Consider the following 56,291-nt stretch of genomic DNA (forward strand, 5'->3'; position numbering starts at 1 on the left):
TTGCCCTGGCCGTCGCACGGGGAGCGGCCGACGACTGTGAAACCGCGCCGTTTGTAGAAGGCGAGGGCGGCGGCGTTTTGCTCGTTGACGTCCACATCCGTCGCGCCGAGCGTCTCCACGGCGCACGTCAGCAGCGCGGAGCCGATGCCCTGGCCGAAGCAGGCCGGCGCGACGAAGAGCATCTCGATTTTCCCCGCAGCCACGCCGACAAATCCCAGCGCCGCGCCGGAAACGTCCCGCGCGCAACGTAGCGCCACCGCCGCGAGATAGGTGTCGCGCACGAGCGGCTTGAAGACGCGGATATCCGCTTCCGTAACGAAAGAATGCGTTGCGCGGACCGAGGCTTCCCAGAGCTCGGCGAGGGCCGGGTATTCGTCGGGCGTGGCGGCCGTGATGCGGGGAGGCATGGGGCTTTTTCGAGACTCAGGCCGACATGGCGATACGCGGCCGCAGCAAGGCGGCGACTTCCGCCAGCGGCAGGCCGACCACGTTGGTATAAGAGCCGTGGATTTCCGTGATGAACGCCGCGGCCTTGCCCTGGATGGCGTAGGCCCCGGCCTTGTCCATGGGTTCGCCCGTGGCCACGTAGGCGGCGATGGCGTCCTCGGAAAGGGGCGTCATGTGCACGTCCGTCGCAACGGTGAACACCTCGGGCTCGGCGGCGAGGCCGAAGAGCGCGCAGCCCGTCATGACCTGATGCACGCGGCCGGAAAGCAGCCCGAGCATCCTTTTCGCGTCCGCCGCGTCGCGCGGCTTGCCCAAAATCACGTCGCCCACGGCCACCACCGAGTCCGCGCCGAGCACCACGGCGTCGGGATGCGCCCGCGCCACGGCCGCCGCCTTGAGCCGGGCCATGCGCGCGGCATAGGCGGCGGGCAACTCGCCGAAATCGGGTTCCGGCTCCTCGGCCGGACTTGGCACGATGGTGAAGGGAATGCCGGCCAGCGTCAGCAGTGCCTTGCGGCGCGGCGAGGTCGAAGCCAGAATCAGATCCTTGTGCATAACTCTCGTATTTATCCGAAATAAAATGAATTACCATAATTCCCAGAGAGGAATTTCTTCCCGAAGACGCGTCGAAATGACGGGCGCGGCCGTTGCGACGCGCGCGGTGTGCGCCCCTTTCGGGGTGGTCCAGGAGGGGCCCCCGGCCTCTCCTGGCCGCCGGAGGCATTCTCCCCTCTCCCTCTTTCTCCCCTTCTCGCTCCCCCCTCCCGTTTACGCGGGTTTATTGCCGGGGAATTTCGGCGTTTCGGTATCCCAGTTCTGGGTGACGGGGCGGTTGCGCTTGTAGCGGAAATCGCACAGCGCATCGCCCTGGGCGAGGGTGTGCTGGCGCGAGAGCCCCGTGCCCTGGGCGCGGGAGGCCAGGAAGTCGTTGAGGCAGTAGTAGGGGGCGACGGCCATGGCCCCTTGGGCCTTGAAGAACTTGACCGCGCCGCATTCCGTGTAGTCGTAGCCGAGGTCGTAGGTCTTGCCGTCGCCGGGGAGAACCTTGCCGATCCAGTCGCCGGGGTATTTCTTCTTCTGGCTCTCGGTGGCCCAGTCCTGGAGCGACTGGAGGTAGGCCACGGAAAAGAGCGCCGCGCCCATGGCCTTGGCTTTTTGCGGCGGTACGGCGGCCCAGTCCGCGGCGTAGAGGTCGTAGAGCAGGCGGCCGGAGTCCTTGGCGGTCATGCCTTTCTCGCCCATCGCCTGGTAGAGGGCTGTGAGCCAGCCGGCCATGATGAGGAAGGGCTGGTTGCGGTTGGTCGCGCCGCCGATGTCGGGCATGCCGGGCAGCATGCGGTCATAGCGGCGCAGGGCGTCGTCGGCGATGGCCTGCGCCGTGGGTTCGGCAGTGCGGGCGGCGAGCCAGTGTTCGGCCCCGGCGCACACGCCTTTGAAGTCGGTGAGGAGCTTGTCGCGGTTGGCGACGTAAAAATTGACTGCCGGCGTTGCGGCAGGGGCCGCCGCGGCGGAGGGAGCCGGCGTGGCGGCTTTTTTCGCCAATGCGGGCCACGGCAGCATGCAGGCGCAGGCGCCCACCAGCCCGGCACGCAGGAAAAAGCGTCTGGTGATCCCCTGCCGCAGAAAAGAATGCTGCAAATATCTCACGTCATGCATCCGATGCACGGCAATCCCCTTTGAAAGTTCTGGAAAGGGGGCGCGGGGGAAAACTTCTTTCAAGAAGTTTTCCCCCGCATCTATTTTACGCTTTCGTTTTCACTTCCGCCAACAGCGCGGCGCGCAGGGTCTCGTCGAGGCCCGGGTGGGGGAAGACGAGCGCTTCGCAGCGCTCCCGCGTCCAGCCCCCGGACACGATGACCGTGGCCAGCGTGCCCATGGTTGACGCGCCGTGCCCCACGGCCGTGATGCCCGTCACCTTGCCCTCGCGCCAGACGACGCGGGCGAAACCGGCCGTGTCGCTGTGGGCCTGGGCGATGGGGTTGGCCACGAAGGCGGCCTCCGAAACCGCGTCGCCCGGGGCGGCGATGGCCCCCACGCGCATGATCTCCGGCACGCCGTAATAACAGCCCGGGATCGGCCCGGGCGCGTAAGGCCCCGTTTCCAGGCCCGCGGCGTGGCGCGCGGCGTAGACGCCCTGGCTCGAGGCGGCATGGGCGAGCAGCACCCGGCCGTTGCAGTCGCCCACGGCATAGATTCCCGGCGCGGTCCGCAAGGCGTCGTCCGTCTTGATCCAGGCCCGGTTGGGCGCGGGGTCGGCAAAGGTCGCGCCGAGTTCGGCCAGCCCCGGCACCATGGTCGCGGCGAAGCGGCCGATGGCGACAAGGGCTTTTTCGGCAACGAGCGTCTCGCCGCCGGCCAGCGTCATGCGGGCCATGCCGTCCTCGTCCGTGACCAGGCTTTCCACCTTGACGCCGGCCCGGGCGTCGATGCCTTTCCTGCGCATGACCTGGGCGACGACCTTGGCCACGTCCGGATCCTCGGCCGGGGCCAGGCGCGGCGCGGCGTCGACCAGCGTCACCTTGGTGCCCAGGCGGCGGTAGATTTCGGAGATTTCGAGGCCAATGGCCCCGGCCCCGACGATGAGGAGGCTTTTGGGGGCTTCGTTGAAATCGAGCACCGGCGCGACGCCGAGCACGGCCTTGCCGTCGGGCTTGACGCCCGGAAAGGCGGCCGCGCGCGAGCCCAGGGCCAGGATCAGCGCGTCGAAGGGGATGGCCTCGGTTGTGCCGCCGGCCGCCACATGGGCCACGCCGGGGGCGACGCCGGCGAGGTTGCCGGAAACGAGCCGGATGCCGGCCGTCTCCAGGCGCTTGGCCATGGCTGCGTGGGTCGCGGCCTGGAGTTTTCTCTTCTTCGCCTGCACGGCGGCGAGGTCCACCGTGACCGCGCCCGAGGCCAGCTTCTGCCTGGATTGGGCTTCCAGGGCCTCGATGGCGAGTGTCGCGGCGAGCAGGTGCTTGGTCGGGATGCAGCCCCAGTTGAGGCAGGTGCCGCCGAGCTTGCCGCGTTCGACGAGCGTGACGGCAAGGCCCGCCGCCGCGCCGGCCAGGGCCGCGTCGTAGCCGCCGGGGCCGGCCCCGACCACGACAAGGCGTTTGGCCGGACTAGAGGTCATCCGTAATCTCCATGGCGCGCGCGGCGCGGGTCTCGTCCAGCCGGCCCACGGGCAGGGTGGTCGGGCAGGCGCGCACGGCCTCGGGGTCGATTTCGGCCAGGGCCAGGATGTCCAGCAGGTCGGCCACGAAGGCGTCGAGGGTGTCCTTGCTCTCGGTCTCGGTGGGCTCGATCATGAGCGCCTCCTTGACGATGAGCGGGAAGTAGATGGTCGGCGCGTGGTAGCCGCGGTCGAGCAGGGCCTTGGCGATGTCCAGGGCGCGCACGTTTTTCGACGCCGCAAGCGCGGCCGCCGAGGCCACGAACTCGTGCATGCAGGTGCGGTCGTAGGGCACCTCGATGGCCGTGGCTATGCGCTTGCGCAGGTAGTTGGCGGCAAGCACCGCCGCTTCCGACACGCGCACGAGCCCCTCGCGTCCCAGGCGCAGGATGTAGGCGTAGGCGCGCAGCACGATGCCGAAGTTGCCGTAGAAGGGGGCCACGTAGCCGATGGACTTCGGGTGGTCGTAGCTCAGGGAATACCGGCCGGCGTCGTCCTTTTGCACACGGGAGACGGGCAGGTAGGGAATGAGCTTTTCCGAGACGCCCACGGGACCCGAACCAGGGCCGCCGCCGCCGTGTGGCGTGGCGAAGGTCTTGTGGAGATTTAAGTGCACCACGTCGAAGCCCGCGTCGCCCACGCGCAGCTTGCCGAGGATGGCGTTGAGGTTGGCGCCGTCGTAGTAGAGCAGCGCGTCCACCTTGCGGCAAAGGGACACGATCTCGGGCAGATGGCGCTCGAACAGGCCGAGCGTGTTGGGCACGGTCATCATGACGCCGGCGGTCTCGTCGTCGATGGCCGCGGCCAGGGCTTCGGGGTCGATGATGCCGTCCTTGGAGGCGATGGTCACCACGTCGAAGCCGGCGATGTGCGCCGAGGCCGGATTGGTGCCGTGGGCCGAATCCGGGCAGATGATCTTGGTCTTCCTGTTGCCCTTGTCGGCGTGGTAGGCGGCGATCATGAGCGCGCCGGTGAGTTCGCCGTGCGCCCCGGCCATGGGGTGCAGGGTGAAGGCGGCCATGCCCGTGATTTCGGCCAGCAGCCGCTCCATCTCGTACATGACCTCGAGCGCGCCGGCGGTCATGTCGCCGCCGCCGGGCAGCTGCGGAATCAGCGGATGCAGGCGCGCAAATCCCGGCAGGGCGGCCACTTCCTCGGTGAACTTGGGGTTGTACTTCATGGTGCACGACCCCAGGGGATAGAAATTGCCGTCCACGCCGTAGTTTTTCCGGGAAAGCTCCGTGAAGTGGCGCACCACGTCCAGTTCGCTCAAGGAAGGCAGGCCCGTGTTCCCCTCGCGCAGGAGGTTGGCCGGGTAGAAGTCCAGGGGATCGGTCTTGGGCTTTTCCGGCCAGACGCCTTCCCGGCCGGGCCGGGATTTGGAAAAGACGGTGCTCATAGGATTTTCCCCACCCGCCTGGCCAGGCGGTCGATGTCGTCGCGATGGTGTTTTTCCGTGCAGCAGATGAGCAGGGCGTTTTCCAGGCCCTTGTAGTAGCGGCCCAGCGGAAAGCCCGGGATGATGCCCTGGTCCATGAGGCTTCGCGCCACGAGCTTGGCGCTGACCGGAAAGACGGCCACGAACTCGTTGCCGAAGGGCTCGTCGCTTAAAAGCCGCACACCGGGGATGGCCGCGAGCTTCATGGCCGCGTAGTGGGCGTTTTCGATGGAGAGCGCGGCCTGGCGCTTGAGCCCCTCCTCGCCGGTGAGGCAGAGGTTGATAAGCGCGCGCAGGGCGCACAGCGCCTGGTTGGAGCAGATGTTGGAGGTGGCCTTCTCGCGGCGGATGTGCTGCTCGCGGGCTTGCAGGGTGAGCACGTAGCCGGTGCGGCCGGCGGCGTCCACGGTGCGGCCGGCGATGCGGCCGGGCATCTGGCGCACGAGGGCCTTCTTGCAGGTCATGATGCCGAGGTAGGGCCCGCCGAAGGACAGCGGCAGCCCGAGGCTCTGCCCCTCGGCCGTGACGATGTCCGCGCCCATGGCCCCGGGGGTCTTGAGCACGGCCTGGAGCACGGGATAGCCCGAGAGGATCGCTACCGCGCCCTTGGCGGCGGCGGCGGCGAAAAGCGCGGCGAAGTCCTCCACCGCACCGAAGAAATTGGGATTTTGCACCACCACCGCGGCGGTCTTGTCGTCGATGGCCGCGGCCAGGGCCGCCATGTCGTCGAGGCCCTGCCTGTGGGGCACGGTGACGAGCTCGAGGTGCAGGTTCTTCGTGTAGGTGGCCAGCACGATGCGGTAGATGGGGTTGACCGCCTCGCTGACCACGGCCTTTTTGCGCCGGGTGTGGCGCACGGCCATCATCAGGGCCTCATACAGCGCCGTGCCGCCGTCGTAGCCCCCGGCGTTGGAGCACTCCATGCCGAAAAGCCGACACATGGCCGTCTGGTACTCGAAGATGGCCTGCAACGTGCCCTGGGAGGCCTCGGGCTGGTAGGGCGTGTAGGCGGTGTAGAATTCGCCGCGCGAGAGCAGGAGGTCCGCAGCGGCCGGCACGTAGTGGTCGTAGAAGCCGCCGCCGAGGAAACTCGCCATGTCCGTGCGATTTTTGCCGGCCAGACGCTCCATCCGGGCGCGCACGGCCATTTCCGTTTCGCCGTGCGGCAGGTCGAAGCTCCTGGGGCGCAGGGCCGGGGGAATCTCGGCGAACAGCTCGGAGATGTCCCGAGCGCCGATGACGCCGAGCATTTCCCGGACTTCCTCGGGAGTATGGGGGATATACGGCATTGTGCGGCTCCGATTAATGTTCGGACTTGGCGATTTCCTCGTACTCCTCGGGGGAAAGCAGCCCGACGGGTTCGGCCGAGAGCTTGACGCGCAGCATCCAGCCCTCGCCGAAGGGGTCGCTGTTGACCTTTTCCGGAGCGGCCTCGAGCTCGTCGTTGACCTCGATGACCTCGCCGGAAACCGGGCAGTACAGTTCGCTGGCCGCCTTGACGGATTCCACCGAGCCCATCTCCTGGCCGGCCTCGAGCACGTCGCCCACCGCCGGCAGTTCGACGTAGGTGATGTCGCCGAGCTGTTCCTGGGCGAAATCGGTGATGCCGATCACGGCTATTTCATCCTCGACCCGTACCCACTCGTGGGTGTTGGTGTAGAGCAGGTCTTTTTGCATGGCACTTCTCCCTGGAATGCTGCTGCTGCTTCGTTTTTTGCCCTTGCCGGCGGCACGGGCAGGGGGCTGGCCTCAAATACCCCTTTGGCGGACACGGGGCAAGCCGGGAACGGCTTGTGCCCGGACACAAGACCGAACAATCGTCGGCGTCGTCACCTATTGCACGCACGCCTCGTTGATGGTAACACGCTTGGTGCTGTTCACACACCTTTTGGGTTCGTTTTCGGAGACTGGCTTGCCTGATCGTAGTCTTCATGCGCCTCTTCTGGCCCTCGGCGCGCCACCGCCCCAATGGCAGCGCGATCGGTTGCGCCTGGCGCTCGCCGGTCGCGAATTTATCCTGCGCCGTGACCAGGACATGGAGGCGCTGTGGGAATCCCTCGGCGCGGAGGGCTTCGGCGAGGACGAACGCATGCCGTACTGGGCCGAAGTCTGGCCGGCGAGCCTGCTGCTCGCCGCCTGGCTCTGGAAGCGGCGCGAGGAAGTCGCCGGGAAACGCTGCCTGGACATCGGCTGCGGCATGGGCCTTTCGGCCCTGGCCGGGGCGGCCTGGGGCGGGCGCGTCACGGCCGTGGACTACGAGGAGGCGGCCATCGCCCATGCGGCGCGAAACGCCCGGGAAAACGCCCTGCGCGTGGATCTGGCCGTCATGGACTGGCGGCGGCCGTGTTTCGCGCCGGGCCGTTTCGATCTGGCCTGGGGCAGTGATATTTTGTATGAAACCCGGTTCTACGACGCCCTCGTGCCGCTTTTCCGCCGGATGCTCGCTCCCGGCGGCAGGATCTGGCTATCCCAGCCCTGGCGGCAGGTGTCCGAGCCGGTCTGGGCGGCGCTTGCCGCCGACGGCTTCCGCGTGGCCAGGCTCCACGAGGAGTCCGTGGCCTTTTCCACATACCGCAGCACCGTCACCATCTACGAGATCGGCCTGACGTAAAGGAGGGCGCATGGGACAGACCATTCGCTTCGGCGTGTCGCTCAACTCCGAACTGCTCGAGAAGTTCGACGCCCTTTGCGACGAGAAAAGCTACCAGACCCGTTCCGAAGCCATCCGCGATCTCATCCGGGGCGTGCTCGTGCAAAAGGAATGGGAACAGTCCGACAAGGAAGTGGCGGGCGTGCTCACGCTTGTCTACGACCACCACACGTCCGACCTGGCCCAGCGGCTCATCGAGATCCAGCACGAGGACCACGAGGTGATCCTGTGCACCATGCATGTGCACATCGACCACCACAACTGCCTGGAGGCGCTGGCCCTCAAGGGGCCGGGCGAGTCCGTGCAAAAGCTATCCCAGCGCCTCATTTCCACCCGGGGCGTCAAATACGGCAAGCTCACCCTGGCCACCACCGGCCAGGAGATCGTCTAGAGGATAAAGCGGGAGGGGCGCCGCCCCTCCCGATCCCTTTTCCCTCGGGGAGCCCAGGCCCCTTGGCGCGGGCTTTTTATTCTTTACAGCGCGCCATGGCGAAACGTACTGACGTTTTCCCCGCTATCCTTTAACTATCGAGGGGGCCGGGGGCATGCTGCCCCCCGGCGGAGAGGTCCAGGAGAGGCGGCGCCTCTCCTGGACGCCGGAGGCGTATCGCATGCGAGACATCCAAAGCGGACCGCCGGACGTGGCCATTGCCGTGGACCGGGTGGGCATAAAAGATTTCCGGCTGCCTCTGGTGGTGCGCGACCGTGCCCGGGGCCGGCAACACACCGTGGCCGAGGTGGAGCTGTCCGTGGATTTGCCGGCGCGCTTCAAGGGCACGCACATGAGCCGGTTCGTGGAGGCGCTTTCTGGCTTTGCCGGCGAATTCGACCTCGTTTCCTTTCGCACGCTCCTGGCCGACGTGCGCGATCGCCTGGAGGCGGAAAACGCCCACATGACGCTGCGCTTCCCGTATTTCCTGGAGAAGGCCTCGCCCGCGTCCGGGGCCACGGCGCTGATGGACTATACCTGCCAGGTGTCCGGGGAGTTTTGCGGCGGCAAGTTCCGCCAGACCCTGACCGTGGCCGCGCCGGTCATGACCGTGTGCCCGTGTTCGCTGGCCATCTCCGAGCAGGGCGCGCACAGCCAGCGGGCCCTGGTCACCATCAGCTGCCGGCTGTCGCAATTCGTGTGGGTGGAAGAGCTTATCGACATCGCCGAGGCGTCGGGGTCCTCGCCGGTCTACGCCCTGCTCAAGCGCGAGGACGAAAAGTACGTCACCGAGCAGGCCTTCGCCGACCCGACCTTTGTCGAGGACGTGGCCCGGCGCGCGGCGAGCGCGCTTTCGGCCCACCCCAAGGTCGCCTGGTACCGCGTGGAAGTGGAGAGCTTCGAGTCCATCCACAACCACAGCGCGTTTGCCGGGATCGAGGGGGGCAGCGACAGGGACGGGCGTCCGTGAGCACGATATAGAAAGACTTTTTGAAACGGTCTTGCGCGTGGTTTCCCGCACCGACGGCAAGGCACGGTCGCGGGCGTTGTTTTTTCGGATATATTTCCACAAAATGCCGGGCATGCCCCCTTGTGTGCCGGTCGCCCCGCAGGTATGTTCGTATCCATGCCCTCGTCCGGAATGCTCGAGTGTACGTGCGAGCAGATCCTGCAGTTCGCCCCGGTGTCGGTCATGCTCATCGACGCGGAGGGGGTCATCACCTTCGTCAATGATTGGCACCTTGCGCATTTCGCCAAGGGCAAGTGGGATCGCGATCGTTTTATAGGGAAAAAGATTCAGGAGCTTCCCGGCATCGTTTCCGCCGGGGTCGGCGACGACATCCGCGCGATACTGGACGGCCGGACCATCCACCTGGAAGCCTTCTACACCGATGCCTGTAGCGGCGGCCAGTCGGCCTACCAGAACCTGCGCGGCACGCCCATCCGCAAGGACGGCAAGGTCGTCGGCGGCATCGTCATCCGCGAGGACGTGACCGAGCTCGTCATGTCCCAGCACCTGCTCTCGGAAAACCAGGCCATCTTCAAGACGCTGCTCGACGCCACGCACGATTCCATCATTCTTTCCGACCTCGACGGCTACATTCTCATCGCCAACGAGGAGGCCGCCAGGCGGCGCGGCAAGACTGTGGACGCGCTCATAGGCGCAAGCCTCTACCACTCCATGTCCTCCGAGTTGGCCGAAGCCCGGCGGGCACGGCTGCTCGAGGCGGCGCGCGGGAACCGGCTGCTCTCCTACGAGGAGCGCCAGGGCGAACAATGCTGCCAGGTGAGCCTTTGCCCCATCGCCGACGACCAGGGCCGGGTGATCCTCATGGCCAGCTACTCGCGCGACATCACGGCGCTCAAGGAGACCGAGAACCAGCTGCGCCGCGAAAAGGAACTGGCGTTTTCGGCAAGCCAGGCCAAGTCCCAGTTTCTCGGCAACATCACCCATGAACTGCGCACGCCCTTAAACGGCATCATCGGCGCCACCCAGCTTGCGCTCCAGGGGGACGGCCAGGACGATCAGCGGGAGCTGTGGAACATCGTCGAAGCGTCGGGCAAACGGCTGCTGGCCATCGTCAACAACGTGCTGGAGCTCGCCGACATCGACGCGGCGGCCATCGAGCCCATGTTGTCGGCCTTCGACGTGGACCATCTGGTCGCCTCCCTGGCCCGGGGGTATTCCGTGCGGGCCAAGGTCAAGGAGCTCGGCTTTTCCGTGCGCTTCGACCCGCACATCCCGCGCCAGCTCGTGGGTGACGCGTTCAGGCTGCGCCAGATCCTTTCAAACCTGCTGGACAACGCCCTCAAGTGCACGAAAAGCGGTTCCATCGAACTGCGCGTCAAACGGATCGCCACCAGCCGCCTGCCCGTCGCCCCCAATTATCGCACCCTGCTGTTCATGGTCCGCGACACCGGCATCGGCATCGCCAAGGAATGCCAGCACCGCATCTTCGAGGATTTCGAGCTGGCCGAGCACTACCTGACCAAGCGGGTCAGCGGCGCGGGCGTGGGGCTTGCCATCGCCCGGCACCTGACGGAAATGCTCGGCGGCAGGATCTGGGTGAAAAGCGCGCCGGGACGGGGCAGCACCTTCTACTGCGCCATTCCCTTCGCCCTGCCGGAATACGCCTGCCAGGGCCTGCCCGTGGTCTACCAGGGCGGGGAAGGCGGGGAGACGGCCTTCGACCCGGCCGACCATGCCGTGCTGCTGGTCGAGGACGAGCGCATCAACCGCCTGACCACCGGCCGCGCCCTGGAGCGGCTCGGCTACCACGTGCTGGAGGCGGCCAACGGCCAGGAGGCCCTGGCGCTTTTGTCCCGGGAAGCGGCCGACATCATCCTCATGGACATCCAGATGCCGGTCATGGACGGCATCGAATGCACCCGCCACATCCGCAACGGCGAGGTGCCGCGCATCGACAAGGCCGTTCCCATCGTGGCGTTGACCGCCTACGCCAGCGGCAAGGACCGCGATCGTTTCCTGCGCCTGGGCATGAACGACTACCTGGCCAAGCCCCACAGCATCGAGCAGCTCGGCGAAGTCCTGGAGGCCAACCTCAAGGCGGCCGGCACGGGCAGGGCGACGACGCGCGCCTGATGCGCGCGCGACGGTCGCCGCTGCCGCCGCATCGCCAAGGATAAGGCTTTGGGAACAATGCCGGTCACGTCTTCGCCGCCCTTGGGCGGAAGACGGCGCAGGGCCGGTCAGTCGCCGTTTCGCGGCGGCTGGTGCAGGAAAAAGGTTCCTTGCGAGCGCAGGATGTCCGCGTCGCAGGGCATGGCCGCTTCCTTGAGCTCCTCTTCCGAGCGCCCGAAGACGTAGCTCGTCAGCGTGTAGAGCAGCCGGCCCCGGGCCAGGAAGGTCTGGCGCACGAGCTGCAGCCGCACCACGCCCTTTTCGTCGGCCACGTTGCGCAGGTAGATGGCGTCGTAGGCCTGCCGGCCCTGGAGCAGCATCGGCCGGCAGCGGATGTTGTAGCCCTTGAGCGTGTTCGCCACGTAGTCCTTGACCAGCTCGACGTTGGCGAAATCCGAACTCGTGGGCAGGAAGTCCTCGGGCTTTTCGCTGACGCACACGTAAAATGCGCACTCCCCCTTGCGCGCCGTCACCGAAGTCAGGCACGCGGGCGTGGTCTCGGCCGTGACCTCCCAACCGCGCGGCGGCACGAAGCTGAACAGGTAGCGGGAATCGACGTAGCGTTGCAGAGGCTTTTCGTTGCAGCCGCCGGCCAGGGCCAGCGCCAGGGCCAGCAGGGGCGCAAGGAGCCTTGTCGGGCGCAGTCGCGCCGGGCGCGTGCGGCGCGGCGCGGCGTCCGGCAGGGCGCGGGCCCTGCCGTGTCGGTACGTGTCGGGCAACGAAAGCTCCTTGCGACAGGGGATACGCCCTGGCAGGCGCAAGCCCCAGGGGTGCCCCCAAAAATGTTCCTGCATCTCGCGGGCATGACCGTAGCACGGCGGCCCCGCCGCCTCAACCGGGCCGGGAGCGCGTGGAAAATCCCCCACGGCGCGGGCTACGGCCTTGCCCGGCGGCCCGTCCTGCATTATCCTCGAAGGTGTCCTGAAATGGTCTACCAAGGAGGGGGGGCCATGACCGACGCCATATCGAGCGCGCAGTCGGCGCTTGGCGCCCTGTCCACATCCATGGCCGCAACGGCCAACAACGTGGCCAACGCCGACACCGACGGCTACAAGTCCCAGGAAGCGCAGCTGACCACGGGGCCCGACGGCCAGGGCGTCCAGGTGGCTGGCATCCGCAGCGACGATTCCGCGGGCGGGCTCAACCCCGCCATGGTCAGCGGTTTCAACGCGGCCGGTGTGTACGAGCCCAGTGCGGGGCTGTCGGAAATGAGCAATGTGGACCTCGCGCGCCAGACCGTGAACATGGTCGAGGCTTCACGCGCCTTTGAAGCCAACGTCGCCGTCATCCGCACCGCCGACGACATGGCCGGCACCCTGCTCGACCTGCGCGTCTAGCGCCCTGCGCCGTCTTCTCGCGCGCATGCGCCTTTTTCCCTGCGGCCGCCCGTCGCCGTATCTTTTTGCGTGACAATTGCGTCAGGAAATTGACAACCCCCGTCACCGGCTATAGAGCTTGAAGGAAGCCGCCAGGAACGCGGCATTTTTCCGGAGGCCAGATGGAACTGATCGTTTCCGGCATGGTGGGGGAGAGCCCTTGTCTCGGCGAAGTCCTGCGCGTGCTGGCCAAGGTCGCGCCCACGGACAGCACGGTGCTCGTCACGGGCGAATCCGGCACGGGCAAGGAACTGCTCGTGCGCGCGCTGCACGCCAACAGCCGCCGGGCCGGCAAGCCCTTCGTGCCCGTCAACTGCGGGGCCATCCCCCGCGAGCTGCTCGAATCGGAACTGTTCGGCCACGAGAAGGGCGCGTTCACCTCGGCCGTGCGCACCCGCCAGGGGCGGTTCGAGCTGGCCGAGGGCGGCACCATCTTTCTCGACGAAATCGGCGAGATGGACCTGAGCCTGCAGGTCAAGATCCTGCGCGCGCTCCAGGAAAAGGAATTCGAGCGCGTCGGCGGCGACAAGACGCTCAAGGCCGATGTGCGCATAGTGGCCGCCACCAACCGCGACCTCGAGGAAGAGGTCCGGGCCGGCCGGTTTCGCGAAGACCTCTATTACCGCTTAAACGTCATTCCGCTGCACCTGCCCCCCCTGCGCGAGCGGGGCGAGGACATTCTCCTTTTGTCCGACCATTTCCTGCGCCGCTTCTGCCGTCAGAAAAACCGCGAAACCCTGCGTTTCGCCCCGGACGCCCAGGACCTGATCCTGCGCTATCCCTGGCCGGGCAACGTACGCGAGCTCGAAAACTTCATGGAGCGTCTCTCCATCCTGTGCGAGCACGACCAGATCCAACTTTCCGACCTGCCGCGCAAGATCCTGGACAACGCGGGCGTGGCCCCGCCGCCGTCGGTCGTCGCCGCGCCGGCGGGATTCCGCTGGCCGCGGCTGACCGACCTCGAGGAGAGGTCCATGGGGCTCAAGGAATTTTTGGACACGCTCGAGGAAAAGCTCCTGCTCGAAGCCCTGGAGCGGGCCTCGGGCGTCAAGAACCAGGCCGCGGAACTGCTCGGCATCAAGCGCACCACGCTCATCGAGAAGCTCAAGAAACGCAACCTGGCCGGCGAATGACCGCCGGAGGCTTCCTCCCCGCATGTTTTCGCCTGCCCCAGGCAAGTCGAGCATGTTCCTTGCATGAGGACGCGGCGTGAGCCACTCCCTGTCCGCCGGCTTCCGGCTTCTCCTCCTGACGGCCCTGGCCGTCCTGCTCCCGGCAGGCGGGGTCCTTGCCCTGACCCTGTCCACGGTCAGCCGGCCGGACACGGATTCGCTCCTGCTCCAGTTCGCCAAGCCCGGCATCTATCCCCTGGTCAGCCGCACCGGCCCGGCCGAGATCAGTCTGGCCTTTCCTCCGGGCACGCTGACCCCCGAAGACAAGCCCGAAGGCGTGGACTTCGGCGCTTCCCAGTTCATCGAGGGCGTGCGCCTTGCCGGCGACACCCTGGTCGTGCGTCTGAAAACCGACGCGTTCGGCTTCGTCGGCTGGCCGCAGGGCGAGCGGGAGCTCAAGGTGCAAGTCTACCGCGATCCCGCCGGGGCCAACTGGCGGCCGCCGGCCGACGCGCAAAACGCGCAGACCACCTATCCACCCCGGGACGAAACGCCGGCGCAACAGCCCGCCGCCGCCCTCAAGCTCCCTGTCACGCCGCCCAACAACAAGCCCGGCCCCCTGGAACTGCCACCGCTGCCGTCGTCGCTCGGCCAGGGCGGCGCCGCACCGGCCGCGCCTGCCGGGGCGGCGCCTGGCGCGCAAAAGGCCGGGGATGCCAAAGAACCGTTTTACGCCGTGCCCTATTCGTTGCGGGCCACGGCCATGCACGTTTCGCCCGAGAAATCCCCGACCCTGCGTCCCACCGGCATGGAGCCGCTGACCCCGCCGTCGGCGCGCGCGCCATCCGTGGGCGGCGACATGCCCGTCGTCGCCCAGGGCGGCAGCGGGGCAGGGGAGTACCGCGTCAAATTGCCGCCGATTCCGCCGGCCGTGGCCGCCGCCGGCGAGGCGCGCGGGGCCGTGACCCCGCCGCCTGCGGCTGCGCCTGCCGCCGCAGCGGCTCCTGCGGCCGGCGCGGACGCCAAGCCCGCGGCCGTGGCCGAGGCCCCGACGAAAAAGCCCGAGGACGCCATCCCGCCGCCCAAGGAAGAGGACCACGACGCCAACACCCTCGTCGCCGCCCAGGCCGAAAAGTTGGCCGGCAACTACGACGCGGCCATCACCATGATGTCGGACCTGAAAAAGAAGTCCGACCTGTCCAAGGACGTGCGCGAGGAGACGCTGCATTCCCTGGCCGCGACGCTGCTCGACAAGTATCGGGAAGAGCCGGCCGCGCATTACGACGAGATCCAGGGCGCGCTGCTCGAGGCGGTCAACGCCAACACCGATTCCTTCCGCGTGCCCGAGGCCATGCTGCACCTCGGCATGCTCAACTTGCGTGCCGGCAACATCCCCGAGGCCAAGGGCTATTTCAATGTGTTGCGCAAGAAATACCCTTCGGACGCCAACGTGCCGCTGATCAACTTTTACTGGGGCGAATACTATTTCGATCGCGGCGATTTCAAGAAGGCGGCCGAGGAGTACCAGACGCTCATCGAGAAGTTCCCCGAGAGCAAGTACGTGCGCGAAGGCGCGATGGGTCTGGCCAAGACCCTGGTCCGCCTGGGGCGTTACAAGGAAGCGGCCCAGATCGCCGACTACATCAACAAGCGCTGGCCGCGCTACTATGTGGAATTTCCGCAAATCCTGCGCATCGAGGGCGACATCGCCTTCAAGAACGGCGACATGAAAAAGGCCCGCGACGACTACATGCTCTTTTACAACATGACGCCCAAGGTCAAGGACGAGGACCTCGTCCTTTCGCGCCTGGGCGACATCTACGCCAAGCTCGGCAACCGGCCGGCGGCCGTGGATTTCTACAACATGGCCGTCAAGGACTACCCCGACGCCGAGGGCGGGCTGATTGCCAAGATGCGCCTGGCCGAGCAGGGCGTCCACGACCAGCCGACCATCTCCGAGATGTTCTCGCTGTTCGACAAGCCGGCCTACGGCAGCCCCGAGGACATCTACGAGGGCATCATCCGCGACCACCCCAACAGCCCCCTGGCTCCGCTGGCGCAGATCAAGCTGGCCATGTGGCTGCTCTACCGCCAGAACTATCCCGACAGCCTCAAGGCGGCGGCGCGCTACCTGGAGCGCTATCCCAAAAGCGAGCTCGCGCCCAAGGCCGAGGAAGTGGCGATCGCGGCCTTCGAGAAGATGGCCGGCGACCTCATCGCCCACAAGGACTACGCGCGGCTCGTGGCCGCCTACCGCGACAACCCGATCCTCGCCGCCAACAGGGGCATGCTTTCGGACCAGACCCGCCTGGGGCTGGCCCTGGCCTATCTGCGCACGGGCAAGACCCGCGACGCCCTGGCCGAGGCCCTGCCCTACATCGGCCCGCGCGAGAACGACAACGGCATGATGGCCCTGACCATGGCCATGGGCATCTACGAGGACGAGCGTTCCTGGCGCGACGTGGTGGAACTGGCGCGCAAGGTGCAATCCTGGAAGTTCGGCGCGACCCAGCGCCGCCGCCTGGAATACGTCGTGGCCCAGGCGCTCGAGAACCTCGGCGAATCGGACCGGGCCATGACCATCTGGCGCAAGCTCGCCGGGGACCAGGCCCTGGAGTCGGGCAAGCGCTGCTACGCCATGTACTTCATGGCCCGCGCGTCCATGGCGCAAAAGGACTTCGCCAAGGCCGAACTCTATGCCGGCGAGGCCGCCTTCATGTTCAAGGAGTCCGGGCAGGACCCGGACAAGCGCAAGGCCGCGCTCAACATCCTCGTCGAATCCACCCGGGCGCAGGGGCAGTTCCCCAAGGCCCTCAAATGGGCCCGGGAGTACGCGGACATGTGCAAGGAGGGCGACGACGACTGGGCGTCCAACCGCCTGCGCGAGGCCGCCATCCTGCGCGCCATGGGCGACATGGACGGCTGGCGCAAGACGCTGGTCGCCATGCGCGACGCCGCCCCCGATTCCCTCTACGGCCGCATGGCCGCCTCGGACCTGGCCACGAACGGCCTGGAAAGCCGCCTCAACGCCCTGACCCAGCCGCAGTAGCGCGCGTGGCGCGCCGTCTTGTCAACGCGCCCCGAAGCGGGCTACAGTCCGCATGCTGGCCCCTTGTCCTTCCCCGGGCCGGCAAGGAGACGCTGCCGTGACGCGCGATGCCCGTTCCCCCGATCCCGCCCTCGTCCGCGCCCCGGTCGTGGCCGGCCGGTTCTATCCCGGCTCGGCCAAGGCCCTGGCGCGCGACGTCGCGGGCTACCTCGCCGGGGCCGACCCCGAACTGGCCGGCCCGGCGCTGTTGTGCATGGTTCCCCACGCCGGCTACGTGTTTTCCGGCGGGGTGGCCGGCCGGACGCTCGGCGCGGCCGAGCTCCCGGACACGCTGCTGCTGCTTGGCCCCAACCACACCGGCCTTGGCGCGCGTCTGGCCGTATGGCCGGGCGGGGCCTGGGAGATTCCGGGTGCGACGGTGCCGGTGGCGGAGGCGCTCGCCAAGGAACTGCTCGAAGCCGCGCCGCGCCTTACTGCGGACCGCGCCGCGCATCTCGGCGAGCATTCGCTCGAGGTCGTGCTGCCGTTTCTTTTTGCCCGAAACCCCGCCGTACGCATCGTGCCCGTGGCCGTGGCCGAACCCGACCCCGCCGTATTGGCCGAGGTGGGCAAGGCCGTGGCCGAGACGCTGCGCCGCGGCGGGCAACCCGTCGGCATCGTGGTCAGTTCGGACATGAGCCACTACGTGTCCCATGAAGCGGCCAAGCGCCGGGACGCCCTGGCGCTCTCCCGCGTCCTCGCCCTCGATCCGCGCGGGCTGTGCGAGGTGGTGCGCCGGGAGGGCATCACCATGTGCGGCGTGCTGCCCATGGCGCTCGGGCTTTTTACTGCCCTGGAGCTCGGCGCGCGCGAGGCGTTCCTTGCGGCCTACGCCACCTCCGGCGAGGTCACGGGCGACATGGAGCAGGTGGTGGGCTACGCCGGAGTGCTCGTGCGCTGACGGAAACCGACAAACCAGAGGAGACGACGTATGCGTAAACGCCTTGCCGCCGTACTCGTGTTTGTTACCGTGTGTTTCCCCGCCGCCGCGCTGGCCCAGTTCGGGCTGTTGCAACAAGGCATCGACGCCGTGACCGCCGGGAAAAAGTCCGCCGCGCCATCTGCCGGGGGCGCGAGTGCCGCCCCGGGAGCCGCAGCCGGAACCCTGGCCAGGGACACCACCTATAAAAACGCGGCCCGCAATTTCGAGTTCACCGTCCCCGCCGGCTGGAAGCTCGAAAACGGCGACCCGGGCAGCGAATCCGTGCTGTTCATGAAGCCCGGCACGACGTGGTCCTTCCAGTTCCACATCGAGCAGATGGTGCCGAGCTTCCCGCGCAAGGCGTCGGTGGACGCGTCGCTCAAGCAGGCCAAGGAAATGGTGACCATCAAGAAGTACCAGGAGGCGCGCCGCCGCGACGACGGCAACCCCAAAACGAAGTGCGGCGTCATCGGCTGGGAGATCACCGAAGCGCCCCAGAAAAACGATTACGAACGTATCATCTGGCAGGCCTACGACGGCGAGAACTTCTACATGAACTTCATGGCGGCCAGCGAAAACAAGGACTTCGAGACCGCACGGGCCACCCTGCGCCAGATTATGGACTCCATCCGCTTCTGCCGTTAGGATCGCCCGCAATTCGGCCCCGTGCCGCAGCCTTGGAAAAAGAGGAAACAATGAAGCGCATGCCCCGCCTGACCACCGGAAGCGGCCGTTTGGCCGCGCTCGTTCTCGCAACCGTAATGCTGTCGTCCTGCGCGGTCTACACGCCGCCGCAGCCGCAGATGGGCGCGGTGGAAAATCCCTCCGTCCTGCCCGGCGCCGTGCGCACGGCCGAATGGGATATCGGAGCCACCCCCTACACTTGGCAGGGACAGGGGCTCAACTATTACGCGGCCGGCCTGTACCCGGTCCTCCTGCTTTTTAACAACCACTCGAACCGCTATCCGGTCATCTATGCCCAGGAGTGCCGGGGCATCGGCGTCAACGGCGCGGAATACCCGCCGTATTCGATGGAGCAGGCCGCAGAGGTGGTGTTCGCCTCCACGGCTTATCAGAAAAGCGCCGAAGCGGCGGTTGTCGGCGGCCTGACCGGTGCGGCCGTGGGTGCGGGCCTTGGGGCGCTTATCGGCTCGGCCTTCAACCACGGCTGGGGCGCGGGCCCTGGAGCGCTCATCGGCGCGGGCGCGGGCGCCATCGGCGGCGCGGCTCTTTCCCAGCGGCCGACCATGGAGCAGTACCGCGCCTCCCTGTACCAGGAGATGAGCACCTATGCCTGGCGGCCCTCGCCCATCGCGCCCGGCGCGCTGGTACCCGGCTACCTCTACTTCCCGGCCAACCTCGGCATCCATTCCGTGCGCGTGGTCCTGCGCGTGGACGGCGCCATGCAGACCTTTATCGTGCCCGTCAGTCAGGCCGCCTGGTAGGCGGCGCGGCCGCGACCTGTACGCCGGCCTCCGGACGCGTCCGGGGGCCGGCATTTTTTTGCGCCGGCGTCCGGACGGCGTTCCCGGAAAAATATATTCGCCTCCCGCGTGGTGCGGATGAAACGTCCGGGCGTCTCGCTGCGACTGAAACGCGAGACACCACCATGCACATCCTCCCACACCTTTCCGTCCCTCGCAACGCGTCCCTTGTTGGCTTTGTCGCCGCCGCCTGCCTGATCGGCCTGTGGACGAGCCTCGTCCCCCTGCTCGGCGCGGACGGCTCCCGCCTGCCCGGCGATCTCATCGACAGCCGGTTCATCGGCTACGTGCTGGAGCACGGCTGGCTGTGGCTGACCGGGCATGAGGCGGGGTTCTGGAGCGCACCGTTTTATTATCCCATGACGCGGACCCTGGCCCTGTCCGACAACATGGCCGGCGCGCTCCCCCTCTACGCCCTTGTCCGCAGCTTTTCCCCCACGCCGGAGCAGGCCATGGTCTGGTTCCTGGTTCTGTGCTTCGGGCTCAACTGGAGCGCGGCGATCATGATGGCGCGAGGCTTCGGCGCGAGCCTTGGGGCGTCGGTCGTGGCCGCGTATCCCGTCGTTGGCGGCATGACTATCGCCGCCCAGGCCATGCATCCGCAGTATCTGCTGCTCTATCCCGTGCTGCTGGCGTTTTGGCTGCTCGGCCGGTTCCTGCTCGCGCCCGATGCCGGGCGCGCCGCCATGCTGGCCCTTGGCGCGACGCTGCTCGCCCTGACGTCTTATTACTACGCCGTGTTCTTCCTGCTGATGGCTGTCGTGGCCGCCGCCCTGCAAGCGCTAAGCGACCGGGGGCGGTACGGCGCAGGCCTGCGGGCATTTCGTTTCTCCCCCTCGTCCTTGGCGACGCTCGCGGCCTGTCTGCTCCTTCTGGCGTGCAATTATCAGCCGTATTTCATGGAGAGTCTGGAAACGGGGCCCTGGCCGACGGCGATGACCAGGGGGTTGTCGCCGAGCCTTGCAGGGCTGGTTGCGCCGCCGCCGGGCAGCTTCGCCTGGGGCTGGTTGGAAGGGCTGACGCGCGTCGGTTCCGAGGGGCATCTGTTTGCGGGCTTTTTTCCCCTGGCCGGACTGGCCTGCGGCTGCTTTCTGCTGTGGCGGCGTCCGGACAGGCAGGGCGCGCTGGCCGGCGCGCTGGCCGTGGCGGCGGCAGCGGTCTGCGTGCTTTTTCTCGACATCTGGGGGACGGCCAGCCCGTTGCGCCACGTGCCGGGACTTGCCGCGCTGCGTGTGACAACGCGGGTGACGGTGGTGGCTCTGCCGTGTTTTGCCGTCTGCCTGGCCCTTTGTCTCGACCGCGTCCTGCGCAGCTTTGCGCCGGCGCGCCGGGGCTTGATGCTGGTTGCGCTTCTGGGGCTCGTCGTCACGGACCAGTATGTCGCGCCCCAGGCCTACCCGAGCCACGCCTGGGCTCCGGCCCGGGAGCGGGTGACAGCCCTGGCCGCGCGCGTCCCGGCCGATGCCGCCGTCATCTACGTCGATCCGGCCGTTTCCATGGACGATCCCGGCTACTGGGCCGTGCATGTCGACGCCATGCTCGCAGCGCAGCGCCTGGGCAAGGCCACCTACAACGGCTACACGAGCTGGCTGCCGCCCGTGCTCGGGCTTTTCTACGCCAGGGACACCTGCGGCAGCCTCGACGCCTGGCGCAACGTGGCCGCCGCGCTCTACCGGCCCGGTGCGGACAGGGCGGCGCTCTACGCGGATTCGGCTTTCCTCGGGCGGCTGCAATGCCCTGTCGATCCGGCTGCCCTGGAGATTCCCCAGGGGCGTCACCAGGGACCCCTGCCGGCAGGCGAGCGCCGGGCCGATGTGCGGGCCGTGGCCGCGTTCGATCCGGGCAGCCGTCGACTCCGGGTCGATGCCGTTGTCCGCAACCTGGGCGGCAGCTCCCTGTACGGCCTGGGCGATTTCTCCCACCAGGGCGCGGTGTTCCTGATGGCCGGCGTCTATGACGGCCAGGGCAGGCGGACCGAGGTCCCGTTGGGACGCCTCGAGCATGCGATAGGCCCCGGCGCGACGCTGGCCCAGCGCGGCGAGGCGCAGTTGCCGCCCGGCCTCGAACCCTGGCGGGTCGAGGCGTTCCTGGTCCAAGCGCCGGATGGGGCGTTTTCGGGGCCGCCCGAGCGCGCGGCTCCCGTCACGGTCTGCGTCGGTTGCGTGCAATGAAAAAGGGCCCCCTGGCGGGGGCCCTTTCATTTTTCGTTGGGTCGAGGCGGGTTGCTAGTCGCGTCCGCCGCGGTCGCGTCCGCCGCGGTCGCGATCAAAGCCGCCACGCCGGTCGCCCCGGTCACGGTCGCCGCCGGGACGGCGCGGACCTGCGGTCTTGGCGTAGTCGGCCGGGTCGTAGGGGATGCCGCGCTCCTCGTTGAGCACGGCCTTGCGCGAGAGCCGGATGCGGCCCGTGGGCTCCTGCTCGAGCACCTTGACCGTGATCTGCTGGCCGAGCTTGACCACGTCGGAGGGCGCGCCCACACGCTCGACGTCGAGCTGGGACACGTGGCACAGGCCCTCGAGCCCGGGCAGGATCTCGATGATGGCGCCGCAGTCGATGATCTTTTTCACCGTGCCCGTGTAGTTGGCCCCGACATCGGCATGCTGGTCGTAAAACAGCACGCGCTCTTTGGCCTTTTCCAGGGACTCCAGGGTGGGGGCGAAGATGGAGATCTTGCCCGAATCCTCGATGTCGATGGACGCGCCGGTGTCGGCCGTGATGGCCTTGATGTTCTTGCCGCCGGGTCCGATCACTTCGCGGATTTTTTCCGGATTGATGTTGACCACGGCCAGCTGCGGGGCCAGCGGCGAGAGTTCGGGCCGCGGCGCGGCAAGCGTCTCGGCCATGCGGCCGAGGATGTGCAGCCGGGCTTCCTTGGCCTGGTTCAGGGCCTGGCGCATGACGGCCTGGGGGATGCCCGTGATCTTGATGTCCATCTGGATGCCGGTGACGCCGTGGGCGGTGCCGGCCACCTTGAAGTCCATGTCGCCCATGGCGTCCTCGTCGCCGAGGATGTCCGTGAGCACGAGGAAGTCGTCGCCCTCCTTGATCAGGCCCATGGCGATGCCGGCCACGGCTTCCTTGACCGGGACGCCGGCGTCCATGAGCGCGAGCGACGCGCCGCACACCGAAGCCATGGACGAGGAGCCGTTGGACTCCATCACCTGGGAGACCACGCGCATGGTGAAGGGGAATTCCTCGGGGCCGGGCAGGACCGGCAGGATGGAGCGCTCGGCGAGCGCGCCGTGGCCGATCTCGCGCCGGGACGGGCCGCGCATGGGCTTGACCTCGCCCACGCAGTAGGGCGGGAAGTTGTAGTGGAGCATGAAACGCTTGTAGGTCTCGCCGTTGAGCGTTTCGATCTTCTGCTCGTCGCCGGTGGACCCGAGCGTGGCCACGCACAGGGACTTGGTCTCGCCCCGGGCGAAGATGGTCGAGCCGTGAGTGCGCGGCAGCACGCCCACCTCGATGCCGATGGGGCGCACGGTCTTGGTGTCGCGGCCGTCCAGGCGGATGCCGGTCTCCTTGATGAGCGCGCGCAGGAGTTTTTTCTCCATGCCCTCGAGGATGTCGCCGGCCTTGGCCTTGTAGGTGGGCTCGTCCGGGAAGGCCGCGAGCACGGCCTCGATCACGGCCTGCTTGACGGCCTTGCGCGCCTCGCGGCGGGGCATCTTGTCCTTGATGGCGAAGGCGGCCTTGAGGCCGGCCTCGGCCTTTTCGTGGACCAGCTTTTCCAGTTCCTCGATGGGCGCGGGCGGCACGAAGGCGATCTTCGGCTTGCCGGCCTTTTCGCGCAGTTCCTCCTGGAGGTCGATCAGGGGCAGCACGTTCTTGTGCCCCCACTCCAGAGCGTCGGCCAGCATGTCCTCGGACACGAACTGCCCGCCGCCCTCGACCATGACCACGGCGTCGCGGGAGGCGGCGAAGGTCAGGTTGAGGGTGCTCTCGGCTTTGATCATGGGCACGGTGGGGTTGAAGACGAACTGGCCGGCCACGTAGCCCACGCGGCCGCCGGCGATGGGGCCTTCGAAGGGGATCTTGGAGATGTGCAGCGCGGCCGAGGCGGCGGTCAGGGCCAGCACGTCGGGCTCCACCTGGCCGTCGGCCGAGAGCACGGTGGCGATGATCTGCACCTCGTCGCGGAAGCCCTTGGGGAAAAGGGGCCGGCAGGGGCGGTCGATCAGGCGGCACACCAGCACCTCGCGCTCGGAGGGGCGGCCGATTTCGCGGCGGAAGTAGGAGCCCGGGATGCGCCCGGCGGCGTAGGACATTTCCTGGTAGTCCACGGTGAGGGGGAAAAAGCCTTTCTCCTCGGGCAGGGCCTGCGTGCAGGCCGTGACCAGCACCACGGTGCCGCCGGACTGGACCCAGACGGCCCCGTCGGCCTGGTTGGCCAGGCGGCCGGTTTCAAGGATGACGGCATTGCCGCCGATGGTGGCTTCGAGTCGGATGGGATCGAACGTGAGAGTCATGGGCACCTCGCTGAAGAGTGGGGATGGACGACGAACGGTGTCAGCCCTCCCGCCATGCAGCAGGCGCGACGGCAGCCGGGACGGCGGGTCCCGGGAGCGGGCGCGCATAATGCATGCGCGGGAAGGAAGCGGGGCCTGCCGCAAGACAGGCCCCGCTTTTTGACGCTACTTGCGCAGTCCGAGCTTCGCGATCAGGTCGCGATAGCGCTGGATGTCCTTTTTCTTCAGGTAGTTTAAAAGTTTGCGGCGCTGGCCGACCAGCTTGAGCAGGCCCGTCCGGGAATGGTAATCCTTGGGGTGAGCCTTGAAATGCCCGGTCAGGTACGTGATGCGCGCCGTCAGCAGGGCGACCTGCACCTCGGGGGAGCCGGTGTCGCCGTCGTGCTTCTTGTGTTCCGTGATGACGTTTGCCTTGTCTTCGGCAGTCATAACCACAGCGCTATCCTCCAGTGTTGGGGGTGGAAGTTCGCTCGGGGACGGTACGTCCGCCGCGCCGGGCCGGTTGCGGGTCGCCGAAAAGACCGCGCAGGATGGCCCACCTGTGTCCACCGTCCGCTTCCTCGGCCCTGGCCAGGGCCAGGGGCCGGGAGTCCTCGTCGCAAAGCAGGGCGTTTTCCCCGGCGAAGGCCTCGCGCCCGGCGCGCACGCGCACGCCCTGGCGCACCAGGGCGGCGGCGTCGGCGTCGAGCGCGACGGTCCGCCAGTGGGGCAGGGCCGCCTCGAGCGGGATCACCCGCCCGGGAAGGCTCTGCGGATCGGCCAGGATGTCCTCCAGGCCGTGCGCCTGCCGCAGTTCGAAGGGACGGCTTGCCTCCCGGGTCAGGGCGGTCATGACGGCGCCGCATCCAAGGCGCTTCCCCAGGCTGTGGACCAGGGAGCGTATGTAGACGCCGGCGGAGACCCGGACCCGGAACGTCGCCGACGGCAGCGCGAGATGCTCGAGCCGCGCGTCGAAGACGGAAATTTTCTTGCGTTTGACCGGGGTGGCCAGGCCCTTGCGGGCCAGTTCGTACAGGGGCCGTCCCTGGTGCTTGGCCGCGGAATAGGGCGGCACCTCCTGCTCCGTCTCGGCCTTCCAGGCGGCCACGGCCGCTTCCAGCGCGGCCTGTCCCACGTGTTCCCAGGGCGCTTCGGCCGTCACGGCCCCCTGGATGTCGTAGGTGTCCGTGGTCATGCCCAGGCGCAATTCGCCGAGATAGGCTTTTTCGCCTTCCATCACATAGGGCGCGATCTTGGTGGCTTCGCCGAGGAGCACCACCAGCACGCCCGAGGCCAGGGGATCGAGGGTTCCGGCATGGCCTATCTTTTTTTGCCCCAGCCGCTTGATGGCCGTGAGGCAGGCCGTGGACGTCGGCCCCGAGGGCTTGTCGAGCGCCAGCACGCCGTGGAGTTGGGGCAGGGCGGGCCGGATATGGCGTCCTTTCTGGTTTTGCATGAGCGGATGAAACCTGAAAAATCTGCTGCGGCCGTTACTGCCGCGCCATCGCGCCGCGCGCGGCGTCCACGGCCCGGGCCACGGCCTCGGCCAGCATGTCCCCGGCCGCGTCCAGGGGGGCGTCGAGCTTGCCGCCGGCGGCGTTTTTGTGCCCGCCGCCGCCGAACGAGGCGGCTACGGACTGGATGTTGACATCACCCACGGATCGCAGGGAAAATTTCACGCCGCCCTCGGGCAATTCACGGGCCAGGATGGCGGCGGCCACGCCGCGCAGGCGCAGGGCGTTGTTGATCAGCCCCTCGCAGTCCTCGGGGCCGGTGCCCGTACGCTTGAGCATTGCTTGCGATATCCTGATAACGCCCACCTGTCCATCATGGCGCAGTCCGATCTGCCCCAGAACCTCGGACCACAGGCGCAGCCGGTTCATGGTCCACTGGTTTTTTATCAGCGCCCCGGTGGCACCCACGTCGAGCCCGCCCCGGATCATCTCCGCCACAAGCTCCAGGCTCTCGGCCGTGGTGCCGCCGAAGCTGAAGAATCCCGTGTCCGTGGCCATGGCCGCGTAGAGCGCCTGGGCGAGGGGGCCGGTCAGGGGCACGCCCAGGTCCTTGGCCAGAAAGGCCACCATTTCGCCCGTGGCGCAACGCCCCGGATCGACCCAGTTGATCGCGCCGAAACCGGGGTTGCCCAGGTGGTGGTCGATGACGGCCATGCGCGCGGGATCGAGGACGCTTTCCAGGTTGCCCAGGCGCGGGCCGTCACCGCAGTCGAGCACGAGCGCCAGGTCGTAGCCGTCGTCGGGCGGCGTATCGAGCAGCGGCGCGGGCAGTTCCAGCCAGCCGTACTGCGGCGGCACCGGGGAGTCGTTTAAGAGGCTGAAGGACTTGCCGAGCGCTTCCAGGATGAAGCCCATGGCCGCGGTCGCGCCCAGGGCGTCGCCGTCCGGGGAGGCATGGGCGGCGACTACGAAGGAGCGACCCTGGCGGATGCGCCGGGCGATCTCATGCCTCGGGTCGGCCATAGACCATGTCCTCCAGGTACGTGTCGCGAGCGAAACGCAGTTCCGGCACGAATTTCATGCGCAGGCGCTGGCCGAGGAGGGTACGCAAAAAACCCTTGGCCTGCTCCAGGGCCTTGGCCGCCGCAGCGAGGCGGGCCTCGTCGCCGCTTAACGTATAATAGATCCTGACGATGGACATGTCGGCATTGAGGGCCGCGCCGCTTATGGTCACGAGTTCCAGACGGGGGTCCTTGACGTCTTCGGACAGGGCAATGGCCATTTCCCGGGCGATCTGGTCGGCCAGGCGGCTCGAACGGCGCGTAGGGGTGCGCTTCATGAAGGGTCTCAATGCCTCACAGGGAAAGGATGGCGATGTCGTCGTCCACGAGTTCGGCCTCGGCAGCGGCAATCACCATGTTGAGGGCCTTTTGCAGCAGGCCCCGGGCATGGGTGGCGTCGGCGGAGACGGTGACGGCGGCCAGGACGAGGGTGTCCCACGACTCCTGCATGGCCGTTTCGGCCACGGCCACGTTGAATTTGTTGCGCAGTTTCATCTTGAGGCTCTGGGCCACGCGGCGTTTCCCCTTGAGCGAATCGTTGCCGTGCAGGGCGAATTCCAGGGTCAGGACGCCGACAACCATGTCGTGAAGTCCTCATCGAAGCGCCGGGCCGGAGCGCGCGCCTCCGGCCCGGCGGCTCGTTACAGCGTGGCCTTTTCTTCCACGGACTCGAAGGCCTCGATCACGTCGCCGACCTTGATGTCGTTGAAGTTCTCCAGGCCCACACCGCATTCGTAGCCCTTGGTCACTTCCTTGACGTCGTCCTTGAAGCGCCGCAGCGAGGCGAGCTTGCCGGTGTAGACCACCACGCCGTCTCGCAGCAGGCGCACGCCGGCGTTGCGGGTGAGCTTGCCGTCCAGGACGCCGCAGCCGGCCACCGTGCCCACCTTGGGCACGCTGAAGGTGTCGCGCACCTCGGCCTGGCCCAGATACTGCTCGCGGATGACCGGGGCGAGCATGCCGGACATGGCGTCCTTGATCTCGCCCACGAGCTTGTAGATAATGTCGTAGAAGCGGATGTCCACGCTTTCGCGTTCGGCCATCTCCTTGACCTTGATGGTCGGGCGCACATTGAAGCCGATGATGATGGCGTCGGAGGCCGAGGCGAGCAGGATGTCGGACTCGGTGATCGCCCCTGCGCCGGTGTGGATGATGTTGACCTTGACCTTTTCCGTGGACAGCTTGTTGAGCGCGTCGGCAATGGCTTCGAGCGAACCCTGCACGTCGGCCTTGAGCACGAGGTTGAGGGTCTGCGCCTCGGCTTCGGGCCTGCTGGCGAGGAAGGTTTCGAGGGTGACCTTGGAGGCCTTGCCGAGTTCGCGTTCGCGCTGCTTGGTGGCGCGGCCGTCGGCGATGCGGCGGGCGACCTTGTCGTCCTCGACCCCGACGAATTCGTCGCCGGCCTCGGGCACGCCTTCGAAGCCCTGCACCTCGACCGGGATGGCCGGTCCGGCCTCTTTGATCTTGCGTCCCTGGTCGTCGAACAGGGCGCGCACACGGCCGGAGAAGACGCCGCAGACAAAGGCGTCGCCCTGGTGCAGCGTGCCTTCCTGGATGAGCACCGAGGCCACCGGGCCCCGGCCCTTGTCCAGGCGGGCTTCGACGATATGGCCCCGGGCGCGCTTGCTCGGATTGGCCGAGAGCTGCAGGACTTCCGCCTGGAGCAGGATCATTTCGAGCAGTTCGTCGAGTCCGAGCTTCTGCTTGGCCGAGACGTTGGCGAAGATGGTCTCGCCGCCCCAGTCTTCGGGCACGAGGCCCAGTTCGCCGAGTTCGCGCTTGACGCGGTCCGGGTTGGCGTCGGGCTTGTCGATCTTGTTGACCGCGACCACGATGGGCACGCCGGCGGCGCGTGAGTGGTTCACGGCCTCGCGGGTCTGGTCCATGACGCCGTCGTCCGCGGCCACGACCAGGACGACGATGTCCGTGACCTGGGCGCCGCGGGCGCGCATGGCGGTGAAGGCTTCGTGGCCGGGAGTGTCCAGGAAGACGATGTCGCCCCGGCCGGTGGTCACGTGGTACGCGCCGATGTGCTGGGTGATGCCGCCGGCCTCGCCGGAGACCACGTTGGAGGCGCGGATGGCGTCGAGCAGCGACGTCTTGCCGTGGTCGACGTGGCCCATGATGGTGACGACAGGGGGCCTGGGCTTGAGGTCCTCGGGCTTGTCGGCCTCCTCGGCGATCAGGTAATCGTCTTCGGAGAAGCCGAACTTCTCGACCTCGAAGCCGAATTCCGAGGCGGCCAGCGTCGCGGTCTCCACGTCCAGGGACTGGTTGATGGTGACCAGGGCCCCGAGTCCGAGCAGGACCTTGATGAGATCCTGCGCCTTGGCGCCCATCTGCTTGGCCAGATCCGAGACCCGGATGGTTTCCTCCATGCGGATCTTGCGTTTGGCCACCTTCATGGGCTGGGCGCTGGCGTCGATCTTGGTCGGCAGGAAGTCCTCGCGCGACTTTTTGCGCTTGAACTTGCCGCCCATGCGGCCGCCGGTGCGGTCCTGGACCTCGCCGATCTTCTTTTTGCCGCCCTTGCCCGCGCTGGCGCTCTTGCGGCGCTCCTCGTCGGTCTGCGGCGAGAACTCCACCACGCGACGGTCCTTCTTGCGCTTTTTCGCGCTGTCGTCGCCGGGCAGGGGCATGCCGGGCACGGGCCGGCCCGTGCCGCCCGGAGCTCCGGGTCCGCCGGGGCGTGGCCCGCCGGGACGGGGGCCGCCGGGACGGGGAGCGCCGGGGCGCGCGGCATCGGCAGCCGGCCGACGCGGCGGCGTGGCCGGTTCCTTTTTCGGATCGGGCATGGAAATGATGCGCACCTTGGGCGCGGCCGGTTCGGGGCGGCGGGGCTTGGCGCGACGGTTCTCGTCGGCGCCTTCCCCGGCGGGGGCGGGCGTCTCGGGAGCGGCCGGGGCAGGGGGCGTCTCCGCAGGCGTCGCCGCCGTCGCGACGGGAGCGGCCGGAGCTTCGGGCGCTTCCGCAGTCGCGGCCGGCGCTTCGGGCTCCGCGACGGTTTCCTGCGCGGCCGGCGCTCCGCTCGCCTCGGGCGTGACCGGAGCCTCGGGCTCTGGCTCGGGCGTCTCCTCCTGCACGGCCGGGCGGATCACCCGGGCGGTCTCCAGGATGACGGGCCGGGCCGGCTCGGGCTTGGCCGGGGCAGGCTCCTCCTGCTTTTCCTCGAATTCGGGGAAGGCTTCGCCCTTGAGGGCCTCGTCCACCTCGTCCTCGGGCTCCTCCACGATGGCGGAAGCCTCCATGGGCTCGGGCGTCGGCGTCGGCTCGGGCGCGGCTTCGGGGGAAGCGGCCGCGGCCGGAGGCGTCGGTGCGGCCTTGCGCCGACGGACGATGACGCCGGGCTGGACTTCGGTGTCGATGATCTGCGTGCGGCCGGTCTGGCTTTCGCGTACGCGAGCGCGAACCTGCGCCGCTTCCTCGTCGGAGAGGGTGCCCATCTGGCTTTTGACCTGGATGCCGAGTTCCCGCAGGACGTGCAGCAACTCCTTCTGGCCGATGCCCAGATCCTTGGCAATGTCCTTGATTCTGATTTTATTCACCTTGACCCCCCCTCCGGCGCCTGGGCCGCACGGAGTATTTCGAAAATTTCTCGGCGCATTCGGGGTTGGCGCAGAGATAGTGCCCCCGTCCGGGCAATACGGCCCTGGGATCGGGCACCAAACCCGCGCCTTCGGCGAGCACGTGCCGGCGCAGGCTGCTTTTGGGAAACCGGCCCCGGCATACCACGCACATGCGCGTGGGCGAGGCGGGGCGCTGTCCCGAGTCGGTTCGCTGCATCAGGCCTTGTCCGTCTCCGGTTCGCCGGATTCGCCGGGTTCGCCGGCGTCTTGCGTCGCTTCGCCCGTGGCTTCGCCGGCCGCCTCGGCGTCGACGGCTTCGCTCTGGGCGGTTTCGTCTGTGTCCGCGTCGGCGTCTGCGCTTGCGTCTGCGTCGGCGTCTGCGTCGGCGTCGTCCCCGACTGCGGCGGCCGCGGCGGTGGCGCCCATGAGTTTGAGCGCCGCACGCAGGTCGTCGCGCTTGGACGGCGTCATGCCGGCGATGGCGTCGATGGCGTCGTCGGGCGCGCCGGCCAGCTGCTCCATGGTCTCGAAGCCCGCATCCAGGATGTTGTCCACGGGAATTTCGGCGACGCTGGCCAGCTGCTCCAGGAATTTCTTGGAGGCGTTGGCCTCGCGGAAGCGGGATTCGGTGAAGATGTCGATCTTCCAGCCGAGGAGCTTGGCCGCGAGCTTGACGTTCTGGCCCTTGCGGCCGATGGCCAGGTTGAGCTGGTCGTCGGAGACCACCACTTCCAGGGCTTTTTCGTCCTCGTCCACGGAAATGCGGGTGACGCGGGCCGGGGACAGGGCGTTGGCGGCGTAGGAAGCGATCTCGGGATTCCAGACCACGATGTCGATGCGCTCGCCGCGCAGCTCCTGCACGATGTTCTGGATGCGCGAGCCGCGGATGCCCACGCACGCGCCCACGGGATCGACGTCGCGGTCCTTGCTGATCACGGCGACCTTGGCGCGCGAACCGGGGTCGCGGGCCACGGCCACGATCTTGACCGTGCCGTCGGAAACCTCGGGCACCTCGCGGGCGAAGAGCGCCTTCATGTAGTCGCCGTGGGTACGCGAGACGATGATCTGCGGGCCGCGGCCGGAAGGCAGGACCTCGATGATGTAGGCCTGCACGCGGTCGCCGCGCTTGTAGCGTTCGCGGGGGATCTGTTCTTCCTTGGGCAGGAGCGCCTCGGTGCGGCCGAGGTTGATGATCCAGCCTGTGCGGTCGCGGCGCTGGATGATGCCGGAAATGATCTCGCCCTTGCGGTCCTTGTATTCCTCGTAGATGATCTCCTGTTCGGCGTCGCGCATGCGCTGGATGATCACCTGCTTGGCGGACTGGGCGGCGATGCGCCCGAGATTTTCCACGGTGAGCTTGAAGCCCATCTCGTCGTCGAGCACGACGTTGGGGTCGATGGCGCGGGCGTCGGACAGGCAGATTTCCGCCGCAGGATCGGCCACGTCGTCGTCCTCCACCACGACCTTGAACTGGTAGACCTCGATTTCCCCCTGCTCGTCGTTATAGCTGACTTCGACGTCGAGGTTCTCGCCGTACTTGCGGATCACCGAGGAACGGACGGCTTCCTCCAGGGTGTCGACCAGCAGGTCGCGGTCGATGCCGCGGTCCTTGCTGATCTGGTCGATGGCTTTCTTCAGTTCCGTCATGGCGTTTCCTCCGGGGTCCCGGACGACGGGTCGTCGGCCCCTTCTGCGGCAATGGCGTCAAAGGCATGGATAAGGCGGATGCGTTCCGCCTCGTCGAAGTCGAACGTCAGGGAAAAAGCCTTGGGGCCGGGATCGACGGTCGCGGTCAGGCGGGAGCCGTCCACGGCGTCGAGGACGCCCTTGAAGCGCTTGCGCCCCTCGCGCGGGGCCATAAGCCGGAATTCGATCCCCCGGCCGCAGTAGTCCGCAAGCTGCGCGGCGGTGAAAAAACGGCGGTCGAGCCCGGGCGAGGAGACTTCCAGCACGTAGGCGCCGGGGATCATGTCTTCCATTTCGAGCAGCGCGCCCAGGTGGCGGCTGACCTTGGCGCATTCGTCGATGGTCACACCCTTGCGCTGCGGCGTGCGCGGCGTCTCCGGGGCGAGGTCGATGTAAAGGCGCACAAGCTGGCGGTGTCCCGACGCACCGAGCTCGATTCCCCACAGGGCGAGGCCCATGGTGGCGAGGTAGGGGGAGATCAGCTCCCGGATTTTATCCGGCACGGCGTTTGTTCGCTGCATGGCGTCCTTTGTCAGCAAAAAAAAAGTGGACCGATCGTCAGGCCCACCTCGTCACGACAACCGTTCGGTTGGGAGACTCAGGTTTGGAGCGGGCGACGAGGATCGAACTCGCGACACCAAGCTTGGGAAGCTTGTACTCTACCAGCTGAGCTACGCCCGCTCGAATGGGAGGAAATATCATCCTCCCCGTATTTGTCAAGCGGCCGCGCCCGTCGGCGTAAAAAAAGAGGCGGCCCGGCGCGGCGAGGGGCGGCGCGCGGGACTCCGCCCTGGCCCGCGAGTTGCAAAGGCTCCGGCCAGGAGGACCGCGTCCTATGGAAATGAGCATGTACAGCGCGCTTTTTGGGGCCCTGTCCACGGAAATGCGCCTCAATCTCAGCGCCAATAATTTGGCGAATGTCAACACCACGGGCTACAAGCGCGACCGCGTCTCCTTCGAGGACACCTTCCTGCGCTACGCCCACGACTACCATATCGATCCGCGCGGCAACCTCCGGGAAAAAGAGCTCCTGCCCCGGGCCGACCTCATCGCCAAGCCCCGCCTGGCCGAGCAGCGCATCGACTTCAGCCAGGGCGCGCTGCAACTGACGGGCAACCCCCTGGACGTGGCCATCCAGGGCGAGGGTTTTTTCAAGGTCGGCGGGCCCGGCGGCACCTATTACACCAGGAACGGGGCCTTTCACCGCAACGCCGACGGCATGCTCGTCACGGACCAGGACATGCCGGTGCTCGGCAACGGCGGCCCCATCCAGGTCCCGGAGGGCCGGGCCGTGACCATCGACGGCACGGGGGCCATCTACGTGGACGACGCCCAGGTGGGCCAGCTCGACGTGGTCACGGTGCAAAACCCCGACGTCCTCCAGAAATACGGCTCCAACCTCTACACGGCCCAGTCCGGGGCCACGGCCCAGGAAGGCCCGGCCACGGCCGGTCAGACCGAAGTGGCGCAGGGCTACCTCGAAAAGCCCAATGTCGAGGTGGTGGAGGAGATGGTCAACATGATCGAAACCCAGCGGACCTTCGAGGCCTACCAGAAAGTCATGACCAATTCGAACGAACTGGACACCAAGGCCATCCGCATGGGCACGGACAAGACCTAAAGCCGTCCGCGCATGACGGACGAAGCGCAATAACGGGAAAACGGGAGGAAACGCGCCATGATGCGATCCCTTTGGACGGCCACCACCGGCATGGTGGCCATGCAGATGCAGATAGACACCATGTCCAACAACCTGGCCAACGTGAACACCGTGGGCTTCAAGAAGAGCCGGGCCGAGTTCGAGGACCTCATGTACCAGACCCTGCAGGTGGCCGGCACGGAAACCGCCGGCGGCAACCGCCTGCCCACGGGGCTCCAGGTGGGCCTTGGCGTCAAGCCGACGACGGTGCACAAGTTCTTCACCCAGGGCGACCTGCAAAACACCGGCAACCAGCTCGACATCGCCATCCAGGGCCAGGGCTTTTTCAAGCTCGACGTCAACGGACGCGAGCTCTACACCCGGGCCGGGTCGTTCAAGCTCAACCAGGATGGCACCATCGTCAATTCCAGCGGCTATCCGCTCCAGCCGACCTTTTCCGTGCCCACGGACACGAAGACCATCACCATCACGGAAAACGGCCATCTCTCCTGCCTCGACCAGGACAGCGCCGAATTGGCTTCCACCGACATCCCCGTCTACACCTTCATCAACCCGGCCGGGCTCACGGCCGAAGGCCGCAACCTCTATTCCACGAGCCAGGCCTCGGGCGCGGCCACGGAGCTCGTCCCCGGCAACCAGAACGCCGGCACCCTGGCCCAGGGCTTCCTGGAAATGTCCAACGTCGAACTCGTCGACGAAATGGTCGGGCTCATCGTGGGGCAGCGTGCCTACGAGGCCAACTCCAAGGCTATCACCACGGCGGACGGCATGCTGCAGACGGCCGTCAACGTGAAGCGGTAGGTTTAACGGGAGGGCGTCATGAACATGCGCATGTCGCGATGGACGACGGCGGCGGGCCTCTGCCTGTTCGCCCTGGCGCTGGCCCTGCCCGCGCGGGCGGCGCTGTGGCGGCTTTCGGTCAAGGAGGCCGCGTGCGCCGCGGGCGAGCGGGTGCTCCTGTCCGAAATCGCCGAACCGCAAGGCGAGTTCCCGCCCGACGCCTGGGCGGCGCTCGGCGCGACGCGCCTGTGGTACGCCCCGGAATCCGTGGGGAAAAAGAGCGTGATCCCGGCGGCCAAGGTTCTCGAAGGGCTGCGCTACTACCTGCGCGACGCGCCCGTGGAATTCGCGCTGCCCAATCAGTTGACGCTCGCGCGCGGCGGCAGGGTCATGAGCCACGAGGAACTGCGCGCCCTGGCCGTCGAACAATTGACGCCCAAGGTCGCGGCCCTTGGCGGCGAGGCCCGGCTCGTCAATGTGACCGTGCCTGACTCCCTGTTCCTCGACGACCGGGCCACGGGCGTGACCGTGGACGTCCCGGAGGTCACGGCCGGCAGGACGACCTTCCGTTTCGTGGTGAACGGTCCCCAGGCAAGGATATTGCAACAGGTCCCGGCGGAAGCCGCGGTCGAATGCTTCGCCCGCGTGCCCGTGGCGATCAAACCCATTTTGCCCAGGGACGGAGCCGCCGTGGAACAGACGCACTACATTTGGGAACGCCGCAATATGGCTAATATCAAGGGTCGGGTGTTCGACCCGGGCGACGGCAAGTGGCGGGCCAGACGGGGCGTGGGCGCGGGCCAGGTGATCATGGCCGACGAGATGGAGCCCATGCCGCTGGTGCTGCGCGGCGACCAGGTCAAGGTGGTGTACGAGGGCCGGTCCGTGAAGCTGACGCTGCTTGGCGAGGCGCTTTCCGACGGCGCGCCCGGCGGCAAGATCACGGTGAAGAACCCCCGGGGCAACCGTGAACTGACGGCGGTCGTGCGGGACAAGAATACGGTCGTGGTGCAGTAGCGAACAGCCGCGCCGGGCAGGGATGCCCGAACCGGGCGCGATGAGACGGAGTCTCCCATGAAAAGCATGCGCATCTATCCCCTGATCGCGGCCCTGGCCGCCCTGGCCGCCTGCGCGCCGGCGTCCAAGCAGGCCAACCCCATGCCGCAGGTCACCCCCAGCGTGGCCAAGGCCCCGCCGCCGGCGGAAAACCCCGGCTCGGTCTTCAGCCAGAACCAGCCCACGTTCCTGTTCGACGACACCCGGGCGCGGCGCATCGGCGACATCGTGACGGTCAACATCGTCGACACCTCCAAGTCCGACCTCAAGGCCGAGACCAAAAACGACCGCACCGCCAGCAACCAGCTCGGGGTGTCCAGCTATTTCGGCAACAAGGAGTTCGCCGGCAACCTGCCCGGTCAGCTCGGCGGCCCGAACTTCGGCATGAAGGGGCTCGTGGGCAACGACCCCATGGTCGGCAACACCACCTCGCAGAAGTTCCAGAGCAAGGGCGAGACCAAGCGGGAATCCGCGGTCACGGCCTCCATCGGCTGCCGCATCGTCAACATCCTGCCGGGCGGCGTCATGCAGGTGGAGGGCGCGCGCCAGACCAGGGTCAACAACGAAAACCAGATCATCGTGGTCAAGGGCCTCGTGCGGCCCATCGACGTGAGCCCGAGCAACACCGTGCCCTCGACCATGCTGGCCGACTGCCAGATCGAATACTACGGCGAAGGCGACCTGGCCGACCGCCAGAAGAGCGGCTGGCTCACGCGGCTGCTCGACAACGTCTGGCCGTTCTAACGCGAGTCACGGGAGCGTAGGGACATGCACCCCATCCAGGCTAGGAAAGCACTGCGCGCGGCGGCCGCGCTGGCGACCGGGTTCGCGCTGGCGGCTCTGCTGGCGCTGCCGGCCCACGGCGCGCGCATCAAGGACATCGCCAGCGTCTCGGGCATGCGCAAGAACCAGCTCGTGGGCTACGGCCTCGTCGTCGGCCTTTCGGGCACGGGCGACCAGCGGGGCTCGGACTTCACGGTCCAGTCCATCTACAACATGCTGGACAAGATGGGCGTGCGCGTGGACAAGGCGACGCTTAAGCCGAAGAACGTGGCCGCGGTCATGGTCACGGCGCAGATGCCGGTCTCGGCCAAGCCCGGCAGCCGGATCGACGTCACGGTGTCGAGCATCGGCGACTCCACGAGCCTGCTTGGCGGCGTGTTGCTCGTGACACCCATGAAGGGCGTCGACGGCAACATCTACGCCATCGCCCAGGGCTCGGTGCTGGTCGGCGGCGTCTCGGCCCAGGGCGCGGGCGCGTCGGTGTCGAAAAACATCACCACCGTGGGCATGCTCCCCGGCGGGGCCAACGTGGAACGGGCCGTGGCGTTTTCCTTCAACGAGCAGTCCGACATCACGCTTTCCCTGCGCAACCCCGATTTCACCACGGCCAGCAAGGTGGCCAAGCGCGTCAACGAAACCATGGGCGCGGCCATGGCCTCGGCCGTGGACGCCGGCACCATCCGCCTGGCCGTGCCGCCGGAAAACCAGGGCAACCTCGTGCCGCTGCTCGCCTCCATCGAAAACATCGAGGTGACCCCGGACCACCGCGCGCGCGTGGTGGTGGACGAAAAGACCGGCACGGTCGTGCTCGGCCAGAACGTGCAGATTTCGCCCGTGGCGGTCACCCACGGCAACCTCCAGATCCAGGTGCAGGAATCGGCCGACGTGTCCCAGCCGCTGCCGTTCTCGGGCGGCCAGACCGTGGTCACGCCGCAGACCAACATCGGGGTCAACGAGGAGAACCGCAAGCTCAAGATGATCGAAGGCGCGACGTTGCAGGAACTGGTCGAGGGCCTCAACGCCCTGGGCGCGACGCCACGCGACCTCATAAGCGTCCTGCGCACCCTGGAAGCCTCGGGCGCGCTCTCGGCCGACCTGGAGGTCAACTAGCCATGGCGCTTCCCGCGGGCATGGGCGACCTCGCCGCCACGGCGGGCCTGCAGGGGGACGTTGCGCAGAAGCTGCGTATCGACGCCCTCAAAAAGACCCTTTCCGGCGGCAAGACCAAGGAAGCCAAACTGCGGGAAGCCTGCCAGGGGTTCGAGTCCGTCTTCATCTCCAAGCTCTTCTCCCAGATGCGCGCCACCGTGCCCAAGGACGGCCTGCTGCACGGGCAGTACGAGGAGCAGTACTATTCGATGTTCGACAAGGCCATGTCGGACAAGATGGCGGCCGACGGCGGCATCGGCCTGGCCGACATGATGTACCGCCAGCTCAAGGGGCAGATCGCGGCCAAGGGTGCGGGCAAGGCCGAGGCGGGCGACATCCTGCCGGCCAACCGGCCCGTCGCCGCCCACGGCGGCTCCTTCGGCCCCGGCGCGGACCGTATTCCCCAAAGCGGCAGCGGGGCTCCGGCCGCGCGCCGGGGCGTCCAGGCGGACCATTTTTCGCCCGCCATGGCCGCGGCCCTGGCCCGGCCGGGCGTGCCGGCGCTCGCGCCGTCCCACACGCCGGCCGCCGGTTCCGCGGTGGACGTCGAAGGCGCGAGCGCCCAGGCCGCCGTGCCCCTGGCCGCGCCGGCCGTGGGCGAGGTCAGCTCGGAATACGGCTGGCGCAGTGACCCCATCAACGGCAGCCGCGCCTGGCACGCCGGCCTCGACATCGCCGCGCCGGCCGGCGACCCGGTCGCCGCCTGCTGGGACGGCACCGTGACCTACGCCGGAACCAAGGGCGGCTACGGCAACGTGGTGGAAGTCACCCATGCCGGCGGCTGGAAGAGCGTGTACGGCCACCTGCGGTCCGCTTCGGTCAAGGCCGGCGACGCGGTTACGGCCGGCGAGAAAATTGCAGAGGTCGGCAGTACGGGACGTTCCACCGGGCCGCATCTGCACTTCGAGCTGCGCCGCGACGGCGAGACGGTGGACCCCAAGGCCATGCTGGCCGCTTCGGGATTGTTGGAAGGAACGACGTAACATGCGGTGTTTTTTGGGAAACGGAGGACGGCCATGATCAAGGGAATCCTTGCCAACCTGGAGCGCCAGTTGCGGGCCGTCATCTTGTTGCGCGATCTGCTCGAGGAAGAATTTGCCCAGCTCGCCGCGCGCGACCCCGGGGCCGTGGCCTCCCTCGAATTTTCCATCCAGGAACTGTTGCGCCAGCTCGGCGGGGAACGCCGCAGCCTGCATGCCCTGTATGCGGCCCTTGACCCCGCCGCCAAGCGTCTCGTGGACGTGGTCGGGCGCTTTCCCGCCGCGGACGCGGCCCGGGCAGGCGAACTGCACGCGGCCATCGACGCCGCCGAGCAGCAGGGGGCGAGGCAGGCCAACCGCAACTACACCATGGCGCTCGGGCTCTACGATGTGGCCAAGAGCGGCCTGGACAGCCTGCGGGCGCTGCTCGTGCCCAAAAAGGGCGTCTACGGCGCCAGGGGCCGCATGGCCTCCGCCCATGGCGGACCGAGCATCCTGAGCGGGAGATTGTGATGTCGAGCTTAAGCTCCATCCTCTCCATCGGCCGCTCGGCCCTTTCCGCGTCCCAGGCGGCCCTTCAGGTCACGGGCAACAACATCGCCAACGTCGACACCGAGGGCTACAGCAAGCAGTCCGTGGTGTTGCGCGACGGGGCGTACATCACCACCCAGCCCGGCCAGCTCGGCTCCGGCGTGGTGGCCCAGGAAGTGGTGCGTTCCTACGACGCCCTGACCGAATCCCAGTACGTCTCCCAGATTTCCGTGCGCGACCGCTGGACGGCCATGTACAACGGCCTGACCTCCATCCAGAACCTGTTCAACGAATCCAACACGGACGGGGCCAACGCCGCGCTGTCCAACTTCTTCGACGACTGGGGCGACCTGACCACCGATCCCGACGCCGCCGCCACGCGCCAGACCATGCTCGAGGACTCGCAGACGCTGCTCAGCGTCTACCGCTCCATGGCCGATTCCCTGTCGCAGCAGGAGACGCAGCTCAACACGGCCATAAGCGATGACGTGGACACGCTCAACCAGCTGGCCCAGGACGTCGCCGACCTCAACCGCCAGATCAACCAGTACCAGATCGACGGGGTGAGCAACCCCAACAGCCTCTACGACCAGCGCGACGCCAAGGTCGAGGCCATGGCTTCCCTGGTGGACGTCAACGTCGTGGACAACGGCAAGGGCGACTACACCGTCTACACCAAGTCCGGCCAGACCATCGTGGACGGCACGGTGTCCTTCAATTTCGCCTTCGAACAGGGCAAGACGGTGCGCACGCTCAGCGACGCATCCATTGCTGCGACCTCCGATGCCCAATGCTATTACGATGGTTCGGATTCGAAAGAGTACACCATCGAGGTGGTCGATGGAACGGCCTCGGGCACGCCGACCTTCAAGGCATCCCTGGACGGCGGCAAGACCTGGCTTACCGACACGGACGGCAACACGGCCATCTTTTCGGCTAACGACGAGGACGGCAAGGTGCGGGTAGGGGACCTGGACATCTGGTTCGGCACGACGACGGATGCGACGACGTTCCCCAGCGACCTCAATACCGGCGACTCGTTCACCCTGGTCCCCAAGAAGGCCTTGTACTGGTACACCACGGCCGGCACGCCGGAAAACGTCACGCCCCAGCAGTACGCCGACGGCACGGAAAACACCCGCCGCATCACCGGCGGTGCGTTGGGCGGGGCCTTTTTGCTGCGTGACGGGCAGCTCGGCGAATACCAGGACTCCCTGGACGCCATGGTCAACTCCCTGGTCTGGGAGGTCAACCGGGAGCATTCCCAGGGCGCGGGACTGACCAACTTTTCCACGGTCCAGGGCACCTATTCGGTGGCCGACACCGATACCGTCGCCCTGGCCAGCAATGCTTCGGGGCTGCCCTATTTCGACCGGCTGCAATCCGGGGCGCTCATGCTGTACGCCTATGACGCCAATGGGGATTTGGCCACCGACGCTGGCGGCGTCTCCCTGGCCCGGTCCATCGCCTTCGATCCGACGGACGACACGAATTTCTCGTCCTCGGGCGCCATCGCGGGCTCGCTTCAGGGGTTGGCCGACGCCATCAACGACGTTTTTTCCCCGGACTATCTTCAGGCCGCCGTCGTCAACAACCAGCTCTCCATCTCGGGACAAAACGGCTGCACCTTCCAGTTCGGCGACGACACCACCGGCGTGCTGGCCGCCCTCGGCGTCAACACGCTTTTCACGGGCTCCAACGCCTCGGACGTGGCCATAAACAGCGTCGTGACCAACGACGTCAACCGGGTCTGCGCCGGGCATGTCGGTACGGACGGACTGGCCGCCTCGGGCGACAACTCCACGGCCACGGCCATCACGGCCCTGGAGGACAAGGCCATCGATTTTTCGGTGACCGGGCAGGCCGCGACATCCCAGACCCTCGGCGGCTACTACGACGCCCTGGTCGGCCGGGTGGGCGCGGACACCTCGGCCGCCTCCTACCAGTCCACGTACCAATCCTCCCTGGCCGACCAGACCAAGGCGCAGAAGCTGTCCGTTTCCGGCGTCAGCCTTGACGAGGAACTGACCAACCTCATCAAGTTCCAGCACTCCTACCAGGCGGCGGCCAAGCTCATCAGCACGGCCAACTCCATGTTCGAAACGGTCCTGGGGATGAAAAACTAGCCCCGCCGGAGGTTCCCATGGTCATGCGCGTCACCCAGCAAAGCCTTTACGGTTCGGTCATCAAGCAAAACAACGCCTCCCTGGCCAAGCTCATGGAGACCAACAACCAGGCCTCCACCCAAAAGCGCATCAACGCGCCCTCCGACGACCCCAACGGTGCGGTGCAGGTGCTCAACACCCGCATCGACCTGAGCCAGCTCACCCAGTACAGCCGCAACATCGACGCGGCGCAAGGCTGGCTCACCCAGGCCGACAGCACGCTCTCCTCGGCCAGTACGCTGGTCACCACGATCAAGAGCTACGCCGAGCAGGCCGCCACGGGCACCGTCACCGAGGAAAACCGCGGGGAAATCGCTTCGGCCGTGCGCCAGTATTACGAGCAGCTCGTTTCCATGGCCAACACCACCTACGGGGAACAGTCCCTCTTCGCCGGCCAAAAGACCGACACCGAGGCCTACACCATGGGCCTTGGCCTCACGAGCAACGACACGGCCTTCGATGCGGCCCTCAAGGATCAGACGGCCCCGGGCTACACCATCGCCGGGGACACCGATTCCACCGTCCTGGTCCAGTTCACGGACACGGCTTCGCCCGACCAGCCGGCCTTCCGCTACACCACGGACGGCGGCTCGACCTGGCAGACCGGTTCCTACGCCTCGCCCTCGCCCTCGACCGACACCGAAACCCTGGAGATGGGCGGGGTGTCCATGACGCTCTCCCACGCCGCGCTCAACAGCGTCACCGTCAGCACGGACACCGACGACGCCGACGGCACCTGGCTGTGGATCCGGCCCGCCGCCTACTACCAGGGCAACACCAACGACGACGTCGCCGTGACCTATACCGGCACTTCCGGCGCCACCGCCTCGGCGGCGGGGACCTTCACCGGCAACGTCCAGGTGAAGCTCACCGACGATACCGGCGGCGTGTACACCTATTCCTACAGCACCGACGGCGGCGGCACCTGGGTGGACGGGAACACCTCCGGCACGGACGCCGACGGCCACCCCACGTTGTCCGTGCCGGGCGGCATCATGACCATTGACGAGACCGCGGGGTCGCCGGTCACCGGGGACCAGTTCTTCATCCAGCCGAGCACGGCCGACATTTCCATCGCCATTTCCCCCACGGATTCCGTGGTGGTCAACGGCGTGGGCAAGGACATCTTCGGAGGCATGTACGAGACCACCGCTTCCAACGCCTCGACCAAGTATTATACCGCCGCCACCTTCGACGGCAGCGATTCCGGCAACCTGCTCGAAACCGTGGGCAAGCTGGTGGGCTACCTGGAAACCAACAACCAAAGCGGTATCCAGGAATGCCTCGACGACCTGACCACGTCGCAAAACCAGGTGCTCGTGGCGGCGGCGTCGGTGGGGGCCAAGGAAAACCGGGTGGATTCCACCGAGACCATGGTCACGACCCTGTCGGAAAACGCCACGACGACTCTCAGCAACGTGGAAGACGCGGACCTGACGGAGCTGATCACCAAGCTCTCGGAGCAGGAACTGGCCTATCAGGCCGTGCTCAAGTCCTCGAGCATGGTCATGAACCTGTCCCTGGTCAGCTACATTTAGCCGCCCCGCGGCGCTTCCCCCGTTGACAAGGGGCGGGGCTGCCGCGTACACGACGGCATAACAAGGCGCGAAAACGAAGGTTTTCAAGCCTGCAACCGAAAGTGGGGGCGCGGGCGTCCATGCTCATTTTGACCCGACGGCCTGGCGAGAGCCTGCACCTCGGCGATCACATCAAGATCACGGTCCTGGGCGTCCAGGGCAAGCAGATCAAGATCGGCCTTGAAGTGCCGGACGACATGCAGGTGTATCGCGAAGAGGTGTACCTCCGGGTGCTCGAGCAGAACCGGCAGGCGCTTTGCGCCATGGAATCCGATGTCCTGGCGGCGGCGAAGTTATGGCCAAAAAAGACGAACGAATAGTGGAAACGCGGCTCGGGACCATGACCCTGCCCGAGGAGCGCGTGCTGACGTTTCCCCGCGGCCTGATCGGGTTCATGGGGCACCGGGAGTTCACGCTCATCCAGTTGCGCGAGGAGTCCCCGTTCCTCGTGCTGCAAAGCCTCGACGACCCCAAGCTCGGACTGCTCGTCGCCGATCCCTATTCCTTCATGACCGACTACGAAGTGGTCATCGGTGAGGCCGACCGCCGGCTGCTCGACATCGAAACGCGGGAGCAGGCGCTGGTCCTCGTCACCGTGACCATCCCGCAGGGCATGCCCGAGCGCACCACCCTCAACCTGAGCGGGCCCATCGTCATCAACAACGTCGCTCGCGTCGGGCTGCAGATCCCCCAGACCGACTCCCGTTACCCGGCCCACTATACGCCGGGCATGACCGGCCGCAAATAGAAAGCGCCTTCCGCCCCTTTCGGGGGGAAGGCGCCTTGGAAACGCGTCGCCCTGTCCGCAACGCGCGGGGCGGATGCACGCCCATGTCGCTATTTCCCCATCGCCCGCTTCGGCGCGCGTGTCCGCGTGCGGGCCGTATCTGCGTATCCTGCCGTCCTTGCCGCAACCGGCGGCCTAGCCGAACAACTCCGAGTCCATGGTGAGCATTTTCTCGGCGATCTTGTGCGAGTCGGGCTGGTAGGTCCCGGCCTCGACCTGCGCCTTGAGTACGGCCACCCGGTCGGAGCGCGTGTCCGGGGCGTCCTTGGCCGTGGTCGCGGCCAGGGAAACGAGCTTGGCGTCGCCGGAGAGCGTGACCTTGTCCGCCCCGGAAGCGCCGGAGGAAGATTCTCCGCCATCCGTGCGTGAAACCGAAGATGCGTCGCCTGCGCCGCCGCGCTTGACCCGGCTTTGGCCGTAGCCCTGATTGATTCCGAATACCGTCTTGATGTCCATGGCTACCCCCTCCCGCATTGCTCCCTTGCATGACGTATCGGCAGCGGGGGGACCGAAATTTAGAGCATGGTTTCGTCGACTTTCTCCAGGGCCAGCTCCCACAGGCGCCTGAAAACCGCCGTCTTGAACTCTCCCGTGATCTCCTGCGGGCCGTCCGGGCCGTCCGTACGGAAAATCTGCATCTCCTGCTCTTCCGGAGGGTAGGCGAACACGAGGGGGAACCCCAGTTCCTCTTCCAGGTCCGCCTTGATGTCCTCGACCACCGGCGTGTCCGATCCGGTCACGATGCAGTTTTCGACGATCTCGGCCGCCACCCGGCCCACGAGTTCCCGGCGCTTGGCCTCCCGGGAAATCCTGACCTCGTCCTCGGCCCCGACGGCCGCCAGGGACCGGCGGTAGCGGGCCAGTCGCCTGGCCGTGGTCACCTGCCGTCCGTAGGTGCGCAGCATGGCGCGGACCTGGTAGGGGATCGCGGTCAAGGCGTATATCTCCTTCTCACGGTGCTTATCGGACACGAAGGTTCCACCTTTAGAGGCATTGGCGAAAAAAATCCATGCCCGTCGTCGGGGCGGCCCGGCGACTTTCTTGTGTCGTCCGTGCCTTTGCCGTATAAGGCCCTTCCTCCCCGGACCGGAAGGGGATAAACCCGAAAAACGGAAACCGGGCATGCAAGGCGTTATACGAACCGTACTCGTCATCCACAAGGCGGACCACGAAAAAGCCAGGGGCATGGCCTGGACCGTGGCCGAATGGCTGGCTGCGCGCGGCGTGGTCGCGCTGGTGCGGGAGAATTCTCCCGAGGCCCCGACCGTGGCCCATCCCCCCGGGGCCGTGCTCACCACCCCGCCCCAGCTGGCGCTGATCCTCGGCGGCGACGGCACCATGCTCTCGGCCGCCCGCCAGGGCGCGGCGGACGGTGTGCCGTTTCTCGGCATCAACCTCGGCCGTGTCGGGTTCATGACCTCGGCCGGGCTCGACGACTGGGCGCAAGTCCTCGGCGACATCCTGCAAAACGGCTTCGAGGAAGCCCGGCGCATCATGGTCGAGGTGACCGTCATCCGGGGCCACGAGACCGTCTATGCAACCACCGCGCTCAACGACGCGGTCATCAGTCGCGGAGCCATGGCCCGGCTCGCCGCCTTCGACGTCACCCTCGGCGACGTGGACGTCTGCACGCTGCGCGCCGACGGCGTGGTCATTTCCACGCCCACGGGCTCCACGGCCTACTGCGTCTCGGCCGGGGGGCCGCTCATCTACCCCGGGCTCGACGTGCTTTGCGTGGTGCCCATCTGCCCGTTCCTAAGCGATTTCAAGCCGGTGGTCGTGCCGGCCGAATCCCCGGTGCGTCTGTCGCTCTCCGCGCCCGAGACCAACATGTACCTGACCTGCGACGGGCAGGAGCTTTTCCCTCTCGACGACAACGACGTGGTCGTGGTGCGCAAGTCCGAGCGCTGCCTGCGTCTGGCCATGCGCCCGGGGGACAGTTATTTCGGACGCCTGCGTCTCAAGGGGTTCATCAACAGGCCATGAGGGACGTCCGCGTCGCCCCGATCTCCCTGACTCCGGGTCAGGCCCCGCGCTACGGCGGCGACCCTGTGCGCGATGCGTGGCTATTGCACTTCATGACCGAGAACAACCTCGATCACTTCATCGCCCCGGAGAAAAACGCCTCCCCCGAGCAGCTGCGCTTCATGGTTTCGCTTGCGCCCGAGGAAATCTACGTGCCGTGCTCGGACGAGATGTTCTCCCACCTCGTCAGCGAACGGGCCGACCCCCTGGTCGTGGCCGAGTACGACGCCCGCTTGGCCCGCATCGGCCGGCTCATCGACGCCTACGTGCCCGACGCCTACACGGCGGTGAAGATCCGCAGCCTGTGCGAACTCAAGTACCGCCAGGCCATGACGCGGCCCACGCTCATCCCGTCGCGCCTGGCCAAGCGGCTGTGCACGATTTTCCTCACCCAGTCCGGGCTCGACGACCCGTACCGCGAGCGCAAGCAGGCGAGCAACCGCCGGGCTTTCGCCTTCATCCAGAGCGAAGCCTTCCGCTCCATGCTCTACGCCTGCCCGGCCGACCTTCCCGGCTGCCGGGCCATTCCCGAACTGCGCTTCGCGCTGGACATGCTCGAGTTGCGCCGCCTGCTGCTTCTGGGCTCCATGCCCGGCATCTGGGACGGCTCCGGCGCGCTGCCCGGGCGCGAGGCCCTGGATGCGGCCATGAACGCCTTTCCGGCCGATTTCGCGCGTCTCGAGACCCTGCTCGACCCGCGCCGCGGCGGGGGCGGGCTCAAGATCCTTTTCCTGCCCGATACGGCGGGCGGCGTCCTTTTCGACCTGCTGGCCGTGCGCACCCTGCTGCGCCTGGGCCACCGGGTGCTCGTGGCCCTCAAGGACGGATTCTATTACGAAGCGCCCACGGCCTGGGACCCGGACGGCGACCCGATCCTGGACGCGGCCCTGGCCGGAGCCCATTTCCTGACCGATTCCCGCGTGACCAAGAACGAATTGCTGCGGATCATGCGCGAAAATCCGCTGACCGTCATTTCCGACGGCACGCGCGAGCGCCTCAACCTCTACCGGGTGTCCGTGACCTTCGCCCGGGCCTGGAAGGAGGCCGACCTGATCCTGGCCAGGGGGCGGCTCAACCACCGCCGGCTGATCCAGACGAGCCACCTGTTCACCCGGGACGTGGCCTGCTTCTACGCCGAGGGACCAGGGGGGCTGCGCCTGGATTTCAAGCCCCGGGCGCCGTCGGCGCGCTCGTTTACCGAGGCCGACATCACGGCCAAGGCCGAGGAGATCATCGCCGCCATGCGCGCGGCCAAGGCCGCAGGCAAAGCGGTGATGTTCTACAGCGCCGTCATCGGCTCCATCCCCGGCCAGACGAAAACGGCCATCGAGCTGGTCACGGTCTTCGTGGCCCATTTGCGCGAAAAACTGCCGGGCACCTGCATCATCAATCCCGCCGAGCATTTCGAGGAAGGCATGGACGCCGACGACCTGATGTTCATGTGGGAGAAGGTGCAGCGCAGCGGATTGATCGACGTCTGGCGGTTCCAGTCGCACTACGACATCGAAAAGAGCTTCGGCCTGCTCGGGCGCGGCGTGCCGCCGGTGTGGGCGGGCAAGGACGCGACCTTTTCCACGGGCTGCACCAAGGAGATGCACATCGCGCTCTCCATGCAGGCGCGCCAGCCGGAAATGCAGATCATCGGCCCGGACCCGGAAAAGTTCTTTCGCCGCCGCGAATACGGCGTGGGCAAGTTCTGCGACGCCGGCATCGACTGCCGCTAGCGCCTCCGCCCTTTCTGGAGAGAGGAATTCCTGTCGAAGACGCGTCGCAAGGACGCACGGCGCGGCGCACGATTGCGGCCGCGGGATGGCGCATTTCTCTTGGGAGGTCCAGGAGGGGCCTGAGCCACTCCTGGCCGCCGGAGGCGTCCCCCCCGTCCCCTCTTCTCCGAAGGGCTTCTATTCCTTGGGCTTGTGGCTGTCGCGGCAGACGACCTTGACCGGGGCCATGGTGATGCCGAAGAGTTTGCGCAGGGCGTTTTCCAGGTACTTCGCGTAGGAGTCGCGCACGCGGGCCGTGTCGCTGACGAAAAAGACGAACGTCGGCGGCGGATCGGAGGCCTGGGTCAGGTAGTAGAACTTGGCGCGGCGGCCGTTGACCAGGGGCGGCTGGTGCTTGTCCAGCACCTCGCGCATGGCCCGGTTGAGCGCGCCCGTGCCCACGCGGATCTTGCATTCCGCCCAGACGGCCTCGGCCATGGGCAGCACCTTGCCCACGCCCTTGCCCTTGGCCGCGGCGATGTAGAGCACCGGCACGTGGGAACACATGCGCAGCTCCTCCGCAATGTCCTTGCGCAGCTCCACCATGTCCTTTTGCGCAATCAGATCGATCTTGTTGACCACGATGACAAACGGCGTGCGTTCCTTGTCCAGATAGGAAATGAGGCGCTTGTCCTGGACGCCGACCCCGCCCGTGGCGTCGATGACCACCACGGCCACGTCGGCGCGCTTGGCGCTCGAGAGCGCCTTGCCCACGCTGTCGCGCTCCAGGTCGTCGGTGATGCGGGTGCGCTTGCGCACGCCCGCCGTGTCCACGAACACGTAGCGTCGGCCGTTTTTCACCACCACCGCGTCCACGGCGTCGCGGGTGGTGCCGGCCACTTCGCTGACGATGACGCGCTCCTCGCCGAGCAGGGCGTTGACCAGCGACGACTTGCCGGCGTTGGGGCGGCCGAGCACGGCCAGACGCAGGCCGGCCTGTACCGGTTCGCCCCGCGTTTCCGCCGCATCCGTCGCTTCCGCCTCTTCGGGCAGGGCCTTGAGAAGAGCATCGACCAAGTCGTTCATGCCGTGGCCGTGGGCGGCGGAAACAGGGAGCAGGGGCAGGCCCCAGGCGTGGAAATCACTCAGGGCGGCGCTCACGCGCTCCTCGCCGTCCACCTTGTTGACGGCCACGACCACCGGCTTGCCCACGCGGCGCAGCCGTTCGGCCACCTCGTCGTCGAGGGTCGTGCGACCGGCCCGGCCGTCCACGAGGAACAGCACCACGTCGGCCATGGTGAGCGCGGCCTCGGCCTGGACGACGATCATGCGGTCGAGCCCCTCGGGCACGTCGAAGTCCATGCCGCCGGTATCGACCAGGGTCACGGCCCGACCGTCCAGGGAGGCCGAGGCCTCCAGCCGGTCACGGGTGACGCCCGGACGGTCGTGGGTGATGGCCTTGCGCCGTCTGGCCAGGCGGTTGAACAGGGTGGACTTGCCGACGTTGGGGCGTCCGACGATGGCCACGATAGGGGGCATGGGGTATCGGTCTCCTTGGGGGCTAGGGAAAAGGCGAGGCGGTCATCCCGTGTGCAAACGGGAGCCAGAGGCTTGACCACGACTTTCCCGCCATGTCAACCGCAAATACGAAAAGTCGCGTTCCGGGTCAATCGACCGGACCCTTTGCCCGCAATCCGCGGCGCGCAGGCGAGGGGCCGGGCGTGGGAGGCGGGGCGTCACTCCCCGGCGGCACGCTCCAGGGCGTCCACGTCCGCGCCGGCGATCAGGGGGAGATGACGGGCGATCTTGGCGTAGGGCCAGTCCCACCAGGCGACGGCCAGCAGGCGCTCGACCACGGCGTCGGGAAAGCGCTGGCGGATGACGCGCGCGGGATTGCCGCCGACGATGGCGTAGGGCGGCACGTCCTTGGCGACAAGGCTGCCGGAGCCGACGATGGCGCCGTGGCCGATGGTGCGGCCGGGCATGATCGTCGCGCCGAATCCGATCCAGGCGTCGTTGCCGACCACGGTGTCGCCGCGGCTCTGGCACAGCGGCGGGGCGGCCTCCCAGCCGTCGCTGAAGATGCCGAAGGGGTAGGTGGATACCGGAGCGAGTTCGTGGTTGGCGCCGTTCATGAGGAAGCGCACGCCGCTGCCCAGGGCGCAAAAGGAGCCGATCAGGAGTTTGTCGCCGATGAAATCGAAGTGGTACAGGACGTTGTGGGTCTCGAAGTCCTCGGCCCGCGCATCGGGCGTGCCCGTGACGTCGAAATAGGTGAATGCGCCCACGCTGATATTGGGCCGCGTGATGCAGTTTTTTAAAAATACGAGCTTGTCGTAGCCCGTGATCGGGTGGAGGACGTCCGGGTCCGGATAACGCGCGACGGGCATGCCATACTCCTTGCCGGACGTTTTCAATCGGAATGGGGTGGTCCAGGAGGGGACCTCGTCCCCTCCTGGCCGCCGGAGGCGTTTTCCCCCGAAATTACCCGCGCAGCTTCGCGGCGATGTCCGCCGCGACCTTCTCTCCCGAGAGCAGCATGCCGCCGAAGATCGGCCCCATGCGGTAGGAGCCGAAGCTCGCGTTGGCGGCCATGCCGGCGACATAGAGTCCGGGGAAGATCTCCCGGGTGTTCTTCACGGTATTGGTCTCGGCCACTTCGGCCCACATGGACTGCTCGCCCTCGATGCCGCCGGAGGGCGTGAGCAGCTTGACGTCGTTTTTGCGCACCAGCGTGTGCAGCACTTCCACGGCATGGCCCGTGGCCTCGACGAGGTACTTGCAGCCGAGCACCACCGGGTCCACGTGCAGGCCGGCGATCTCCACCGGCGAGGAATTGATGACGATGCCGGTGATGCGTTTGCCGCCGCCAACTTCGCGCAGCACCACGTCCTCGACGCTCATGCAGTTGAACACCTTGGCTCCGGCCAGGCAGGCGGCGGAGGCGAGCGTGGTGGTGGCGGCCACGGCATCGGCGGTGAAGTAGTTTTCCTTGTAGCGCTTGACGGGCACGCCGACGTCGGTGAGCAGGTGGGCGCTTTCCTCCTGCACCACGATGACGTTGTAGGTCATGCCGCCACCCCACATGCCGCCGCCAAGCGACAGCTTGCGCTCGAAAAGCGCGACGTTGAACCCGTCCTTGGCGAGCAGGCGCGCGGCGGTCAGGCCCGAAGGCCCGCCGCCGACAATGGCGACGTCGAGGTCGAGGCTCGATTTGAACTTGGCGAAATACTCGTCGACGATGGCTTCGGTGATGGTGCGTTCGTCCAGAGGCATGGTGCGTCCTTGAGGCTTAGGCGTTTATTTGCCGCCGATGGCGGCGCGGATGGAGTCCGTGTAGGGCGCGGTGAGCACGCCCTTTTCGGTGATGATGCCGGCGATGAGCTCGGCCGGGGTGACGTCGAAGGCGAAGTTGTAGACCGGGACGTTTTCCGGGGTGATGCGGTGCTCGCCCACATGGGTCACTTCGCGCGGAGTGCGGTCCTCGATGGGGATGAGGTCGCCGCTTGGCAGGGTCAGGTCGAAGGTCGAGGCCGGGGCGGCCACGTAGAAGGGCACGCCGTGGGCCTTGGCGGCCAGGGCCACGGTGTAGGTGCCGATCTTGTTGGCGGCGTCGCCGTTGGCCGCGATGCGGTCCGCGCCGACCACGACCTTTTGCACCATGCCCTTTTTCATGAGGTGCCCGACGGCGTTGTCGCAGGCGACCGTGACCGGGATGCCTTCCTTGGCCAGCTCGTAGGCGGTCAGGCGCGCGCCCTGGAGGAAGGGCCGCGTCTCGTTGGCGATGACCTGGATGCGCTTGCCCTGCTCGAAGGCGGCGCGGATGACGCCGAGCGCCGTGCCGTAGCCGGCCGTGGCCAGGGCCCCGGCGTTGCAGTGGGTCATGACGGTGTCGCCGTCGGCAATGAGCGCCGCGCCGTTTTTGCCCATGCGCTTGTTGATCTCGATGTCCTCGGCGTGCATGTGCTGGGCCTCGCCGAGCCAGGTCGAAAGCAGGGCCTCGCGGGTCGCGTCGCCGAGCGCGTTCCATGACTGGCGCATGCGTGACACCGCCCAGCGCAGGTTGACGGCCGTGGGGCGGGCCTCCTCGAGATCGCGCAGCAGCGATTGCAGGCGCTCCTTCCAGCCGTCGCCGGCCTCGCCGGCCTCGCGGGCGGCCAGGTAGCAGCCGTAGGCGGCCGTGACGCCGATGGCCGGCGCGCCGCGCACCACCATGGTCTGCAAGGCGTAGATGGTGTCGGCGGTATTGCGGCAGACGAAGGACTCCTCGCGGTCGGGCAGAAAACGCTGGTCCAGGAGCAGCAAGGCCTGCCGTTCGGCGCAAAAGGCGATGTGGTCGGTCATGATCGTGTTTCCGTCAGCATGTGGTGCGGGGTTGCGATGCCCCCGGCCGGGGGCGGGGGGACGATTCCCCCGGGGCGCGGCGCGCGGGGGAGCGTCGCGACAGCAAAGTCATTGTTCGGGCGTTGGTGCGGCGGCATGGCCCGGCCTTTGGGGCGCTTTTCGGAAATACGGCCGTATTTGCGAAGGCGCGCACCGTCAGCCCAGCTTTTTCGCCAGCAGTTCGTTGACCAGACCCGGGTTGGCCTGCCCCTTGGTGGCCTTCATGATCTGGCCGACGAAAAATCCCATGAGCTTTTTCTTGCCGCCGCGGTAGGCCTCCACCTCGGAGGGGTTGGCGGCAAGAACCGCGTCCACGGCCGTTTCCAGGGCGCTCGTGTCGGAAATCTGCGCCAGGCCCTGGTCGCGCACGTACGCGGCCGGGTCGAGGCCCTTGGCGTAGAGCTCGGGGAAAATCTGCTTGGCGATCTTGCCGGAAATGACGCCGTCGTCCACGAGCTTGATCAGCGCGGCGAGTTTGTCCGGAGTCAGGGCGCAGGCCGCGGGCGCGACGCCGGACTGGTGGCATTCGCGCAGGAGTTCCGTCTGCACCCAGTTGGCGGCCTTTTTCGGGTCGGCCCCGGCGGCCAGCGCGGCCTCGAAGTAGTCGGCCAGTTCGCGTTCGGCCGTGAGCACGTCGGCGTCGTAGTCGGAAAGCCCGAGCGTGGCGGCGAAGCGCTCGCGGCGCGCGGCCGGCAGTTCGGGAAGTTCGCCCTTCCAGCGGGCGAGGGTGTCGGCGGCGAGCGTCAAGGGCACGAGGTCCGGGTCCGGGAAATAACGGTAGTCGTTGGCCTCTTCCTTGGCGCGCATGGAGGCGGTGGTGTTTTTGGCCGCGTCGTACAGGCGCGTTTCCTGGACGATCGCGCCGCCGTCGTCGAGGATGTCGGCCTGGCGCTCCACCTCGTATTCGATGGCCTTTTGCACGTGGCGGAAGCTGTTTAGGTTCTTGAGCTCAGCGCGCGTGCCAAACGCCTCCTGGCCCACGGGGCGCAGGCTCACGTTGGCGTCGCAGCGAAACGAGCCTTCCTCCATGTTGCCGTCGCAGATGTCGAGGTAGACGAGGATGGCGCGCAACGCCTTGAGGTACGCCACGACCTCCTCGGGGCTGCGCATGTCCGGCTCGGAGACGATTTCAATGAGCGGCACGCAGGCGCGGTTGAGGTCCACATAGCTCAGGTTGTCCGCGGCGGAGTGGATGTTCTTGCCCGCGTCCTCTTCCATGTGGATGCGCGTGATGCCCACGCGCTTGGGCGTCCCGTCCACCACGATGTCGATGTGCCCGTGCTCGCAGATGGGCTGCTCGTACTGGGAGATCTGGTAGGCCTTGGGCAGGTCGGGATAGAAGTAGTTCTTGCGCGCGAAGACCGAGACGGGATTGACCGTGCAGTCCGTGGCGAGGCCCATCTTGGCGGCGAATTCCACGGCCCGGGCGTTGAGCACCGGCAGCACCCCGGGCATGCCCGCGCAGACCGGGCAGACATTTTCGTTGGGGTCGTTGCCGAAACGGGTGGAGCAGGAGCAGAATATCTTGCTTTCGGTCTTGAGCTGGGCGTGCACTTCCACGCCGATGACCGTCTCGTACCTGGCCATGAAGGCTCCTTGGCGGCTGGCACCCTTGCGGGAGCGCCGGAAATTTCGGTCGGGGGTGTACCCCGCATCCGGCAAGCGGGTCAATGGCGCAGCAGCCGCGGGCACGGCGCGTGAAGCGGTTGTATTTTCGGCGGCACGCGCCTACAACGAATCAGTCCGGACGCGGCCCGTGCGCGGCGACGGACAATACCACGTTCCCTCACGAGGCATGCCATGGGCATTTTCACTTTTTCGGCGAGCCGTGGCCTTCGTGCCGCCGGCCTTGTTCTTTTGTTGCTTGCTGTCTGCGCCGCTCCCTGCCTGCTGGCGTCGCCCGCCGCGGCGCAGGACTACGAAGCCATGATGCCCGAGTCCCTGCATCGCGAGTTGCGCCACGCCGAACGGGATTACCGGGACGCCATCCACGCGGTCAATGCCGCCGAGACGGAGCGCATCGCGCGCAAGGCCGCCGGCGCCGCCGCCGAGGAACTGCGCGCCCTGGACGAAAAGGTGGGGGCGCTCGTGACCAAGGCGGAAAAACTCAAGGTCCATGCCGACTATCTGGAAGAACTCTACGAAGCCAAGGCCAAGGAATACAAAAACAAATAGGCATTCGCCTCGTTTTTCGCGGCCGCGTTTTCCGGGGGGAATCCTTCTCCCCGGAAAACGCGGCCGCATCGTTTTTCAGGTTCTCGAAGCGAGCGGAGACGCGGTTGCCGTGCTCCGCAGCCTGTCCAAGGCGTCCGCCAGCACGCACGCGCCCAGGCGCGCCGTCATGCCCAGGGCCGGGTTTTCGCCCGCGAGCTCCCTGCCAGCCAGGGCCGGATCGTCCGCGCCGTACCAGGTGGCGTAGAAAACCGAGCCTTCCCGGCGCGCAGCCGAGCCCTCCAGGAGCAACAGGTCGGTGTCGTAGCTCCAGCGCCTGTCCCCGTCGGGCGTGACTTCGAAAATATCGCCCGTGTCGCCCACGGTGACGAGGGTGTCGCCGTCCGGCAGGCGCTGCGCGCCGCTCATCTTGGACGAGAACATGTCCATGGGCATGGGCGCGACATAGGACCAGACGATCGCGGCGGTGCCGTCGGCCAATCCGGGCCGCGCGGTCGCCGCCTCGGGCATGGCGATTTCGAGCACCCGCGAGAACGATCCCGCCAGGCGGTCCACGCCGTTGTCGAAGACCAGGATGTGCCCTGCCCCGGGCAGGCCGTCGTCGATCCACTTGGCGTCGTGCTGGCCGAAAAGCACCTGGTCGGAGGCGTCGCCGGCGCGGTAGGCCTGGGGATTGCCGAAGCGCCAGAGCAGGTCGCCGTCCGGCCCGGCCGCCTGCGCCGTGGTCGTGCCGTGGTCCACGGCCCAGAGCTCGTTGGAGTTGCGCACGCTCACGAGCACGGTGTCGGTCGCCGCGTCGTAGTCCACGGCGTTGATGTGCGTCCAGCCGTCGGGAAAAAGCGGCCGGCCCTGGTAGTTTACGTCGATGCGTTCGGGATGGGCGGCCACGTCGCCGTAATTGGCCTTGCCCGGGTCGCGGTCCTGGATGACGTGGTCGATGGCCCGCCACTGCCAGACCACGATGCCGCCCGTCGCGCCCACGGGCATGACCTCCACCAGTTTGTCCGCCAAAAGCATGCCGTCGCGCAGTTCGCCCGGGTCGCGCCCCAGGGCCACGGCCTCCTCGGCCGGAATCACCTCGGCGGCGATATACAGCACGTTGCCGTTGGGCAGGATGGTGAAGTCGTGGTGCTGGAAGCTGCGCTCGCCGGCGTCGTAATACTGCCAGACGAGGTTGCCGTCCCAGTCGTATTCCTCGATGACGCCGCCAGTGCCGTGCAGCATGTGCTCGTCGCGGACCCTGCCCGCGCGAAACAGGTGCCCGTCGTCCGTGAGCGTGGCCGCAAGCCCTGCGGTGTAGGCGCTTTTCCAGGTATGGACCACCGCCCTGGTGTCCTGGTCGATCAGATAAGTGTAGGTGGAGTCCTGGGGTGCGACGAGGACATAGCCCGAATCTGTCGCATCTTGCATGGCGCGGCTCCGGCCGGCAGAGTATCGCGGCAGCACGGACGCCGCGTACCCAGGTTACGCCATCGCGCGCGAATTTTCCAGATGCCGGTTCCAGGCGGCGGCGAAATCCGTGTAGCCCGCCACGCGGTTGTGCCGGTCGTAGGCCAGGGACTCCTCGGGGCGCGGGGCGATGCGCCAGATCCAGGAACGCTCGGGCGGCGGCAGGGCCACGCCTTCCAGGGCGTCGCGGCTTTCGAGGATCGTCTCGCCGTCGGCGCGTTCCCAGGCCGTGTCGCATACGAGGCAGGCGCGGCCGGGCTGGCGGGCCAGCCAGTCGAAATGCGCGGTGACGAGGCCCGAAAGAAACGCCTCGCGCGCCGCGTCGGGCACCTTGCGCCCGAGCAGGGCGTAAAACGGAATGGCCAGCTGGGAGGCCAGGTTGACCGAGGCCGTGAATTCCGGGCGCAGGCCGGGCACGGGGTCCGGTGGCGATGCGGGGTCGGGCAGGGGGGCACGGCGTTTGGCCGACTCCCGCGCCGCGCGCGCCACGCCCGTGGCGTCGGCCGCGACCAGGCGCACGTTGTGATGCTCGCGGGCCAGGCGGCGGGCCGCACGCGGGTGGTGGACGTCCACAAGCACCACTGTGGCGAAGCGCGCGGCAAGCTCGGCCACGGGCACGTCCAGGCAGGCCCCGGACCCCAGGATCAGGGCCGTCCCCCCCCCGGGGCACGCCTGCGCGGCATCGAGGATGCAGTGCCGCGTGGCCTCCAGGTGGGACGCCCAGGCCTGCCGGCAACGACGGTGGCGGGCGTCGATGGACACCGCTTCCCGGTCCTGGTCGAGGCTTCGCGCCAGGGCCGAACCCCGGTCGCGCCACAAGGCGAAGAGTTCGCGCAGCATGTCGCCTCCTCGTGCGGCAGTAAACCAGCCCGGCCTTGCCCGCAAGCCGCGTTTCCGGATTCCTTGACACCCGGTCCCCGGGCTTCTAGGGTGAAAATACGAGCAAAACGGTTCGCCGCGACCGGAAGGCGGGCCGGCAAGGAGGGTTTCATGCGCAACCTGTGTTGTCTTTTTGGCCTGCTCCTGCTGCTGGCCGCACCGGCCGCCTTTGCCGCCGAGGCGGGCGGGCAGCCGCAAGCCGCGCCCGAGGCCAAAACCCCGGACCTCGCGCCCGAGGCCGCCGCACCCATGGCCGCCATGTGCGACTACCTCAAAGCGCGGCCGAGCTTCACCTTCACCGCCGAGGTGGAAACCGACAAGGTCTATCCCAACGGCCAGACCATCCAGGTTTCCCGCACGGCCAAAGTCGCGGTCAAGCGCCCTGACAAGGCCTATTCCCACGTGGTCGGCGACGACCGCGACCGGGTCTTCATCTACGACGGCAAAACCGTCACCGTGGCCGACCTGGACCGGGGCGTCTACGCCGTGACCGACGCGCCGCCGACCCTGGACGCCACCATCGACATGCTCGAGGAAAAATACGGACTGAGCGCTCCGCTCGGCGACGTGATCTACGGCGACCCCTGCGCCGCGCTGCTCGAACACGTGCGCACAGGCGACTGCGTGGGCACTCACCAGGCCGTGGGCAAGGCCTGCGACCACCTGGCCTTCACCCAGAAGGCCCTGGACTGGCAGATGTGGGTGGAGAAGGGCAAGACCCCGTTGCCCCGCAAATTCGTCATCACGGACAAGG

At 67.3% G+C, this 56,291-nt stretch carries 53 protein-coding genes and 1 tRNA gene (2 of these 54 cut by a window edge); 26 read left to right on the forward strand and 28 right to left on the reverse strand.

From position 1 onward, the window contains the following. From Q368_RS0105535 to gcvH, 7 genes are all read right to left on the reverse strand, one after another. Positions 1-407, reverse strand: partial view of a GNAT family N-acetyltransferase gene (locus tag Q368_RS0105535; RefSeq protein ID WP_029457965.1) — the 5' portion only. The gene continues 37 nt to the left of window position 1, outside the view; 407 of the gene's 444 nt are visible here — the first part of the coding sequence; the start codon lies at positions 405-407; its stop codon lies beyond the left edge, outside the window. A gap of 16 nt (positions 408-423) precedes the next feature. After that, on the reverse strand, positions 424-1,002 hold the full coding sequence (locus Q368_RS0105540) for a Maf family protein (protein WP_029457967.1): 579 nt from the start codon (positions 1,000-1,002) through the stop codon (positions 424-426). A gap of 213 nt (positions 1,003-1,215) precedes the next feature. Continuing rightward, the gene (locus Q368_RS0105545) at positions 1,216-2,094 is read right to left on the reverse strand and encodes an L-2-amino-thiazoline-4-carboxylic acid hydrolase (protein ID WP_425423673.1); all 879 of its coding nucleotides are present in this window, start codon (positions 2,092-2,094) and stop codon (positions 1,216-1,218) included. A gap of 94 nt (positions 2,095-2,188) precedes the next feature. Next, positions 2,189-3,562: a dihydrolipoyl dehydrogenase family protein gene (locus tag Q368_RS0105550; protein ID WP_029457970.1), complete on the reverse strand. Its 1,374-nt coding sequence runs from the start codon at positions 3,560-3,562 to the stop codon at positions 2,189-2,191. Then, positions 3,552-5,000 carry an aminomethyl-transferring glycine dehydrogenase subunit GcvPB gene (gene gcvPB, locus Q368_RS0105555; protein ID WP_029457972.1) on the reverse strand — a complete coding sequence of 483 codons (1,449 nt, stop codon included), beginning with the start codon at positions 4,998-5,000 and terminating at the stop codon, positions 3,552-3,554. The genes Q368_RS0105550 and gcvPB overlap by 11 nt, the downstream gene beginning before the upstream one ends. Continuing rightward, positions 4,997-6,328 carry an aminomethyl-transferring glycine dehydrogenase subunit GcvPA gene (gene gcvPA, locus Q368_RS0105560; RefSeq protein ID WP_029457974.1) on the reverse strand — a complete coding sequence of 444 codons (1,332 nt, stop codon included), beginning with the start codon at positions 6,326-6,328 and terminating at the stop codon, positions 4,997-4,999. The genes gcvPB and gcvPA overlap by 4 nt, the downstream gene beginning before the upstream one ends. Positions 6,329-6,341: 13 nt before the next feature. Further along, positions 6,342-6,716, reverse strand: coding sequence for a glycine cleavage system protein GcvH (gene gcvH, locus Q368_RS0105565; protein ID WP_029457975.1), 375 nt, complete (start codon positions 6,714-6,716; stop codon positions 6,342-6,344). 235 nt (positions 6,717-6,951) lie between these two features. Here gcvH and Q368_RS0105570 point away from each other — a divergent pair, with 235 nt between their 5' ends. The 4 genes from Q368_RS0105570 (at position 6,952) to Q368_RS0105585 (ending at position 11,222) form a co-directional block, all read left to right on the forward strand. Next, on the forward strand, positions 6,952-7,650 hold the full coding sequence (locus tag Q368_RS0105570; protein WP_043785073.1) for a class I SAM-dependent methyltransferase: 699 nt from the start codon (positions 6,952-6,954) through the stop codon (positions 7,648-7,650). Positions 7,651-7,660: 10 nt separating this feature from the next. Beyond that, the gene (nikR, locus tag Q368_RS0105575; protein WP_029457979.1) at positions 7,661-8,080 is read left to right on the forward strand and encodes a nickel-responsive transcriptional regulator NikR; all 420 of its coding nucleotides are present in this window, start codon (positions 7,661-7,663) and stop codon (positions 8,078-8,080) included. A gap of 220 nt (positions 8,081-8,300) precedes the next feature. Beyond that, positions 8,301-9,089 (forward strand): GTP cyclohydrolase FolE2, encoded by a 789-nt coding sequence (folE2, locus tag Q368_RS0105580; RefSeq protein ID WP_029457981.1) that lies wholly within the window; start codon positions 8,301-8,303, stop codon positions 9,087-9,089. A gap of 156 nt (positions 9,090-9,245) precedes the next feature. Then, entirely contained in the window at positions 9,246-11,222 is a 1,977-nt protein-coding gene (locus tag Q368_RS0105585) for a PAS domain-containing sensor histidine kinase (RefSeq protein ID WP_043785178.1), read from the forward strand. Between the two features lie 107 nt (positions 11,223-11,329). On the opposite strand, the gene Q368_RS0105590 is transcribed toward Q368_RS0105585, so the two are convergent. Continuing rightward, entirely contained in the window at positions 11,330-11,980 is a 651-nt protein-coding gene (locus Q368_RS0105590) for a hypothetical protein (RefSeq protein WP_245611289.1), read from the reverse strand. A gap of 231 nt (positions 11,981-12,211) precedes the next feature. Between Q368_RS0105590 and Q368_RS0105595 the strand changes: the two genes are divergently transcribed. The 7 genes from Q368_RS0105595 (at position 12,212) to Q368_RS0105625 (ending at position 21,414) form a co-directional block, all read left to right on the forward strand. Beyond that, complete coding sequence (locus Q368_RS0105595; RefSeq protein WP_029457986.1) at positions 12,212-12,598, forward strand: flagellar basal body rod protein FlgC; 387 nt, start codon at positions 12,212-12,214, stop codon at positions 12,596-12,598. Positions 12,599-12,759: 161 nt separating this feature from the next. Next, positions 12,760-13,770 carry a sigma-54 interaction domain-containing protein gene (locus tag Q368_RS0105600; protein WP_029457988.1) on the forward strand — a complete coding sequence of 337 codons (1,011 nt, stop codon included), beginning with the start codon at positions 12,760-12,762 and terminating at the stop codon, positions 13,768-13,770. A 76-nt stretch (positions 13,771-13,846) separates the two neighbouring features. Continuing rightward, a complete protein-coding gene (locus Q368_RS22965; protein ID WP_245611290.1) occupies positions 13,847-16,798 on the forward strand; it encodes a tetratricopeptide repeat protein in 2,952 nt (983 codons plus the stop codon). A gap of 97 nt (positions 16,799-16,895) precedes the next feature. After that, positions 16,896-17,738 carry an AmmeMemoRadiSam system protein B gene (gene amrB / locus Q368_RS0105610; protein WP_029457989.1) on the forward strand — a complete coding sequence of 281 codons (843 nt, stop codon included), beginning with the start codon at positions 16,896-16,898 and terminating at the stop codon, positions 17,736-17,738. A gap of 30 nt (positions 17,739-17,768) precedes the next feature. Beyond that, positions 17,769-18,404 carry a hypothetical protein gene (locus Q368_RS0105615; protein ID WP_029457990.1) on the forward strand — a complete coding sequence of 212 codons (636 nt, stop codon included), beginning with the start codon at positions 17,769-17,771 and terminating at the stop codon, positions 18,402-18,404. Positions 18,405-18,454: 50 nt separating this feature from the next. Then, a complete protein-coding gene (locus tag Q368_RS0105620) occupies positions 18,455-19,204 on the forward strand; it encodes a hypothetical protein (protein ID WP_029457991.1) in 750 nt (249 codons plus the stop codon). 164 nt (positions 19,205-19,368) lie between these two features. Next, positions 19,369-21,414 carry a hypothetical protein gene (locus tag Q368_RS0105625; protein WP_029457992.1) on the forward strand — a complete coding sequence of 682 codons (2,046 nt, stop codon included), beginning with the start codon at positions 19,369-19,371 and terminating at the stop codon, positions 21,412-21,414. 54 nt (positions 21,415-21,468) lie between these two features. Here the strand turns inward: Q368_RS0105625 and pnp are convergent, their stop codons facing one another. The 11 genes from pnp to Q368_RS0105675 all read right to left on the reverse strand — a co-directional run bounded on the left by pnp (position 21,469) and on the right by Q368_RS0105675 (position 32,139). Beyond that, positions 21,469-23,712: a polyribonucleotide nucleotidyltransferase gene (gene pnp, locus Q368_RS0105630; RefSeq protein ID WP_029457994.1), complete on the reverse strand. Its 2,244-nt coding sequence runs from the start codon at positions 23,710-23,712 to the stop codon at positions 21,469-21,471. 165 nt (positions 23,713-23,877) lie between these two features. After that, positions 23,878-24,147 carry a 30S ribosomal protein S15 gene (gene rpsO / locus Q368_RS0105635; RefSeq protein ID WP_029457995.1) on the reverse strand — a complete coding sequence of 90 codons (270 nt, stop codon included), beginning with the start codon at positions 24,145-24,147 and terminating at the stop codon, positions 23,878-23,880. A gap of 4 nt (positions 24,148-24,151) precedes the next feature. Beyond that, entirely contained in the window at positions 24,152-25,147 is a 996-nt protein-coding gene (gene truB / locus Q368_RS0105640) for a tRNA pseudouridine(55) synthase TruB (RefSeq protein ID WP_029457997.1), read from the reverse strand. A 34-nt stretch (positions 25,148-25,181) separates the two neighbouring features. Further along, positions 25,182-26,168, reverse strand: a complete 987-nt coding sequence (locus tag Q368_RS0105645) for a DHH family phosphoesterase (RefSeq protein ID WP_029457998.1) — start codon at positions 26,166-26,168, stop codon at positions 25,182-25,184. Then, positions 26,149-26,484 carry a 30S ribosome-binding factor RbfA gene (gene rbfA / locus Q368_RS0105650; RefSeq protein ID WP_029458000.1) on the reverse strand — a complete coding sequence of 112 codons (336 nt, stop codon included), beginning with the start codon at positions 26,482-26,484 and terminating at the stop codon, positions 26,149-26,151. Before rbfA ends, Q368_RS0105645 begins: the two co-directional genes overlap by 20 nt. Before the next feature lie 16 nt (positions 26,485-26,500). Then, complete coding sequence (locus tag Q368_RS0105655) at positions 26,501-26,788, reverse strand: DUF503 domain-containing protein (protein ID WP_029458002.1); 288 nt, start codon at positions 26,786-26,788, stop codon at positions 26,501-26,503. Between the two features lie 59 nt (positions 26,789-26,847). Further along, a complete protein-coding gene (gene infB, locus Q368_RS0105660) occupies positions 26,848-29,751 on the reverse strand; it encodes a translation initiation factor IF-2 (RefSeq protein ID WP_029458004.1) in 2,904 nt (967 codons plus the stop codon). Further along, positions 29,744-29,989, reverse strand: coding sequence for a YlxR family protein (locus Q368_RS24405; protein ID WP_084158691.1), 246 nt, complete (start codon positions 29,987-29,989; stop codon positions 29,744-29,746). Before Q368_RS24405 ends, infB begins: the two co-directional genes overlap by 8 nt. After that, positions 29,989-31,419, reverse strand: a complete 1,431-nt coding sequence (gene nusA / locus Q368_RS0105665; RefSeq protein WP_029458005.1) for a transcription termination factor NusA — start codon at positions 31,417-31,419, stop codon at positions 29,989-29,991. The genes Q368_RS24405 and nusA overlap by 1 nt, the downstream gene beginning before the upstream one ends. Continuing rightward, on the reverse strand, positions 31,416-31,994 hold the full coding sequence (locus Q368_RS0105670; RefSeq protein WP_425423674.1) for a ribosome maturation factor RimP: 579 nt from the start codon (positions 31,992-31,994) through the stop codon (positions 31,416-31,418). Before Q368_RS0105670 ends, nusA begins: the two co-directional genes overlap by 4 nt. 69 nt (positions 31,995-32,063) lie before the next feature. Continuing rightward, positions 32,064-32,139, reverse strand: a tRNA-Gly gene (locus Q368_RS0105675). A 154-nt stretch (positions 32,140-32,293) separates the two neighbouring features. Here Q368_RS0105675 and flgF point away from each other — a divergent pair. The 11 genes from flgF to fliW all read left to right on the forward strand — a co-directional run bounded on the left by flgF (position 32,294) and on the right by fliW (position 42,887). Continuing rightward, entirely contained in the window at positions 32,294-33,079 is a 786-nt protein-coding gene (flgF, locus tag Q368_RS0105680) for a flagellar basal-body rod protein FlgF (protein ID WP_029458008.1), read from the forward strand. 57 nt (positions 33,080-33,136) lie between these two features. Further along, positions 33,137-33,919: a flagellar basal-body rod protein FlgG gene (gene flgG, locus Q368_RS0105685; protein WP_029458010.1), complete on the forward strand. Its 783-nt coding sequence runs from the start codon at positions 33,137-33,139 to the stop codon at positions 33,917-33,919. 18 nt (positions 33,920-33,937) lie between these two features. Next, a complete protein-coding gene (gene flgA / locus Q368_RS0105690) occupies positions 33,938-34,915 on the forward strand; it encodes a flagellar basal body P-ring formation chaperone FlgA (protein WP_029458012.1) in 978 nt (325 codons plus the stop codon). Positions 34,916-34,981: 66 nt separating this feature from the next. Then, on the forward strand, positions 34,982-35,698 hold the full coding sequence (locus Q368_RS0105695; protein WP_211249767.1) for a flagellar basal body L-ring protein FlgH: 717 nt from the start codon (positions 34,982-34,984) through the stop codon (positions 35,696-35,698). 24 nt (positions 35,699-35,722) lie between these two features. Continuing rightward, positions 35,723-36,847, forward strand: coding sequence for a flagellar basal body P-ring protein FlgI (locus Q368_RS0105700; RefSeq protein WP_029458015.1), 1,125 nt, complete (start codon positions 35,723-35,725; stop codon positions 36,845-36,847). 2 nt (positions 36,848-36,849) lie between these two features. After that, positions 36,850-37,869 carry a peptidoglycan DD-metalloendopeptidase family protein gene (locus Q368_RS0105705; RefSeq protein WP_029458017.1) on the forward strand — a complete coding sequence of 340 codons (1,020 nt, stop codon included), beginning with the start codon at positions 36,850-36,852 and terminating at the stop codon, positions 37,867-37,869. Positions 37,870-37,902: 33 nt separating this feature from the next. Continuing rightward, positions 37,903-38,379 (forward strand): flagellar export chaperone FlgN, encoded by a 477-nt coding sequence (gene flgN, locus Q368_RS0105710; protein ID WP_029458019.1) that lies wholly within the window; start codon positions 37,903-37,905, stop codon positions 38,377-38,379. Further along, entirely contained in the window at positions 38,379-40,523 is a 2,145-nt protein-coding gene (gene flgK / locus Q368_RS0105715; protein ID WP_029458020.1) for a flagellar hook-associated protein FlgK, read from the forward strand. The genes flgN and flgK overlap by 1 nt, the downstream gene beginning before the upstream one ends. Before the next feature lie 17 nt (positions 40,524-40,540). Then, the gene (gene flgL / locus Q368_RS0105720) at positions 40,541-42,100 is read left to right on the forward strand and encodes a flagellar hook-associated protein FlgL (protein ID WP_029458021.1); all 1,560 of its coding nucleotides are present in this window, start codon (positions 40,541-40,543) and stop codon (positions 42,098-42,100) included. Between the two features lie 119 nt (positions 42,101-42,219). Beyond that, a complete protein-coding gene (gene csrA / locus Q368_RS0105725) occupies positions 42,220-42,459 on the forward strand; it encodes a carbon storage regulator CsrA (protein ID WP_029458022.1) in 240 nt (79 codons plus the stop codon). Beyond that, complete coding sequence (fliW, locus tag Q368_RS0105730; RefSeq protein WP_029458023.1) at positions 42,435-42,887, forward strand: flagellar assembly protein FliW; 453 nt, start codon at positions 42,435-42,437, stop codon at positions 42,885-42,887. Before csrA ends, fliW begins: the two co-directional genes overlap by 25 nt. Before the next feature lie 174 nt (positions 42,888-43,061). Here the strand turns inward: fliW and flgM are convergent, their stop codons facing one another. Both flgM and Q368_RS0105740 read right to left on the reverse strand, forming a co-directional pair. Further along, positions 43,062-43,382: a flagellar biosynthesis anti-sigma factor FlgM gene (flgM, locus tag Q368_RS0105735; protein WP_029458025.1), complete on the reverse strand. Its 321-nt coding sequence runs from the start codon at positions 43,380-43,382 to the stop codon at positions 43,062-43,064. 59 nt (positions 43,383-43,441) lie between these two features. Next, positions 43,442-43,861 carry a DVU0524 family FlgM-associated protein gene (locus tag Q368_RS0105740; protein ID WP_029458026.1) on the reverse strand — a complete coding sequence of 140 codons (420 nt, stop codon included), beginning with the start codon at positions 43,859-43,861 and terminating at the stop codon, positions 43,442-43,444. A 187-nt stretch (positions 43,862-44,048) separates the two neighbouring features. Here Q368_RS0105740 and Q368_RS0105745 point away from each other — a divergent pair, with 187 nt between their 5' ends. Next, the gene (locus Q368_RS0105745) at positions 44,049-44,912 is read left to right on the forward strand and encodes an NAD(+)/NADH kinase (RefSeq protein WP_029458031.1); all 864 of its coding nucleotides are present in this window, start codon (positions 44,049-44,051) and stop codon (positions 44,910-44,912) included. Beyond that, complete coding sequence (locus tag Q368_RS0105750; RefSeq protein ID WP_029458032.1) at positions 44,909-46,675, forward strand: ARMT1-like domain-containing protein; 1,767 nt, start codon at positions 44,909-44,911, stop codon at positions 46,673-46,675. The genes Q368_RS0105745 and Q368_RS0105750 overlap by 4 nt, the downstream gene beginning before the upstream one ends. Positions 46,676-46,852: 177 nt before the next feature. Here Q368_RS0105750 and der read toward each other — a convergent pair whose 3' ends face one another. The 5 genes from der to gatB form a co-directional block, all read right to left on the reverse strand. Next, positions 46,853-48,193: a ribosome biogenesis GTPase Der gene (gene der, locus Q368_RS0105755; protein WP_029458033.1), complete on the reverse strand. Its 1,341-nt coding sequence runs from the start codon at positions 48,191-48,193 to the stop codon at positions 46,853-46,855. A 197-nt stretch (positions 48,194-48,390) separates the two neighbouring features. Continuing rightward, entirely contained in the window at positions 48,391-49,044 is a 654-nt protein-coding gene (locus Q368_RS0105760; protein ID WP_029458035.1) for a CatB-related O-acetyltransferase, read from the reverse strand. 94 nt (positions 49,045-49,138) lie between these two features. Beyond that, positions 49,139-49,930 carry a sulfide-dependent adenosine diphosphate thiazole synthase gene (locus Q368_RS0105765; RefSeq protein ID WP_029458037.1) on the reverse strand — a complete coding sequence of 264 codons (792 nt, stop codon included), beginning with the start codon at positions 49,928-49,930 and terminating at the stop codon, positions 49,139-49,141. Positions 49,931-49,954: 24 nt separating this feature from the next. Continuing rightward, complete coding sequence (gene mtnA, locus Q368_RS0105770) at positions 49,955-50,998, reverse strand: S-methyl-5-thioribose-1-phosphate isomerase (protein WP_029458039.1); 1,044 nt, start codon at positions 50,996-50,998, stop codon at positions 49,955-49,957. Between the two features lie 195 nt (positions 50,999-51,193). Then, positions 51,194-52,624 carry an Asp-tRNA(Asn)/Glu-tRNA(Gln) amidotransferase subunit GatB gene (gene gatB, locus Q368_RS0105775; protein WP_029458041.1) on the reverse strand — a complete coding sequence of 477 codons (1,431 nt, stop codon included), beginning with the start codon at positions 52,622-52,624 and terminating at the stop codon, positions 51,194-51,196. Positions 52,625-52,837: 213 nt separating this feature from the next. On the opposite strand from gatB, the gene Q368_RS0105780 reads away from it, so the two are divergent. After that, positions 52,838-53,212: a hypothetical protein gene (locus Q368_RS0105780; protein WP_029458043.1), complete on the forward strand. Its 375-nt coding sequence runs from the start codon at positions 52,838-52,840 to the stop codon at positions 53,210-53,212. Between the two features lie 75 nt (positions 53,213-53,287). Here Q368_RS0105780 and Q368_RS0105785 read toward each other — a convergent pair whose 3' ends face one another. Then, complete coding sequence (locus Q368_RS0105785) at positions 53,288-54,619, reverse strand: aryl-sulfate sulfotransferase (protein ID WP_052360036.1); 1,332 nt, start codon at positions 54,617-54,619, stop codon at positions 53,288-53,290. A 54-nt stretch (positions 54,620-54,673) separates the two neighbouring features. After that, entirely contained in the window at positions 54,674-55,498 is an 825-nt protein-coding gene (locus Q368_RS0105790; protein ID WP_029458047.1) for a hypothetical protein, read from the reverse strand. Positions 55,499-55,648: 150 nt separating this feature from the next. Here Q368_RS0105790 and Q368_RS0105795 point away from each other — a divergent pair, with 150 nt between their 5' ends. Further along, positions 55,649-56,291 carry the 5' portion of a DUF2092 domain-containing protein gene (locus Q368_RS0105795; protein ID WP_029458048.1) on the forward strand. 152 nt of this gene lie beyond the right edge of the window, so the window shows 643 of its 795 coding nt (coding positions 1-643); its start codon is at positions 55,649-55,651; the stop codon falls past the right edge of the window.

It is taken from the genome of Solidesulfovibrio alcoholivorans DSM 5433, from assembly GCF_000702665.1.
GTDB lineage: Bacteria > Desulfobacterota > Desulfovibrionia > Desulfovibrionales > Desulfovibrionaceae > Solidesulfovibrio > Solidesulfovibrio alcoholivorans.

Coding starts and splice junctions, on each gene's coding strand:
- Q368_RS0105750 (WP_029458032.1), top strand. CDS start 44,909: ATGAGGGACGTCCGCGTCGCCCCGATCTCCCTGACTCCGGGTCAGGCC.
- Q368_RS0105700 (WP_029458015.1), top strand. CDS start 35,723: ATGCACCCCATCCAGGCTAGGAAAGCACTGCGCGCGGCGGCCGCGCTG.
- gcvPB (WP_029457972.1), bottom strand. CDS start 5,000: ATGAGCACCGTCTTTTCCAAATCCCGGCCCGGCCGGGAAGGCGTCTGG.
- truB (WP_029457997.1), bottom strand. CDS start 25,147: ATGCAAAACCAGAAAGGACGCCATATCCGGCCCGCCCTGCCCCAACTC.
- nusA (WP_029458005.1), bottom strand. CDS start 31,419: ATGACGGAACTGAAGAAAGCCATCGACCAGATCAGCAAGGACCGCGGC.
- fliW (WP_029458023.1), top strand. CDS start 42,435: ATGGCCAAAAAAGACGAACGAATAGTGGAAACGCGGCTCGGGACCATG.
- Q368_RS0105540 (WP_029457967.1), bottom strand. CDS start 1,002: ATGCACAAGGATCTGATTCTGGCTTCGACCTCGCCGCGCCGCAAGGCA.
- flgF (WP_029458008.1), top strand. CDS start 32,294: ATGGAAATGAGCATGTACAGCGCGCTTTTTGGGGCCCTGTCCACGGAA.
- Q368_RS0105625 (WP_029457992.1), top strand. CDS start 19,369: ATGCACATCCTCCCACACCTTTCCGTCCCTCGCAACGCGTCCCTTGTT.
- Q368_RS0105620 (WP_029457991.1), top strand. CDS start 18,455: ATGAAGCGCATGCCCCGCCTGACCACCGGAAGCGGCCGTTTGGCCGCG.
- flgA (WP_029458012.1), top strand. CDS start 33,938: ATGAACATGCGCATGTCGCGATGGACGACGGCGGCGGGCCTCTGCCTG.
- Q368_RS0105745 (WP_029458031.1), top strand. CDS start 44,049: ATGCAAGGCGTTATACGAACCGTACTCGTCATCCACAAGGCGGACCAC.
- rbfA (WP_029458000.1), bottom strand. CDS start 26,484: ATGAAGCGCACCCCTACGCGCCGTTCGAGCCGCCTGGCCGACCAGATC.
- Q368_RS0105600 (WP_029457988.1), top strand. CDS start 12,760: ATGGAACTGATCGTTTCCGGCATGGTGGGGGAGAGCCCTTGTCTCGGC.
- Q368_RS0105655 (WP_029458002.1), bottom strand. CDS start 26,788: ATGGTTGTCGGCGTCCTGACCCTGGAATTCGCCCTGCACGGCAACGAT.
- der (WP_029458033.1), bottom strand. CDS start 48,193: ATGCCCCCTATCGTGGCCATCGTCGGACGCCCCAACGTCGGCAAGTCC.
- gcvPA (WP_029457974.1), bottom strand. CDS start 6,328: ATGCCGTATATCCCCCATACTCCCGAGGAAGTCCGGGAAATGCTCGGC.
- Q368_RS24405 (WP_084158691.1), bottom strand. CDS start 29,989: ATGCAGCGAACCGACTCGGGACAGCGCCCCGCCTCGCCCACGCGCATG.
- Q368_RS0105695 (WP_211249767.1), top strand. CDS start 34,982: ATGCGCATCTATCCCCTGATCGCGGCCCTGGCCGCCCTGGCCGCCTGC.
- mtnA (WP_029458039.1), bottom strand. CDS start 50,998: ATGACCGACCACATCGCCTTTTGCGCCGAACGGCAGGCCTTGCTGCTC.
- gcvH (WP_029457975.1), bottom strand. CDS start 6,716: ATGCAAAAAGACCTGCTCTACACCAACACCCACGAGTGGGTACGGGTC.
- Q368_RS0105615 (WP_029457990.1), top strand. CDS start 17,769: ATGCGTAAACGCCTTGCCGCCGTACTCGTGTTTGTTACCGTGTGTTTC.
- Q368_RS0105785 (WP_052360036.1), bottom strand. CDS start 54,619: ATGCAAGATGCGACAGATTCGGGCTATGTCCTCGTCGCACCCCAGGAC.
- flgL (WP_029458021.1), top strand. CDS start 40,541: ATGGTCATGCGCGTCACCCAGCAAAGCCTTTACGGTTCGGTCATCAAG.
- flgK (WP_029458020.1), top strand. CDS start 38,379: ATGTCGAGCTTAAGCTCCATCCTCTCCATCGGCCGCTCGGCCCTTTCC.
- Q368_RS0105595 (WP_029457986.1), top strand. CDS start 12,212: ATGACCGACGCCATATCGAGCGCGCAGTCGGCGCTTGGCGCCCTGTCC.
- Q368_RS0105790 (WP_029458047.1), bottom strand. CDS start 55,498: ATGCTGCGCGAACTCTTCGCCTTGTGGCGCGACCGGGGTTCGGCCCTG.
- Q368_RS0105585 (WP_043785178.1), top strand. CDS start 9,246: ATGCCCTCGTCCGGAATGCTCGAGTGTACGTGCGAGCAGATCCTGCAG.
- Q368_RS0105780 (WP_029458043.1), top strand. CDS start 52,838: ATGGGCATTTTCACTTTTTCGGCGAGCCGTGGCCTTCGTGCCGCCGGC.
- flgN (WP_029458019.1), top strand. CDS start 37,903: ATGATCAAGGGAATCCTTGCCAACCTGGAGCGCCAGTTGCGGGCCGTC.
- csrA (WP_029458022.1), top strand. CDS start 42,220: ATGCTCATTTTGACCCGACGGCCTGGCGAGAGCCTGCACCTCGGCGAT.
- flgG (WP_029458010.1), top strand. CDS start 33,137: ATGATGCGATCCCTTTGGACGGCCACCACCGGCATGGTGGCCATGCAG.
- folE2 (WP_029457981.1), top strand. CDS start 8,301: ATGCGAGACATCCAAAGCGGACCGCCGGACGTGGCCATTGCCGTGGAC.
- Q368_RS0105550 (WP_029457970.1), bottom strand. CDS start 3,562: ATGACCTCTAGTCCGGCCAAACGCCTTGTCGTGGTCGGGGCCGGCCCC.
- pnp (WP_029457994.1), bottom strand. CDS start 23,712: ATGACTCTCACGTTCGATCCCATCCGACTCGAAGCCACCATCGGCGGC.
- Q368_RS0105765 (WP_029458037.1), bottom strand. CDS start 49,930: ATGCCTCTGGACGAACGCACCATCACCGAAGCCATCGTCGACGAGTAT.
- Q368_RS0105760 (WP_029458035.1), bottom strand. CDS start 49,044: ATGCCCGTCGCGCGTTATCCGGACCCGGACGTCCTCCACCCGATCACG.
- flgM (WP_029458025.1), bottom strand. CDS start 43,382: ATGGACATCAAGACGGTATTCGGAATCAATCAGGGCTACGGCCAAAGC.
- Q368_RS0105645 (WP_029457998.1), bottom strand. CDS start 26,168: ATGGCCGACCCGAGGCATGAGATCGCCCGGCGCATCCGCCAGGGTCGC.
- nikR (WP_029457979.1), top strand. CDS start 7,661: ATGGGACAGACCATTCGCTTCGGCGTGTCGCTCAACTCCGAACTGCTC.
- gatB (WP_029458041.1), bottom strand. CDS start 52,624: ATGGCCAGGTACGAGACGGTCATCGGCGTGGAAGTGCACGCCCAGCTC.
- Q368_RS0105705 (WP_029458017.1), top strand. CDS start 36,850: ATGGCGCTTCCCGCGGGCATGGGCGACCTCGCCGCCACGGCGGGCCTG.